Annotated in this window: 53 protein-coding genes (2 of these 53 running past the window's edge); 25 read left to right on the forward strand and 28 right to left on the reverse strand. The window is 66.7% G+C overall.

The features are described from left to right. Positions 1–882 carry the 5' portion of an octaprenyl diphosphate synthase gene (gene ispB, locus KHN96_RS16615; protein ID WP_045787773.1) on the reverse strand. 48 nt of this gene lie to the left of the window's left edge, so only the first 882 of its 930 coding nucleotides appear in the window; the start codon lies at positions 880–882; its stop codon lies off the left edge, out of view. A 318-nt stretch (positions 883–1,200) separates the two neighbouring features. Between ispB and rplU the strand changes: the two genes are divergently transcribed. The 4 genes from rplU (at position 1,201) to proB (ending at position 4,228) form a co-directional block, all read left to right on the forward strand. Further along, positions 1,201–1,512, forward strand: coding sequence for a 50S ribosomal protein L21 (gene rplU / locus KHN96_RS16620; RefSeq protein ID WP_004633023.1), 312 nt, complete (start codon positions 1,201–1,203; stop codon positions 1,510–1,512). A 37-nt stretch (positions 1,513–1,549) separates the two neighbouring features. After that, positions 1,550–1,810 carry a 50S ribosomal protein L27 gene (gene rpmA, locus KHN96_RS16625; protein ID WP_009241587.1) on the forward strand — a complete coding sequence of 87 codons (261 nt, stop codon included), beginning with the start codon at positions 1,550–1,552 and terminating at the stop codon, positions 1,808–1,810. Between the two features lie 164 nt (positions 1,811–1,974). Beyond that, on the forward strand, positions 1,975–3,075 hold the full coding sequence (gene obgE / locus KHN96_RS16630) for a GTPase ObgE (RefSeq protein ID WP_045785947.1): 1,101 nt from the start codon (positions 1,975–1,977) through the stop codon (positions 3,073–3,075). Between the two features lie 28 nt (positions 3,076–3,103). Continuing rightward, positions 3,104–4,228 carry a glutamate 5-kinase gene (proB, locus tag KHN96_RS16635; protein ID WP_180964244.1) on the forward strand — a complete coding sequence of 375 codons (1,125 nt, stop codon included), beginning with the start codon at positions 3,104–3,106 and terminating at the stop codon, positions 4,226–4,228. 76 nt (positions 4,229–4,304) lie between these two features. Here proB and KHN96_RS16640 read toward each other — a convergent pair whose 3' ends face one another. Both KHN96_RS16640 and KHN96_RS16645 read right to left on the reverse strand, forming a co-directional pair. Further along, on the reverse strand, positions 4,305–4,943 hold the full coding sequence (locus KHN96_RS16640) for a CNP1-like family protein (RefSeq protein WP_045785948.1): 639 nt from the start codon (positions 4,941–4,943) through the stop codon (positions 4,305–4,307). Further along, positions 4,940–5,650, reverse strand: a complete 711-nt coding sequence (locus KHN96_RS16645; RefSeq protein ID WP_045785949.1) for an RNA pyrophosphohydrolase — start codon at positions 5,648–5,650, stop codon at positions 4,940–4,942. Before KHN96_RS16645 ends, KHN96_RS16640 begins: the two co-directional genes overlap by 4 nt. 219 nt (positions 5,651–5,869) lie before the next feature. Between KHN96_RS16645 and KHN96_RS16650 the strand changes: the two genes are divergently transcribed. The 4 genes from KHN96_RS16650 (at position 5,870) to KHN96_RS16665 (ending at position 9,884) form a co-directional block, all read left to right on the forward strand. Continuing rightward, positions 5,870–7,594 carry a proline--tRNA ligase gene (locus tag KHN96_RS16650; RefSeq protein ID WP_062737995.1) on the forward strand — a complete coding sequence of 575 codons (1,725 nt, stop codon included), beginning with the start codon at positions 5,870–5,872 and terminating at the stop codon, positions 7,592–7,594. A 13-nt stretch (positions 7,595–7,607) separates the two neighbouring features. Beyond that, on the forward strand, positions 7,608–8,345 hold the full coding sequence (locus KHN96_RS16655; protein WP_062737994.1) for a lytic transglycosylase domain-containing protein: 738 nt from the start codon (positions 7,608–7,610) through the stop codon (positions 8,343–8,345). 63 nt (positions 8,346–8,408) lie between these two features. Further along, the gene (locus KHN96_RS16660) at positions 8,409–9,275 is read left to right on the forward strand and encodes a 2OG-Fe(II) oxygenase (protein ID WP_045785952.1); all 867 of its coding nucleotides are present in this window, start codon (positions 8,409–8,411) and stop codon (positions 9,273–9,275) included. Between the two features lie 15 nt (positions 9,276–9,290). Next, positions 9,291–9,884, forward strand: a complete 594-nt coding sequence (locus KHN96_RS16665; protein ID WP_045785953.1) for a MarC family protein — start codon at positions 9,291–9,293, stop codon at positions 9,882–9,884. A gap of 63 nt (positions 9,885–9,947) precedes the next feature. Here the strand turns inward: KHN96_RS16665 and KHN96_RS16670 are convergent, their stop codons facing one another. Then, positions 9,948–10,496, reverse strand: a complete 549-nt coding sequence (locus KHN96_RS16670; RefSeq protein WP_045785954.1) for a hypoxanthine-guanine phosphoribosyltransferase — start codon at positions 10,494–10,496, stop codon at positions 9,948–9,950. Positions 10,497–10,563: 67 nt separating this feature from the next. Continuing rightward, the gene (gene ffh, locus KHN96_RS16675) at positions 10,564–11,979 is read right to left on the reverse strand and encodes a signal recognition particle protein (protein WP_115044086.1); all 1,416 of its coding nucleotides are present in this window, start codon (positions 11,977–11,979) and stop codon (positions 10,564–10,566) included. Positions 11,980–12,154: 175 nt separating this feature from the next. Here ffh and KHN96_RS16680 point away from each other — a divergent pair, with 175 nt between their 5' ends. The 5 genes from KHN96_RS16680 to ampD are packed head-to-tail and all read left to right on the forward strand — an operon-like array spanning position 12,155 to position 17,658. Beyond that, the gene (locus KHN96_RS16680; protein WP_062737992.1) at positions 12,155–13,066 is read left to right on the forward strand and encodes a cytochrome C assembly family protein; all 912 of its coding nucleotides are present in this window, start codon (positions 12,155–12,157) and stop codon (positions 13,064–13,066) included. A 37-nt stretch (positions 13,067–13,103) separates the two neighbouring features. After that, positions 13,104–13,352: a hypothetical protein gene (locus KHN96_RS16685; RefSeq protein ID WP_045785957.1), complete on the forward strand. Its 249-nt coding sequence runs from the start codon at positions 13,104–13,106 to the stop codon at positions 13,350–13,352. Beyond that, positions 13,349–15,397, forward strand: a complete 2,049-nt coding sequence (locus KHN96_RS16690) for a sensor histidine kinase (protein ID WP_062737991.1) — start codon at positions 13,349–13,351, stop codon at positions 15,395–15,397. Before KHN96_RS16685 ends, KHN96_RS16690 begins: the two co-directional genes overlap by 4 nt. A gap of 34 nt (positions 15,398–15,431) precedes the next feature. Beyond that, a complete protein-coding gene (locus tag KHN96_RS16695; protein WP_062737990.1) occupies positions 15,432–17,063 on the forward strand; it encodes a sigma-54-dependent transcriptional regulator in 1,632 nt (543 codons plus the stop codon). Next, on the forward strand, positions 17,056–17,658 hold the full coding sequence (gene ampD, locus KHN96_RS16700; RefSeq protein ID WP_181817412.1) for a 1,6-anhydro-N-acetylmuramyl-L-alanine amidase AmpD: 603 nt from the start codon (positions 17,056–17,058) through the stop codon (positions 17,656–17,658). The genes KHN96_RS16695 and ampD overlap by 8 nt, the downstream gene beginning before the upstream one ends. Positions 17,659–17,730: 72 nt before the next feature. Here the strand turns inward: ampD and KHN96_RS16705 are convergent, their stop codons facing one another. Genes KHN96_RS16705 through KHN96_RS16715 form a run of 3 tightly spaced genes read right to left on the reverse strand, consistent with a single transcriptional unit; the run spans position 17,731 to position 22,170 of the window. Beyond that, positions 17,731–19,881 carry a phosphocholine-specific phospholipase C gene (locus KHN96_RS16705; protein WP_062737989.1) on the reverse strand — a complete coding sequence of 717 codons (2,151 nt, stop codon included), beginning with the start codon at positions 19,879–19,881 and terminating at the stop codon, positions 17,731–17,733. Between the two features lie 36 nt (positions 19,882–19,917). Beyond that, positions 19,918–20,118, reverse strand: a complete 201-nt coding sequence (locus KHN96_RS16710) for a hypothetical protein (protein WP_045785961.1) — start codon at positions 20,116–20,118, stop codon at positions 19,918–19,920. A 30-nt stretch (positions 20,119–20,148) separates the two neighbouring features. Beyond that, positions 20,149–22,170 carry an alkaline phosphatase family protein gene (locus KHN96_RS16715; RefSeq protein WP_045785962.1) on the reverse strand — a complete coding sequence of 674 codons (2,022 nt, stop codon included), beginning with the start codon at positions 22,168–22,170 and terminating at the stop codon, positions 20,149–20,151. Positions 22,171–22,769: 599 nt separating this feature from the next. On the opposite strand from KHN96_RS16715, the gene KHN96_RS16720 reads away from it, so the two are divergent. Continuing rightward, entirely contained in the window at positions 22,770–25,745 is a 2,976-nt protein-coding gene (locus KHN96_RS16720; protein WP_045785963.1) for a ribonucleoside-diphosphate reductase subunit alpha, read from the forward strand. Positions 25,746–25,862: 117 nt separating this feature from the next. After that, entirely contained in the window at positions 25,863–27,065 is a 1,203-nt protein-coding gene (locus KHN96_RS16725) for a ribonucleotide-diphosphate reductase subunit beta (RefSeq protein ID WP_045785964.1), read from the forward strand. 78 nt (positions 27,066–27,143) lie between these two features. Here KHN96_RS16725 and KHN96_RS16730 read toward each other — a convergent pair whose 3' ends face one another. From KHN96_RS16730 to KHN96_RS16755, 6 genes are all read right to left on the reverse strand, one after another. Continuing rightward, a complete protein-coding gene (locus tag KHN96_RS16730; protein WP_045785965.1) occupies positions 27,144–28,034 on the reverse strand; it encodes an EamA family transporter in 891 nt (296 codons plus the stop codon). A gap of 69 nt (positions 28,035–28,103) precedes the next feature. Beyond that, positions 28,104–29,444 (reverse strand): hypothetical protein, encoded by a 1,341-nt coding sequence (locus KHN96_RS16735; RefSeq protein ID WP_045785966.1) that lies wholly within the window; start codon positions 29,442–29,444, stop codon positions 28,104–28,106. Positions 29,445–29,547: 103 nt separating this feature from the next. Next, positions 29,548–31,095 (reverse strand): methyl-accepting chemotaxis protein, encoded by a 1,548-nt coding sequence (locus KHN96_RS16740; protein ID WP_062737969.1) that lies wholly within the window; start codon positions 31,093–31,095, stop codon positions 29,548–29,550. Between the two features lie 197 nt (positions 31,096–31,292). Then, positions 31,293–31,748, reverse strand: a complete 456-nt coding sequence (locus tag KHN96_RS16745) for a DUF2147 domain-containing protein (protein ID WP_045785968.1) — start codon at positions 31,746–31,748, stop codon at positions 31,293–31,295. A gap of 62 nt (positions 31,749–31,810) precedes the next feature. Beyond that, positions 31,811–32,953: a collagen-like triple helix repeat-containing protein gene (locus tag KHN96_RS16750; protein WP_115044084.1), complete on the reverse strand. Its 1,143-nt coding sequence runs from the start codon at positions 32,951–32,953 to the stop codon at positions 31,811–31,813. Between the two features lie 137 nt (positions 32,954–33,090). Continuing rightward, positions 33,091–33,882 (reverse strand): collagen-like triple helix repeat-containing protein, encoded by a 792-nt coding sequence (locus tag KHN96_RS16755; RefSeq protein WP_045785970.1) that lies wholly within the window; start codon positions 33,880–33,882, stop codon positions 33,091–33,093. Positions 33,883–35,629: 1,747 nt separating this feature from the next. Between KHN96_RS16755 and KHN96_RS16760 the strand changes: the two genes are divergently transcribed. Continuing rightward, positions 35,630–36,208: a histone H1-like DNA-binding protein gene (locus KHN96_RS16760; RefSeq protein WP_062737968.1), complete on the forward strand. Its 579-nt coding sequence runs from the start codon at positions 35,630–35,632 to the stop codon at positions 36,206–36,208. A 236-nt stretch (positions 36,209–36,444) separates the two neighbouring features. Here the strand turns inward: KHN96_RS16760 and KHN96_RS16765 are convergent, their stop codons facing one another. The 10 genes from KHN96_RS16765 to KHN96_RS16810 all read right to left on the reverse strand — a co-directional run bounded on the left by KHN96_RS16765 (position 36,445) and on the right by KHN96_RS16810 (position 44,886). Then, positions 36,445–36,912, reverse strand: a complete 468-nt coding sequence (locus KHN96_RS16765) for an outer membrane lipoprotein (protein WP_045785972.1) — start codon at positions 36,910–36,912, stop codon at positions 36,445–36,447. A gap of 9 nt (positions 36,913–36,921) precedes the next feature. Next, a complete protein-coding gene (locus tag KHN96_RS16770; RefSeq protein ID WP_045785973.1) occupies positions 36,922–37,857 on the reverse strand; it encodes a carbohydrate kinase family protein in 936 nt (311 codons plus the stop codon). Between the two features lie 93 nt (positions 37,858–37,950). Next, a complete protein-coding gene (gene tpx, locus KHN96_RS16775; RefSeq protein ID WP_045785974.1) occupies positions 37,951–38,451 on the reverse strand; it encodes a thiol peroxidase in 501 nt (166 codons plus the stop codon). 47 nt (positions 38,452–38,498) lie between these two features. Beyond that, positions 38,499–39,866: a DUF3426 domain-containing protein gene (locus tag KHN96_RS16780; RefSeq protein ID WP_062737967.1), complete on the reverse strand. Its 1,368-nt coding sequence runs from the start codon at positions 39,864–39,866 to the stop codon at positions 38,499–38,501. A 105-nt stretch (positions 39,867–39,971) separates the two neighbouring features. Beyond that, complete coding sequence (prmA, locus tag KHN96_RS16785) at positions 39,972–40,868, reverse strand: 50S ribosomal protein L11 methyltransferase (RefSeq protein WP_045785976.1); 897 nt, start codon at positions 40,866–40,868, stop codon at positions 39,972–39,974. Next, a complete protein-coding gene (gene accC, locus KHN96_RS16790; protein WP_045785977.1) occupies positions 40,865–42,232 on the reverse strand; it encodes an acetyl-CoA carboxylase biotin carboxylase subunit in 1,368 nt (455 codons plus the stop codon). The genes prmA and accC overlap by 4 nt, the downstream gene beginning before the upstream one ends. A 132-nt stretch (positions 42,233–42,364) precedes the next feature. Then, complete coding sequence (accB, locus tag KHN96_RS16795; protein ID WP_062737966.1) at positions 42,365–42,832, reverse strand: acetyl-CoA carboxylase biotin carboxyl carrier protein; 468 nt, start codon at positions 42,830–42,832, stop codon at positions 42,365–42,367. Positions 42,833–42,972: 140 nt separating this feature from the next. After that, positions 42,973–43,440, reverse strand: coding sequence for a type II 3-dehydroquinate dehydratase (gene aroQ / locus KHN96_RS16800; RefSeq protein WP_045785979.1), 468 nt, complete (start codon positions 43,438–43,440; stop codon positions 42,973–42,975). Between the two features lie 183 nt (positions 43,441–43,623). Beyond that, a complete protein-coding gene (locus KHN96_RS16805; RefSeq protein WP_045785980.1) occupies positions 43,624–44,148 on the reverse strand; it encodes a TlpA family protein disulfide reductase in 525 nt (174 codons plus the stop codon). A gap of 63 nt (positions 44,149–44,211) precedes the next feature. After that, positions 44,212–44,886 (reverse strand): hypothetical protein, encoded by a 675-nt coding sequence (locus KHN96_RS16810; RefSeq protein WP_045785981.1) that lies wholly within the window; start codon positions 44,884–44,886, stop codon positions 44,212–44,214. A gap of 79 nt (positions 44,887–44,965) precedes the next feature. Between KHN96_RS16810 and mpl the strand changes: the two genes are divergently transcribed. The 7 genes from mpl to mtgA all read left to right on the forward strand — a co-directional run bounded on the left by mpl (position 44,966) and on the right by mtgA (position 52,399). Continuing rightward, a complete protein-coding gene (gene mpl / locus KHN96_RS16815) occupies positions 44,966–46,351 on the forward strand; it encodes a UDP-N-acetylmuramate:L-alanyl-gamma-D-glutamyl-meso-diaminopimelate ligase (RefSeq protein WP_062737987.1) in 1,386 nt (461 codons plus the stop codon). A gap of 6 nt (positions 46,352–46,357) precedes the next feature. After that, positions 46,358–46,981: a YqiA/YcfP family alpha/beta fold hydrolase gene (locus tag KHN96_RS16820; RefSeq protein ID WP_062737965.1), complete on the forward strand. Its 624-nt coding sequence runs from the start codon at positions 46,358–46,360 to the stop codon at positions 46,979–46,981. Then, a complete protein-coding gene (locus KHN96_RS16825) occupies positions 46,978–47,556 on the forward strand; it encodes a chorismate--pyruvate lyase family protein (RefSeq protein ID WP_045785983.1) in 579 nt (192 codons plus the stop codon). The genes KHN96_RS16820 and KHN96_RS16825 overlap by 4 nt, the downstream gene beginning before the upstream one ends. Before the next feature lie 141 nt (positions 47,557–47,697). Beyond that, on the forward strand, positions 47,698–49,776 hold the full coding sequence (locus KHN96_RS16830; RefSeq protein ID WP_062737964.1) for a ribonuclease catalytic domain-containing protein: 2,079 nt from the start codon (positions 47,698–47,700) through the stop codon (positions 49,774–49,776). A 53-nt stretch (positions 49,777–49,829) separates the two neighbouring features. Then, positions 49,830–50,744, forward strand: a complete 915-nt coding sequence (locus tag KHN96_RS16835; RefSeq protein WP_045785985.1) for an energy transducer TonB — start codon at positions 49,830–49,832, stop codon at positions 50,742–50,744. Then, on the forward strand, positions 50,744–51,670 hold the full coding sequence (gene aroE, locus KHN96_RS16840) for a shikimate dehydrogenase (protein WP_045785986.1): 927 nt from the start codon (positions 50,744–50,746) through the stop codon (positions 51,668–51,670). The genes KHN96_RS16835 and aroE overlap by 1 nt, the downstream gene beginning before the upstream one ends. Positions 51,671–51,694: 24 nt before the next feature. After that, positions 51,695–52,399, forward strand: a complete 705-nt coding sequence (mtgA, locus tag KHN96_RS16845; RefSeq protein WP_045785987.1) for a monofunctional biosynthetic peptidoglycan transglycosylase — start codon at positions 51,695–51,697, stop codon at positions 52,397–52,399. A 9-nt stretch (positions 52,400–52,408) separates the two neighbouring features. Here mtgA and corA read toward each other — a convergent pair whose 3' ends face one another. Beyond that, on the reverse strand, positions 52,409–53,371 hold the full coding sequence (corA, locus tag KHN96_RS16850) for a magnesium/cobalt transporter CorA (protein WP_045785988.1): 963 nt from the start codon (positions 53,369–53,371) through the stop codon (positions 52,409–52,411). A 214-nt stretch (positions 53,372–53,585) separates the two neighbouring features. On the opposite strand from corA, the gene pyrF reads away from it, so the two are divergent. Together pyrF and KHN96_RS16860 are read left to right on the forward strand one after the other, a co-directional pair. Next, the gene (gene pyrF / locus KHN96_RS16855) at positions 53,586–54,401 is read left to right on the forward strand and encodes an orotidine-5'-phosphate decarboxylase (RefSeq protein WP_045785989.1); all 816 of its coding nucleotides are present in this window, start codon (positions 53,586–53,588) and stop codon (positions 54,399–54,401) included. Between the two features lie 40 nt (positions 54,402–54,441). Beyond that, entirely contained in the window at positions 54,442–54,657 is a 216-nt protein-coding gene (locus tag KHN96_RS16860; protein ID WP_082062858.1) for a metal transporter, read from the forward strand. 5 nt (positions 54,658–54,662) lie between these two features. Here the strand turns inward: KHN96_RS16860 and KHN96_RS16865 are convergent, their stop codons facing one another. The 3 genes in view from KHN96_RS16865 to thiL are tightly spaced (at most 34 nt apart) and all read right to left on the reverse strand, a layout consistent with a single transcriptional unit that may run on beyond the window. After that, on the reverse strand, positions 54,663–55,163 hold the full coding sequence (locus KHN96_RS16865) for a CinA family protein (RefSeq protein WP_045785991.1): 501 nt from the start codon (positions 55,161–55,163) through the stop codon (positions 54,663–54,665). 34 nt (positions 55,164–55,197) lie between these two features. Further along, a complete protein-coding gene (locus tag KHN96_RS16870; RefSeq protein ID WP_045785992.1) occupies positions 55,198–55,776 on the reverse strand; it encodes a phosphatidylglycerophosphatase A family protein in 579 nt (192 codons plus the stop codon). Beyond that, positions 55,773–55,815 carry the 3' portion of a thiamine-phosphate kinase gene (thiL, locus tag KHN96_RS16875; protein WP_238587551.1) on the reverse strand. 965 nt of this gene lie beyond the right edge of the window, so the window shows 43 of its 1,008 coding nt (coding positions 966–1,008); its start codon lies off the right edge, out of view; the stop codon is at positions 55,773–55,775. Before thiL ends, KHN96_RS16870 begins: the two co-directional genes overlap by 4 nt.

A 55,815-nucleotide genomic window follows, 5' to 3' on the forward strand; every position in this document is an offset into this window, starting at 1 on the left:
GCGGAAAAGGGAAGGGGGCAATGCGTTTGCTGCGGTTTCGGCTGCAGCGGCTTCACGTTCGGCGGCCTGGCGCGTGTAGTCGAGCGCGCCAGAAGCGTGGATGGCGCTGAAGATGGCGTCGAAATGTTCGGTGCCGCCCTGCTCGATGGCCTGGCGTACGAGTGTGCGCTGTTCTTCGGTGCCGTTGCGCAGCAGATGGATCAGCGGCAGCGTAGGCTTGCCCTCGCGCAGGTCGTCGCCCGCGTTCTTGCCCATCTGGTCGGCCGTGGCGGTGTAGTCGAGCAGGTCGTCGACGATCTGGAACGCGGTGCCGATGCGGCGGCCGTATTCCGCGGCGGCCTCTTCCGTGGCGGCATCCGCGCCAGAGAGCACCGCGCCGATCTGCGCGGCGGCCTCGAAGAGCTTGGCTGTCTTGTAGCGGATCACCTGCAGGTAGCGCTCTTCCGTGACGTCGGGGTCGTGCATGTTCAGCAGCTGCAAGACCTCGCCTTCGGAAATGATGTTCGTGGCGTCGGCCAGGATCTGCATGATGCGCATGCTGTCGGCCTGCACCATCATCTGGAAGGCGCGCGAATAGAGGAAGTCCCCCACCAGCACGCTCGCGGCGTTGCCAAACACGGCGTTGGCCGTCTTGCGGCCGCGGCGCAGGTCCGATTCGTCGACCACGTCGTCGTGCAGCAGCGTGGCGGTATGGATGAACTCGACCACCGCGGCCAGCTCGTGGTGATGTTCGCCCTTGTAGCCAAGCGCATTTGCGACGAGCAGCAGGATCACAGGACGCAGGCGCTTGCCGCCGGCGCTGATGATGTACTCGCCGATCTGGTTGATCAGCACGACCTCCGAGCCGAGGCGGCGGCGGATCACGGCGTCGACGGCGCGCATGTCTTCAGCGACGGGGGCGAGCAGGACGGAGGCGGAGGTCTGGGTCAAGGCGGGTTCCAGCGGGATGCGGTGGCGGATCGTCGGCATGCGCGCGGCGTGCGGCGCAAAAACCGCGAGATTATAGAGCAAGCAGGCGGTTTGGCCGGCATGCCGGCAAGCTGGGCGCGGCGTGGCAGGCCGTTGTGCGGGCGGCACGCTTTAGTCTTTGATTTGCTTGGGTTTTTCTTGTATAGTTGCGAGTTCTCTGTGTCCGTTGTCTGCGCAGGCGGGCTGCGAGTGGCACCAGAGTCACGTTTAGTTCTTTAACGAGGTCCGACAATGTACGCGGTCGTAAAAACCGGCGGCAAGCAATACAAGGTTGCTGCTGGCGAAAAACTGAAAGTAGAACAGATACCGGCGGACGTTGGCGCAGAAATCACGCTTGACCAGGTGCTCGCAGTGGGCGCCGGCGACCAACTCAAGGTTGGTGCGCCGCTGGTGAGCGGGGCTGCCGTCAAAGCCACCGTCATCTCCCACGGTCGTCACGACAAAGTGCACATCTTCAAGATGCGCCGTCGTAAGCACTATCAAAAGCGCCAAGGGCATCGTCAAAATTACACCGAGTTGCGTATCGACTCGATCGTGGCCTAAGGCCGCGTCGTCTACGTAACCGGATAGGAGTTCAGTCATGGCACAGAAAAAAGGCGGCGGTTCCACACGGAACGGCCGCGATTCCGAGTCGAAGCGCCTGGGCGTGAAGGTGTACGGCGGCCAAGCCATCAACGCTGGCGGCATCATCGTTCGCCAACGCGGCACCCGCACGCACGCTGGCGTGAACGTGGGCATGGGCAAGGACCACACCCTCTTCGCGCTGGTCGATGGCCACGTGAAGTTCGCCACCCGCGGCGAAGGCAAGAAGCAGTTCGTCGACGTTGTTCCGGCGGCCTGATCCAGCCTTGTAGTCAAAAGGCCCCGCACCCGTGCGGGGCTTTTTCGTTTCTGGCGCTAACAAAACGCGGCCGATGATGCCCGGCGGTACGATGTGGCCGGCGCGTTCTGTTAGCTCCATTTCCCTTACTGCCGTGCGCGTGTGCCGCACGGGCGGAGACCTCCATGAAGTTCATCGACGAAGCCCGGATTGAAGTGATCGCTGGTGACGGCGGCAACGGCAGCGCCTCGATGCGCCGCGAGAAATTCGTCCCGTTCGGGGGGCCGGACGGCGGTGACGGTGGACGCGGCGGCAGCGTGTGGGCGGTGGCCGACCGCAACATCAATACGCTGATCGACTACCGCTTTGCCAAGAAGCACCAGGCGCGCAACGGCGAGAACGGCCGTGGCTCGGACTGCTACGGTGCCGCGGGCGAGGACATCACCCTGCGCCTGCCCGTCGGTACGGTCATTTATGACGCCGATACCGACGAGCTGATCGCTGACCTCACGGTCGACGGGCAACGCCTGTGCCTGGCGCGCGGTGGCGAGGGCGGCTGGGGCAACATCCACTTCAAGTCGAGCACCAATCGCGCGCCGCGCCAGAAGACCGACGGCAAGCCGGGCGAGCGCCGCAACCTGCGTCTCGAACTGAAGGTGCTCGCCGATGTGGGGCTGCTCGGCATGCCCAATGCAGGCAAGTCCACGCTCATCACCGCCATCTCCAACGCGCGCCCGAAGATTGCCGATTACCCGTTCACGACGCTGCACCCGAACCTGGGCGTGGTGCGGACGGGTCCGTCGAAGTCCTTCGTGGTGGCGGACATCCCCGGGCTGATCGAAGGCGCGGCAGAAGGCGCCGGCCTGGGGCACCAGTTCCTGCGCCACCTGCAGCGCACGCGCTTGCTGCTTCACGTGGTCGACCTGGCGCCGTTCGACGAGAGCGTCGATCCGGTGGCCGAGGCCAAGGCCATCGTCGGCGAGTTGAAGAAGTACGATGCCGAGCTGTACGACAAGCCGCGCTGGCTGGTGCTGAACAAGCTCGACATGGTGCCCGAGGAAGAGCGTGAAGCGCGCGTGAAGGATTTCGTGAAGCGCTTCAAATGGAAAGGGCCGGTGCACCGCATCTCGGCGCTCACGCACGATGGCACGCAGGCGCTGGTCCACGCCATCCAGGAATACCTGGACGAACTGCGCGCCGAAGAAGACGCCGCCGCCGCCGCGCCCGACCTGCGCCTCGATCCGACGCTGCACAACGTCGATCACGACGGCGACACCAACGCATAACCACAACATTCTTCGGAGACACGCCACCATGGCCCTGCGTTCGCTGATTGCCGATGCGCGCCGCCTTGTTGTCAAGGTCGGTTCCAGTCTGGTCACCAATGACGGACGAGGCCTGGACCAGGCTGCCATCGCACGCTGGGCAGCGCAGATCGCGGCGTTGCGCGCGGCCGGCAAGGAAGTCGTGCTGGTCAGCTCCGGCGCGATTGCCGAAGGCATGCAGCGCCTGGGCTGGGCCAGGCGTCCGAAGGAGATCCACGAACTGCAGGCCGCTGCCGCCGTGGGGCAGATGGGCCTGGCGCAGGTGTACGAATCGGAGTTCGCGCGGCACGGCATCCGCACGGCGCAGGTGCTGCTCACGCATGGCGACCTGGCCGACCGCGAGCGCTACCTCAACGCGCGCTCCACGCTGCTCACGCTGCTGGGCCTGGGGGTCGTGCCCATCATCAACGAGAACGACACGGTCGTCACCGACGAAATCAAGTTCGGCGACAACGACACGCTTGGCGCGCTCGTCACCAACCTGATCGAAGGCGATGCGCTGATCATCCTGACCGACCAGCGCGGCCTCTACACCGCCGACCCGCGCAAGGATCCGAACGCCCGCTTCGTGGACGAGGCGCAGGCCGGTACGCCCGACCTGGAGCAGATGGCCGGCGGTGCCGGCACGAGCATCGGCAAGGGCGGCATGCTGACGAAGATTCTGGCGGCCAAGCGCGCGGCCAAGTCGGGCGCGCACACCATCATCGCCTCGGGTCGTGAAGAGAACGTGCTGGCGCGCCTGGCCAACGGCGAGGCCATCGGCACGCAGTTGCGCGCCCAGACGGGCCGCATGGCGGCGCGCAAGCAATGGATGATCGACCACCTGCAGCTGCGCGGACGCGTGGTCCTCGATGCCGGCGCGGTGGAAAAACTCACGGCGGGCGGCAAGTCACTGCTGCCGATCGGCGTGACCGAGGTGCAGGGTGAGTTCGCACGCGGGGAGGTGATCTCTTGCGTGGATGCGGCCGGGCGCGAAGTGGCGCGCGGGCTGACGAACTATTCGTCTGCCGAGGCGCGGCTGATTGCCCGCAAGGCTTCCTCCGAGATTGAAGCCGTGCTGGGTTATGTCAGCGCGGCCGAGCTCGTCCACCGGGACAACCTCGTGCTGCTCTGATCCCGCTCGGACGGGTCAAAACAACAAGGCCAACCTCGCAAGGGGTTGGCCTTTGTCTTTGGATGCGCGGTGTTGCTCAGGGCCCGTAATAGCGCCCGGACTGGCTCAGCCGCCGCACGAGCGTAGAGGCCCGACCGTCTCCCGCCACCGAGCGCACGTCGCAGAAGTACGTGCGCATGAGGGCCGAGGCGTAGTCGGTCGGCCCGCCGTTGCCCACGCGCTGCCAGTCGCCGGCGGCCTTGTAGGCGTTCATGCTGGCGGAGTCGGCGTTGGCGCTTTCGTTCATGTCGACGGCGCGATTGCCGACCCACTGGTTGGTGTCGTTGCGCAGCGTCGCGTAGATGCGGCGCTCGGCGGTGTCGCAGCGCAGGCCTTCGTAGTTGACGTTGCGCGCGCCGGTCCGGCTGGTGATCAGCACCGTGTAGCGCACCACGTTGTCCTTGCCGATGGACACCGATTTCGGATCGATCGCAAAGCGCAGCGGTGAATCGCTGCGGCCGCCGACCTCAAACGGCACCGCATCGCGGTCGACCGGCGGAGCGGGGAAGGTGACAGCGTCTTCCTTGAACGGCTTGTCATTGAACGGGTCCAGCAGCAGCCTGTCTTCGAGATCGCCAGTGCGGTTGTGGCCACATGCCGCCAACGCCAGCGCAGCCGCCAGCGCGAGCGGCACGAGAGCGCGTCGCGCTCCACGTGTCGTCGTCTTCAGAGTCACGAATTGTCCTTGGGAACCGTGTCGTCGGGGTTGGGAGAGGAGGAGGGGCCCGGCAGGGGCACGCTTACCGTTTCGACGATGACCGTGGTGGACGTGGCCGTCGTCAGCGCCGGTTGCGGGCGCTGTCCGCGCCCAGGTGGATCGCTGCGGCCTGCCTGGGCGCCGGGGCGCTCGCGGCCGTCGCGCTCGCGGTGCTGGCCCGTGCGCCCGTAGGGCGACAGCGGTGCACGGTTCTGCCGCTGCACGAAGCGCGACAGCTCCGACAGCGCCAGCTGGTACACCTCGCGCTTGAACTCGATGACGGCGTCCAGCGGCACCCAGTACTGGCTCCACCGCCAGGCATCGAACTCCGGATGCTCGGTGGCGCGCAGCTGGATGTCGCAGTCGCGACCGACCATGCGCAGCAGGAACCAGATCTGTTTCTGGCCCCGATAGTGGCCGCGGATCTCGCGGCGGATGAACTTGTCCGGCACCTCATACCGCAGCCAGTCGCGCGTGCGACCGACGATCCGGACGTGTTCCGGCAGCAGGCCAACTTCTTCGTGCAGTTCGCGGTACATCGCCTGTTCGGGCGTTTCGCCGTACTTGATGCCGCCTTGTGGAAACTGCCAGGAGTGCTCGCCAATGCGCTTGCCCCAGAACACCTCGTTTCTTGCGTTGATGAGGATGATGCCGACGTTCGGGCGGAAGCCTTCACGATCGAGCATGACTGCACCTCGAATACTTTAGAATTACGCCGATTATAGAGCGGCCCGTGGCCCGGCTGTCACCGAAGCCGAAATGTTGCCGCTCACTCGCGCCTCCTGGGGGAGGGCGCCGAGCACGCCAATGTGCGGCCGACGCCTCGTCTCATCTCCTGATTCCGGTGGCTTTTGCCCTTGTTCTCGCGGCTTTGGTTCGCCGCGCCATCCCTTATTGTCAGTCGCATGAAAGCGTCCCAGTTCTTCATTTCCACCCTCAAGGAAGCGCCCGCCGACGCGGAGATCGTCTCGCACAAGCTGATGATGCGTGCCGGCATGATCAAGAAGCTCGGCGCGGGCCTCTATACGTATATGCCCGTGGGTCTGCGCGTGATCCGCAAGGTCGAGCAGATCGTGCGTGAGGAAATGAACGCCGCCGGCGCGGTGGAAGTGCTGATGCCGGTCGTGCAGCCGGGCGAGCTGTGGCAGGAGACTGGCCGCTGGGACAAGATGGGCGACGAGCTCCTGCGCTTCAAGGACCGCCACGAGCGCGACTTCGTCATCCAGCCGACCTCGGAAGAGGTGGTCACGGACATCGCCCGCACCGAGATCCGCTCGTACAAGCAGTTGCCGGTCAACTTCTACCAGATCCAGACCAAGTTCCGTGACGAGCGCCGTCCGCGCTTCGGCGTCATGCGTGGCCGCGAATTCACCATGAAGGACGCGTACTCCTTCGACCGCGACGCGGAAGGGCTCAAGGTCTCGTACCAGAAGATGTTCGACGCATACATGCGCATCTTCCGGCGTTTTGGCTTGGAGTTCCGCGCGGTGGCGGCCGACAACGGCGCCATCGGCGGTTCGGGCTCGCAGGAATTCCACGTGATTGCCGAGACGGGCGAAGACGCCATCGTGTACTGCCCGACGTCGGACTACGCCGCCAACGTCGAGGCCGCCGAGGCCGTGGCGCCGGCCACGCCCCGCGGTGCCGCCACGGAGGTGCTCACGAAGACCCACACGCCTGGCCGCGCCAAGTGCGAGGCGGTGGCCGAACAGCTGGGCATTCCGCTGTCGCGCACGGTCAAGTCGATCGTGCTGGCGACGGACGTGGATGGCGGCGAGCCGCAGATCTGGCTGCTGCTGCTGCGCGGCGATCACGAGCTCAACGAGGTGAAGGCATCGAAGGTGCCGGGCCTGGCCGATTTCCGCTTCGCCACCGAGGGCGAAATCCTGCGTGCATTCGGCACGCGTCCCGGTTACCTGGGCCCCATCGGCACCAAGCACCCGGTCAAGGTGGTGGCGGACCGCACCGTGGCGGTGATGAGCGACTTCGTCGTCGGTGCCAACGAAGAGGATTACCACTACACCGGTGCCAACTGGGGCCGCGACCTGCCCGAGCCGGAAGTCTACGACCTGCGCAACGTCGTGGAAGGCGACCCTTCGCCGGACGGCAAGGGCACGCTCGCCATCTGCCGCGGCATTGAAGTCGGCCACGTCTTCATGCTCGGCACCAAGTATTCGGAGGCGATGAACGCCACGTTCCTCGACGAGAACGGCAAGACCCAGCCCATGGTGATGGGCTGCTACGGCATCGGCATCACGCGGATCCTCGGCGCGGCCATCGAGCAGAACTACGATGCGCGCGGCATCATCTGGCCGGCGTCGATCGCGCCGTTCCAGGTCGTGATCTGTCCCGTGGGCTATGACCGCTCCGACGCCGTGCGCGCCGAGGCCGACCGCCTGCACGCAGAGTTGGTCGCCGCAGGCATCGACGTCATCCTGGATGACCGTGGCGAGCGCCCGGGCGCGATGTTCGCCGACTGGGAGCTGATCGGCGTGCCGTTCCGCGTCGTGGTGGGTGACCGCGGCCTCAAGGAAGGCAAGCTGGAATTCCAGGGCCGCCGCGATGAGGCCGCCACCGCCGTGGCGCCGGCCGATGTGCTGGCCACACTGAAGGCGCGTCTCGCGCAATAACGCACGCCACCGCATGTGCTGCCGCCTGCCCCGTCCGATTTCCGCCGCACTGTGTGCGGCCGTGCTGCTTGCAGGCGCGCAGGCGGCGTGGGCGGGCGCGCAGAAAGAGGAATACCTGGCGGACTCCGTGCGCAGTGCGCTGTCTGCCGCCGTGGCCGACAGCCGCCCGCTGCGCCCCGTGTTTGCCAGCAATGAGGAGCAGCTCGGCTACCTGCGCTGGCTGGCCGAGATGTCGGTGCGCCTGTCGAGCAAGATTCCGCAGGCGTCGGTACGCGTCGAGCTGATCGAGACGGCGTACTACGAGGCCAAGCGCGCGGGCCTGGACCCGGCGCTCGTACTCGGCCTGATCCAGGTGGAAAGCGGTTTCCGCAAGTACGCCATCAGCAGCGCCGGCGCGATGGGCCTGATGCAGGTGATGCCGTTCTGGACGCGTTCCATCGGCGACAAGGACGTCCGCAAGCTCTTCCACCTGCAGAGCAACCTGCGCTACGGCTGCACGATCCTGCGGCATTACCTCGACATGGAAGGCGGCAACCTGTACCTGGCGCTGGGCCGCTACAACGGCAGCCGGGGCCAGCCGCAATATCCGAATGCGGTGCTGGCGGCGTGGAAGCGCTGGCAGTACGAGGAGTCGAGCGCCATGACGGTATCCGCGCCGGTTCCGGCCGAACCTGGCCGGCGTGCAAAGGCCGCGCCGGAGGCACCCGCGCGCAACCCGTTCTCGCCGCTGCGGATCGCCGGCGGTTCGTGATCGTCCTCTAGCGGGCGGTCGGCCTACAATAGGGCCATCTTTCCCGCTCGCTGCATCCTGCGCATGTCTACGACCCAACCGTACGCGACGATGTCCGACGCGCTGCACGACTGGCTGCAGCGTCACGTGGACGAAGGCTTCGAGGCAGAGCCGCTGGTGGCCTCGATGGTGCAATCCGGCTATGACGGCGCCTTCGCACGGCGCGTGGTCGAGGAGGCGCTTGCCCGTCGCGCGCCGGCTCCTTCCGGGGCGCCCGTACCCGTCCCTGCCGTGGAGGCGCCGGATGAGAACAGCAATGCCGTCCGCACGGCCGACGGCGATATTCCGATCCTCTTCGCCATCGAAACGCCGCGCATCGTGCTGTTCCAGCACTTCCTCTCGGACGACGAGTGCGACCAGCTGATCGCCATCGGGCGGAATCGGCTCAAGCGTTCACCGGTGGTGAACCCCGAGACCGGCGAGGAAAACCTGATCGCCGCGCGCACCAGTGAGGGTGCGATGTTCCAGGTGGGCGAGCACCCGCTCATCGCCCGGATCGAGGCGCGGATCGCGCAGGCCGTGGGCGTACCGGTCGAGCACGGCGAGGGCTTCCAGGTGCTGCACTATGAGCCGGGCGGCGAATATCAGCCGCACTTCGATTTCTTCAATCCGGGCCGCACCGGCGAGGCGCGCCAGCTCGAGGTCGGCGGCCAGCGCGTGGCCACCATGGTCATCTACCTGAACAGCGTGCAGGCCGGCGGCGCGACGGGCTTTCCGAAGCTCGGGCTGGAGGTGGCGCCAGTCAAGGGCAACGCGGTCTTCTTCGTCTACAAGCGGCCCGATGGCACGCTCGATGAAGACACGCTGCATGCCGGCCTGCCGGTCGAGCGCGGCGAAAAGTGGATCGCCACCAAGTGGTTGCGCGAACGCCCGTACCGCCGCAGTGCCTGAGCGACGGTCGGGCGCATGGAATACACGTTCCTCTCGGCGACGATTCTGCTGGTGCTGATCACCGATCCGCTCGGCAACATTCCCATCTTCATCTCTGCGCTCCGGCCGGTGCCGGTGGAGCGGCGCAACCGCGTGGTGCTGCGCGAGGTCGGCATCGCGTTTGCGCTGCTGCTCGTCTTCATGTTCTTCGGCGAGGGCTTTCTGCGCATGATGAGCCTGACCGACATGTCGCTGCAGATCGCGGGCGGCATCGTGCTGTTCCTGATCGCGCTGCGCATGATCTTTCCGCGCGAAGGCGCCGCCGATGCGCAGCCGACCACCGAGCCCTTCATCGTGCCGCTGGCGATTCCCGCCATCGCTGGGCCGTCGGCGATGGCCACGGTGATGCTGCTGGTGTCGCAGGCGCCGGGTCGCATGTGGACATGGGTCGGCTCGCTATGCGCGACGATGGCCGTGTGCGCGGTGGTGTTGCTGAGCGCCACGCACATCCAGCGACTGGTGGGCGAGCGTACCGTGATGGCCTTCGAGCGGCTGATGGGACTGATCCTGGTGGCGATCTCGGTCGAGATGCTGCTCAAGGGCATCCGCATCTTCGCCCAACAGCTTTGAGCGCGGCGCCGGCAACAAAAAGGGCGACTCGGTGGTCGCCCATTTTTTTGCCCGCGCGCTACGTCAGGTGTTCTTGAGCGCGCGGATGCTCGGCAGGTTGCGCCAGTAGCCCTTGGCGTCCATGCCGCAGCCGAACACGTACCGGTCCGGCACGGAAAAACCGCAGAAATCGGGGTACAGCGGCTTGTCCTTGGCGAGCTTCTTCTCGCACAGCACGGCGGAGTAGAACTCGGCGGCGCCCATGTCGATGATGCGCGAGCGGATGGCGGCCATCGTTTCGCCTTCGTCGAGGATGTCGTCGAGCACCAGCACCGTGCGGCCCTTGACCGACTCGCGCGGCGCGACGCGCCATTGCATCTCGCCGCCCACCGTCTGGTTGTTGTAGCGCGAGAGGTGGATGTAGTCGAACTCCAGGGGGAAGGTCAGCTTGGGCAGCAGCATGCCGGTAAAGACGGCCGCGCCTCCCATGACGGAGAGCACCATCGGGAAGGTGTCGCCGATCTTCTCGGTGATCTCTTCGGCCATGCGGTCCAGCGAGCCGCGCACGGCCTCTTCGCTGACGATTTCTTCGGAGTTCGCCCAGAGTTCGCGGGCCTGTTCTGCGCTCAGCATCGTGTCAGTGGGGGGAAACGGTTCGGTTCAAATCGGTCAGGGGGTTCGAGGCGACAGGGTAGCCGCCTCAGCGGCCGCCGAACAAGCCCTTCATGCCGCCTTTCATGCCGCCCATGGCGCGCATCATCTTCATCATGCCGCCGCCCTTGAGCTTCTTCATCATGCCTTGCATCTGCTCGAACTGGTTGAGCAGGCGGTTGACTTCCTGCACCTGCACGCCCGCACCGGCGGCAATGCGGCGCTTGCGGCTCGCCTTGATCAACTCCGGCTTGGCGCGCTCGGCCGGCGTCATGCTGTTGATGATGCCTTCCATGCGGCGGACCTGCTTTTCGGCCTGGTCCATGTTGGCGCCCTGCGCCTGCTGCGCCATCTGCGCCGGGAGCTTGTCGATCAGGCTGCCCAGGCCGCCCATCTTCTTCATCTGGCCGATCTGGGCCTTGAAGTCTTCCAGGTCGAAGCCGCCGGTCTTCTTGATCTTGGCCGCGAGCTTCTGCGCCTCCTCCATGTCGACACCGCGCTGCGCCTCTTCGACCAGCGCGAGGATGTCGCCCATGCCCAGGATGCGCTGGGCCATGCGGTCGGGGTAGAACGGCTCCAGCCCGTCGAGCTTCTCGGCCACGCCGACGAACTTGATCGGCTTGCCCGTGATGTGACGCACCGACAGCGCCGCGCCGCCGCGTGCATCGCCGTCGAGCTTGGTGAGCACCACGCCCGTGAGCGGCAGGGTGTCGTTGAACGCCTTGGCGGTGTTGACGGCATCCTGGCCGAGCATCGCGTCGACCACGAACAGCGTTTCGGCCGGCTTGAGCGTGGCGTGCAGCGCGGCGATCTCCTGCATCATCGCCTCGTCAATGCCAAGGCGGCCGGCCGTGTCGACGATCAGCACGTCGTGGTAGTGCTTCTTGGCCCAGTCCACTGCGGCGGCGGCAATGTCCACCGGCTTCTGGTCGGGCTGCGAGGGGAAGAAGTCGGCGCCGACCTGCTCCGAGACGGTCTTCAGCTGCGCGATGGCGGCGGGGCGGTACACGTCGCACGACACCGTCAGCACTTTCTTCTTCTTGTTCTCTTTGAGCCACTTGGCCAGCTTGCCGACGGTGGTGGTCTTGCCGGCACCCTGCAGGCCGGCCATCAGGATGATCGCGGGCGGCGTGACGTTGAGGTTCAACTCCGCCGCACGGCCGCCGAGGACGTTGTTGTCGACGCCTTCGAGCGCTTCCTGGCCGCCGATGATGGCGGTCAGCTCACGCTGCACGATGCCGACCAGCGCCTGCCCCGGCGAGAGGCTCGTGATGACTTCCTCGCCGAGCGCCTTTTCCTTGACGCGGGCAATGAACTCGCGCACGACCGGCAGCGCCACGTCGGCCTCGAGCAGCGCCAGGCGGACTTCGCGCAGCATCTCGGCGGTATTGGCTTCGGTGAGGCGCGCTTCGCCGCGCATGGTCTTGACCACGCGCGCGAGCCGTTGGGTCAGGTTATCCAGCATGACAGTGACAGGAATCCGGAATGGGGGACAGCGTTGGGGAAGAAGCGGCCGGCGCGGGCTTGCGTCGCGCCGGCTCGAATGGGGTTATTGCCAGCATGTTGCGTCGCCGCCCGGTGGGGGCCTCGGCGGGGCGGGCCCCGGCCAAAACCAGGGTGCGCTGCGGTAAACTGTGCAAATGGTGATTGTACTGTATGCGCTGACGGCGCTTCTCTACGGCACCCTCGCCTGGGCGGCGTGGGCGCGACGCGGCGGGCTCGAGGCTCCGGCCGCGGCTGGAGCCATCGGCGCGGGCGGGCACCCACCCGGCGGTACGGTCCTCGTGCCGCCGCCGCCGGCGTCCGCGGGCACTGCGCCCGGCTGGTGGCGCTGGGCGCTGCTCGGCGCGCTGTGCGCCCACGGCCTGCTGCTGCACGAGACGATCTTCCCGCCCAGCGCGATGGTGTTCGGTTTCGCCTATGCGCTCTCGGCCATGCTGTGGCTGGGTGTGGGCATCTTCTGGATCGAAAGCCTTTTCTTCTCGCTGGCCGGCCTCGGGCTGCTGGTGATGCCCGTGGCGCTGGTCGGCAGCCTGCTGCCGCTGGCCTTTCCCGGCGCGCAGATTCTCGGCTACGCGGCCAGCCCCCTGTTCAAGCTCCACTTTGCCATCGCCAACGTGGCCTACGGGCTGTTCACGCTGGCGGCGTTCCACGCGATCCTGATGCTGGCCGCCGAGCGCCGTCTGCATACCATGCACCGTCCGGCAGAAGGCGGGTGGCTGAGCCGCTGGCTCGACCTGCTGCCGCCGCTGCTCACGCTCGAAAAGCTGCTGTTCCGCCTGATCGGCGCCGGTTTCGTGCTGCTCACCCTGACCATCGCCTCGGGCGTGCTGTTCTCCGAGCAGCTGTTCCACCGCGCCGTCCATTTCGATCACAAGAACGTCTTTGCGGTGCTGTCGTGGCTCATGTTCGGCGGCATCCTGATCGGCCGCCACTTCTATGGCTGGCGTGGCCGGGTGGCGCTGCGCTGGGTGATGGCCGCCTTCGCGATCCTGCTGCTGGCCTACGTGGGCAGCCGCTTCGTGCTCGAGGTCATCCTGCATCGCACGTAGCCGGCCTGCGCGGCTGTCCGACCCTGTTCCGTTTCCCATGGCGCGTCCTGTCCTGCTGATCCTGATGCTGCTTGCCGGCTGGTGGTGGTTGAGCCGCCTGGCTGCGCGCCCGTCCCGTCCGTCGGGCGCGCCTGCCGGCGCGGGCGAGCAGGCGCCCGGGTCGCACGCTTCGCAGCCTATCGAGCAATGCGCCGTGTGCGGGGTGCACGCGCCGCGCACCGGCATGATCGCGCTGCCCGGTGGCCGTTACCGTTGTCCAGAGCACGCCGACCGGGGCCGCGCATGACGCCGGAGGCCTCCGGCACCGCGCACGCCAGGCCCGCGGGCGCAGAGGAAGCCGCACCGACACCCGCCGGCCGCAGCGTGCTGTCGCGCCTGAACGCATGGCGGGCCATCCGCTCGGTGTGGCGCGAACCGGATCCGCCCGAGTTCCAATGGCGCCTGCTGCGCTATTTCGCCTTCAGCCGCGCGGCCGTTGCGCTGGTGCTGCTGCTGTTCGTGATGGTGCCGCGCGAGCACAACGAAGCGGCGGCGCTCCTCAATGACGAAGCCCTGCTGAGCCTGACGCTGCCGTACCTGGCGCTCGCGCTGCTGATCCTGGCCGCTGCGGGGTGGTGGCGTTCGCGGTTCCAGTTCCGGGTGCGGCTCGATGTGGTGCTCGATCTGCTGTTCCTGGGGCTGGCGTACGCGACGCTCTCGCGCCTGTCGGCGAGCGTCGCGATGGTGCTGCTGATGCCGGTGCTGGCCGCGGGCGCGCTCACCAGCCTGCTCTTTGCGCTGTTCACCGCGGCCGTGGCGTCGATGGTGGTGCTGGCGGATCCGTTCCTGCAGATGCTCGGCGATGGCGTGATCGCGCCAGGGCTGGCATCGGCGGGGCTGTATGGCCTCGTCTACATGATGGCCGCGTTGATGATGGTCGGCCTGTCGCACCGCCAGATCGCGCAGGAGCGCCTGACGCTCGCGCGCGAGCGCGAGCTGCGGCTGCAGCAGCTCGTCAACCGGCTGATGGTCCATGACATGCAGGACGGCGTGATGCTGGTGCGTGCCGACGGCCGCGTCGTCGCCGCGAACCCGGCGGCGGCCGTGCTGCTGGGCGTGCCGCAGAGCGCCTTCGCCGCCGGCGGTGCGATGCTGTTCGACCTGAAGGACGTGCCGCACCTGCGCCCGCTGCTGGAGACGCTGCGCCAGTGGCTGCGCCGCAAGAGCCGCCCCGCAGAGCGCACCGGAGACGACGACGCGCCGCGCATTCTCGACCTCCTGCCGGTGGTTCCGGGCGGCCGCGCCGCGCTGCATGCCCGGCTGCGCCTGCGCTTCATCCTGCCCAGCCTGGCGAACCTGCGCAGCGTCTATATGGAAAGCCTGGTCAGCACCATCGGCCTGGGCCGACCGGGCGAGGTCGACTCGCCGCGGCTGCGCCATCCTTCGGCGGAGGCCACCACTCAGGGCTGGTCGGCCGACGACGAGGCCTTTCTGCGCCACGAGCTGCATGACACCGTGCTCGTCCACGTGGAAAGCTGGGAGCGCGTGGCCGAGCAGGCCCAGCAGGAAAAGCTCGCGTCGATGGGGCGGCTGGTGGCCAGCGTCGCGCACCAGATTCGCAATCCGCTGGCGGCCATCAGTCAGGCGGCCGAGTTGCTGGATGACCCGGGCGACGGCGGTGAACACGCCCGCCGGGAAGGCTCGGGTGTGGAAACGCGCCTGCTGCGCATCATCCGCGACAACGTGCGCCGGCTCGACCAGGTGGTCGCCGACGTGCTGATGCTGTCGCGCCGCCCGCGTGGTGAGCGCGTGCGCGTGCAACTGGCACAGGTGCTTCCGGAGGTGGTCGAGCGCTGGCGCGCCGAAGCGCTGCGCCGCGCGGGCGAATCGGCTGAAATCAACCCGAATCTCGTGCGCGTGGCGGTGGATCTGGACAAGCCTGTTTTGTTCGACCCCGCGCAATTGCAGCAGGTGGTGGGCAACATGCTCGACAACGCGCTGCGCTACTGCCGCCGTGTGCCGGGCTCCATCCTGCTGGCCGCGTACGCGCTGGACGACACGCACGCCGAGCTCGTCATCTGGAACGACGGCCCCGAGGTCAGCGCCGAGCAGCAGCGCAGCCTCTTCGAGCCGTTCTTCACGAATGACGCCCAAGGCACCGGCCTGGGCCTGTACATGGCGCGCGAGTTGTGCAGCGCCAACGACGCGCAGATCCGCTACGGCGCCATCGCGCTGGAGTCCTTGCTCGATCGGACCGGAGCGTTGACCATGGAGGCGCGTGAGACGCTGCCGCGCCGAGCCTTCGTCATCACGCTGATGTTCGATCAACCCGCCCTGGCCGCAGCGGAATGAACCGCCGGCTGATATTCCGCTGACCTGCTGATCCATGTCCAAAGCCGCCATCGTTCGCGAACCCATCCTCGTCGTCGATGACGAAGCCGACCTGCGCGAGCTGCTGGAGATCTCCCTGCGCCGCATGGGGCACGACGTGGTGCTTGCCAGCGGCCTGGCCGAAGCGCGCGAGGCGCTGTCCCGTCAGCGCTTTGCGCTCGTGCTGACCGACATGCGCCTGGGCGACGGTCTGGGCATCGAACTCGTGCGCCAGCTCTCCGCCACTGCCGACCGCACGCCGGTGGCCGTCATCACGGCATACGGCAGCGCCGAGAACGCAGTGGAAGCGCTCAAGGCTGGTGCGTTCGACTACATCGCCAAGCCGCTCTCGCTCGACCAGCTGCGCAGCCTCGTGCTCAACGCGCTGGGGCGCCAGCAGCGCGATCCCGATCCCGGCAATGCCGATCTGGCAGAACGCACGAGCGAGCTGCTGCCCGGCCACTCGGCTGCCATGCAGGAGGTGCGCCGCTCGCTGATGCGCCTGGCGCGCAGCATGGCGCCGGTGGTGATCAGCGGCGAATCGGGCAGCGGCAAGGAACGGGCGGCGCGCGCCATCCATGCGTTGTCTGCGCGCTCGGCCCGGCCCTTCGTGGCCGTCAACTGCGGCGCGATTCCGGAAAACCTGATGGAGGCCGAGTTCTTCGGCTACGTGAAGGGCGCCTTCACCGGCGCAGACAGCGATCGCCAGGGCTTCTTCCAGGCGGCCAACGGCGGCACGCTGCTGCTCGACGAAGTGGCCGACCTGCCGCTGACGATGCAGGTGAAGCTGCTGCGCGCGCTACAGGAACGCCGCGTGCGCAAGATCGGCGAAAGCCGCGAAGATCCTGTCGACGTGCGCGTCGTCTGCGCAAGCCACCAGAACCTCGCGCGCCTGGTCGCCGCAGGGCGCTTTCGCGAAGACCTGTTCTACCGCCTGAACGTGCTCGAGCTGCGCATGCCCACGCTGCGCGAGCGCGCCGAAGACGTGCCCGTGCTGGCCGGCGTGCTGCTCGAGCAACTCGCCAACCGCTATGGCGATCCGCGTCCCAAGCGCCTCACGCGCGCGGCGCTGCAGCAGTTGTGCGCGTATCCGTTTCCGGGCAACGTGCGCGAGCTGGAGAACCTGCTCGAACGCGCGTACGCGTTTGCCGAGGGCGAGTCGATCGACGTGGACGACCTGGGCGCGCTGGGCGCCGAGATCGAGCGCTCGCCGCTGTTCCACCGGACGCGCGAGGCGCAGGCCGCAGCAGCCGGGATCCATCCGATGGCACCGCCACCGCCCGTGACGGGCTGGCCGGATGCCGTGTACATGCCCGCCCCGGCAGTGCCCAGCCCCATGGGCGCGTTGCAGCCCATGCAGCCGCCGCTCGCACAGCCTGCGGAGCCTGCACCGGCCGCCAAGCCCAGCGGGCCGCCGATGCCGAGCGTCGCGCTGCCCATCGACCTGCCGGCGTATCTGGAGTCTGTCGAGCGCAGCGTGATCCTGGCCGCGCTCGACCAGACCGGCTTCAACCGCACCGCGGCCGCCAAGCTGCTCGGCCTGTCGTTCCGGCAGTTGCGCTATCGGATGCAGCAGCTCGGCATTCGCGACCCGCGCGACGTGGAGCCGGCCAGCAACGGCCTCGGCGGCCAGAACGACGATGCATAAGCTGCCCGCCATGCATGTCGGCGCCGACGGCTGGGTCGATGCCATGCGTCGGCACCCGTCGCCCAACGTCGACGAACGGCCCGCGGGCATGCCGATCGACCTGATCGTCCTGCACAACATCAGCCTGCCGCCGGCACAGTCGGAGGCCGACTTCGGCACCGACGACGTACTGCGTTTCTTCACCAACACGCTCGACTGCGACGCGCATCCGTATTTCGATCAGCTGCGCGGCGTGCGCGTGTCGGCGCATTTCTTCGTCCGTCGCACGGGCGAATGCGTGCAATTTGCATCGTGCGACGCGCGCGCCTGGCATGCCGGTGCGTCGGACTTTTTCGGGCGCACGCGCTGCAACGATTTCTCGGTCGGCATCGAAATCGAGGGCACCGACGATCTGGCCTTCACGCCCGAGCAGTACGCCACCACGGCGTCGCTTGTGCGGGCGATCTGCGCGGCGTATCCGATTGCGGCGATCGCCGGTCATTCGGACATTGCCCCGGGCCGCAAGACAGACCCCGGACCGCATTTCGACTGGGCTCATCTGCGCGCGCTCGGCGGATTCAACGCGGCGTTGTTCCCGTATCAGCACGCGCTCTGAAATGAAAACGGGCGGCCCGTTGCGAGGCCGCCCACGTTTTCCTCTGCTGATCTTTCTCCTTCAGTGCCTGCCTCAGGTGCCCATCGCCGGGTCGGACACGCCGTCCTTGCCCGTTTCCATGCGACCGGCAAAGCGCCGCGTGAAGCCGCCTTGCGGCACCGTCACCGTGAAGTCGTACCAGTTGCCCTGGCGCGCGATCGGCCAGTGCTGGTCGAGCTGCTTGCCGGCCGGGATGTCGAACGTCCACGGGCCGTCGTTGCGGTACGCGTTCGGCTTGACGGTGAAAGTGCAGCCGGCGGTGCCGGTGTTCATCATCGTCACGTAGACCTCGGCGTTGGCCAGGTCGTAGCACACGCGGATTTCCGGTGCGCTTGAACCCGCTGCCGACACGGCGCTCACATCGCCCGAGAACGCGCGGTGGAAGCCGTTCGGGCCGAGCACCCACAGGTCGTATTTGCCCTTGTCGGCGGTGAACACGTCCCACGTGTCGTCGAGCATCTTGCCGGGCTCGACCGCATAGCGGCGCGGCACGCGGTCCAGATGCAGGCGGTCGTACACGTGGAAGACGGCGGCCGCTGTGCCGGTGTTACTGAAGATCAGGCGCAGCACGCGGTTGGTGGCGTCTTCGCGCGCGCTGACGTGCAGCTCGTACGGCAGGGCGCGCGAGGGGCGGGTGCCGGTGGCTTGCGTCGGCATCTGCTGCGCCGTCACCGAGGGCAGCGGCACCTGCGGCTTCAACCCTTGCGCGGTGCGGATCGAGTCGGCGGTCGCCTTGTCCCGGCTGGGCAGCGTCGGCAGCGTTTCGGTGTTCGGGTTGACGAAGTTGAAGGCGCTGGTCAGGTCGCCCAGCACCGCGCGGCGGTACGCGCTGATGTTCGGCTCCTTGACGTTGAAGCGCAGTTCCAGGAAGCGCAGCACCGAGGTGTGGTCGAACGCCTGCGAGTTCACCCAGCCGCCGCGGCTCCACGGCGAAACGATGTACATCGGCACGCGCGGGCCGGGGCCATAGGGGCGTTGGTCCGTGTGGTATTCGCCGGCCGTGCTCACCGTCGATTTGCCGGCCAGCACGCCGTTGTCATAAGCCGGGGCTGCGGGCGGCGGCACGTGGTCGAAGAAGCCGTCGTTCTCATCGAAGTTGATGAACAGCACGGTCTTGCTCCACACGGCCGGGTTGGCGGTGAGCGCGTTGAGCACTTCCTGCGTGTACCACGCGCCCTGCACGGGGCTCGACGGGCCGGGGTGTTCGGAATACGTGGCCGGCGCGACGATCCACGACACCTGCGGCAGCTGGCCGGCGGCAATGTCGTCCTTCAAGGCCTGCAGGAAGCCGCCGTCGGGCATGGTGTTGCCGACACCCTTGATGAGCGGGCTGACCGTCTCGTCGGCCGGCGTGTACGGCGGGAACGGGCTGCCGTCGGCCAGGTTGCCGCGCGCGGCGTTGGCATCGCGGTAGGCCTTGAAGCCGGCGAGCGGGTTGTCGGTGAAATTGTCCGGCATGTTCTGGTAGACCTTCCACGACACACCGGCCGCCTGCAGGCGCTCGGGGTAGGTCGTCCAGTTGTAGGTGACGCTGGCGTCGAGGTGGTCGCCGCTGTTGTCGATGACGGGGCCGCCCGCCGCGCCGGTCGGATCGTTCGTGCCCGTCCAGTGAAACAGGCGGTTGGTGTTGGTGCCGCCGTGGAACGAGCAGTGGTACGCATCGCACAGCGTGAAGGCGTTGGCGAGCGCGAACTGGAAGTCCAGCTCGGCCTGCTTGTAATAGCCCATCGACTGCGTCTGCTTGTACGTCGGCCACTTGCTCATGCGGCCCAGGTCCCACGCGTTCTGCGCATCGGGGTAGCTGTGCGGCGTGCCGGACACGCGCTGCGCGTTGCCGGCGCTGCTGTCGAGGTAATACGGCAGCACTGTGCGGCTCGGTCCGCTGCCTGGCACGTAGGTCTGCTGCCAGACGTTCAGGCCACCGGCCAGCGGGATGGGAAAGCGGTCGCCGAAGCCGCGCACACCTTGCAGCGTGCCGAAGTAGTTGTCGAACGAGCGGTTCTCCTGCATGAGGATCACCACGTGTTCGACGTCGCGGATCGTGCCGGTCGCGTTGTTGGCCGGGATGGCCAGCGCGCGGCGGATCGACGGCGGAAACGCGGCCAGTGCGGCAGCGGAGATCGCGCCCGTGCTGGCCAGCTTGAGGAAGTGGCGGCGGCCGCCTTGCTTGGTGTTGGAAGTCATGTCGGTCTCAGGCGTACGGAATGTACGAACGGGGGATCAGGGGGCGCAGCGCAGGTTCGGTTTGTCGGCCGGCGGTTTGCCGGGCTGATCCGGCTGGGTCGTGCCCGCGTCGGTTCCGGTGCCTGGCGTGCCGTCGTTCGAATCGCCGCCGCAGGCCGACAGCGACAAGGTGGCGGCGCACAGCAGCACGGCGGCCAGCCGGTGCGGCCGCGCGAGAGGGTGGATGAAGGGCTTCATGAGCGGTCTCGTTCGGGTTGGGGGAGGGGATCAGGGGTTCAGCGACGACAGCGGCTGGTGCGACGCGTTGATCGTCTTGAGTTCGTCCAGCGTCAGGCGGCGCGTCCACATGGCGAGGTCGTCGTAGGCCATCACGCCCTTGAGCGAGCCCGGGTTGTTGGGCACGTAGTTGTGCGTGGCGTCGTCGTTCAGGCCCCAGACCAGCGTGGCCAGGCCGCCCAGCTTCGTGACGTCGGTGTTGGCGATGGGCTTGTCTTCCACCTTCTGCGCGCCGAGCACCGGATCGAGGATGTAGGCGCTGAAGCGCTTGGCCTGCGTGTCCACCGACAGGGCGAGATACGCCCATTGGTTGGCGCTGAACTTCATGCCGTTGATGTCATCGCGCTTGCCGCCGCTGCCCAGGTTGAAGCGCACCTCGCAGCCGCCGAACAGGCCGAGCGCAATGCCCGCATTCGCGCCCGACGTGTAGTTCTTGTTGGAGAGGATCGGCTCGCCGGTGCCGTTGCCCTGCGCGCAGTCAGACTTGAACCAGAAGCCGATGGTGAACTGGGGGCTCAGGGCGATGTCGGCGCCGTTCTGCGTGAGCTTGTAACTGTCGACGCGCGAATCGACCGACAGCGCCGTGCCGCCGAACGGGTCGGTGGCTGCCGAGCCGCCGTCGGTGCCCAGCACCCAGGGGCCGATCGTCGAGCTGGCTTTGCGGTCGGTGGGCGGCAGCGGGTCGAAGCTGTAGTACGCCGCAAGGCCGTTGGTGAGCGTGGCTGCCAGCGGCGTAGGCGCAACGTAATCGATCTGCGCAAGCGTCGAGACCGGCATGTCATTGCGCACCACCGTGTAGTTGATGCGGTACAGGCCGGTCGCGGTGGCAAAGCTGTTGTCGGTGTACTGCGTGGCCGTGGCAGGCAGCGTGGCGACCGGCTTGCCATCGCGCAGCACGGTGATGGGGCCGCTGGCGGTGGTCGGGTTCTGCCACGTGAGCACCAGCGACGCGTTGTATTGGCCCACCGTGCTCTGGAGGTTGCGTACCCCCACGGCATTGGCCGTCAGCGCCGCGCCATCAAGCTTATGTGTGGCAGCCGGCACGGCGGCGTTCAGTTGCGCCAGGACGGTCGGCACGATGTCGGCCTCGCTCGGCAGCGCGGCCAGCGTGGCTTCGGAGGTGGGTGCGGCCGTGCCGTCCTTCCCCAGCACCGGGTTCGCGGTCTTGTTCAGGGCGATGAAGGCGGTGCGGTTCTCCAGCGTGGGCGCCGACGTGGTCGCGCCGGTTGCGTCGAGGCCATGGCTGGTGGTGACGACCACGAGCCAGTCTTCGCCCGGGTTGGCCGCCCGGCGCTGGGCGATGGCAGCCTGCAGCGTGCCGATGGCCTGGTCGACGTCGTGCAGGGCAGCGGTGTAAGCGTCGCTCTGCAAGCCTGCGTCAAGGGCAGCGGCGGCCGGCGCGCTGTACTGCGCGAAGACGACGTCGTAGCCCGATTGCACGAGCTTCACGCTGTGTTGCGTGACGCACGGATCGGCCTGGGCGCAGTCGACCAGCGTGTCGAGATTGCCCGCCTGCTGGTCCGCCTTGAGCAGCGCGGGCAGCACGGCCGAGCTGACGGCCGCGCCCAGGTGCGGGGTGGTGCCGGCGGCCTTGGCGGCGCCGCGCACGTAGCCGAAGACGGTCGGAGCGGCCAGCGTGGCGACGGTGTCGTCGGGCGCGCCGTGGCGGTTCTGCCAGGTGCCGGTCAGCACGGTGGCCCAGCTCGGGGTGTCGAGCGGCGGCTGGGCGGTCGTCGTACCGAGCGTGCCGCCCGTGGAGGCCGGCATGACCGATAGCGCGGCCAGGTTCGGCAGGCTGCGCCGCAACAGGCCGCGCTGGACCTGCGCATAGGTGGCGCCGTCCACGCCGACCACCAGCACTTTCCTGCTGGGGCCGGCCGGCGGCGGGCTGGTGTTGCCCTGGCCGGCGATTGGGGTACCATCGCTGCCCCCGCCGCAGGCCGCCAGTGCGGTGGCCAAGGTTGTGCCCAGCGCGGCCGTCAGCAGACGGCGGGCAGGTCGGTTCCAAGCCATGTCGATTTTCCTCGGTCGCGGTGATTGCGCTCCCTGCAATGCGACCGAAGCGTAGGGACGGGGCCTGTCGCTCAAGTGACAGCCGCGACAAGAATGCTGATGCCGCTATTCGGATTTCTTGTGCGTCGTCCACGGGCGACGCACCGGTGCAGTGCACGTCACGCAATTCCCTACCGAAGGTGAGGTGGTGTCTATCGCGCTTGCCTCACCGATAGAAAGAATTATTCTGGAAACGTGCGCATTGCGACGCCGCACGCCGGCCCCGTCGACCCTTTGTGCAGACTGGGATGGCGGGTTTGCGGCAGCGCATCCGGGATGGAAAGAAGGCCTTTCGCCCCCATCTGTCAAGACTGGTCATCTTCGACCGATCCACTATACTTAGCGCCAATCCCGGGATGAAACACTAGATGTAGTGGTCGCTTTCCGGGATTCTTATTTCGGCGCCACGCGGGGGCGGGCGTACGGCAGGTCAAGCCGGCGCTTGGGGGCTGAGAAAAGACAAGGGTCTTTTCGGTCTCTTTTTTCCTGCGTGGTGCCAGAGTCCGCCCTGGGGTTCCCCACCGGCGGACCCTCAATCGAACGGTTCAACAGGAGTCCACATGCAGACGGCCCAATCCGAAATCCACTCCGGCACCGCCAATCCCACTCAATTTGCGCAAAGCGCTGGCGGCACGGCCGTGGCCCCCGGCACCGGTTCCGGCGTCAACTACGCCGATTACAAGATCATCCGCCGCAATGGCGCCGTGGTGAGCTTCGAGCCGTCCAAGATCGCCGTGGCGATGACCAAGGCCTTCCTCGCCGTGAACGGCGGGCAGGGCGCCGCTTCCGCGCGTGTGCGCGAGCTGGTCGACCAACAGACGCAGAACGTGGTGCGCGCCCTGCTGCGCAGCCGCCCGAACGGCGGCACGTTCCACATCGAAGACGTGCAGGATCAGGTCGAACTGGCCCTGATGCGTTCGGGCGAGCACGACGTGGCCCGCGCCTACGTGCTGTACCGCGAGCGCCGCGCCCAGGAGCGCGCACAAGCCGGCGAAACCCAGCAGCAACCGGCCTTCATCGGCCTGAACGTGACCGACGGCGGCATCACCCGCCCGCTGGACATGGCGGCGCTGCGCAACGTGATCGTCTCGGCCTGCGAAGGCCTGGGCGATGCGGTGGACCCGGAGCCGATCCTCAAGGAAACGGTCAAGAACCTGTATGAAGGCGTGCCGATGACGCAGGTGTACGACTCGGCCATCCTGGCCGCCCGTACGCTCATCGAGAAGGATCCGGCGTACAGCCAGGTCACGGCGCGCATCCTGCTGCACACGATCCGCCGCGAAATCCTCGGCGAAGAAGTCACGCAGGCCGAAATGAGCACCCGCTATGCGGACTACTTCCCGCAGTTCATCAAGCGCGGCATCAACGCCGAGCTGCTGGACGACAAGCTGGCCCAGTTCGACCTGGCCCGCCTGGGCGCGGCGCTCGATGCCTCGCGCGACTTCCAGTTCAACTACCTCGGCCTGCAGACGCTGTACGACCGCTACTTCCTGCACATCAACGAAACCCGCATCGAGATGCCGCAGGCGTTCTTCATGCGTGTGGCGATGGGCCTGGCGCTGAACGAAATCGACCGCGAAGCCCGCGCCATCGAGTTCTACCAGCTGCTGTCGTCGTTCGATTTCATGTCGAGCACCCCGACGCTGTTCAACTCGGGCACGCGTCGCTCGCAGCTGTCGTCGTGCTACCTGACCACCGTGTCGGATGACCTGGACGGCATCTACGAAGCGCTGAAGGAAAACGCGCTGCTCTCCAAGTTCGCCGGCGGCCTGGGCAACGACTGGACCAACGTGCGCGCACTCGGCTCGCACATCAAGGGTACGAACGGCAAGTCGCAAGGCGTGGTGCCGTTCCTGAAGGTGGTCAACGACACGGCCGTGGCCGTGAACCAGGGCGGCAAGCGCAAGGGCGCCGTCTGCGCGTACCTGGAAACGTGGCACCTGGACATCGAAGAATTCCTGGAGCTGCGCAAGAACACCGGCGACGACCGCCGCCGCACGCACGACATGAACACGGCCAACTGGATCCCGGACCTGTTCATGAAGCGCGTGATGGAAGGTGGCGAGTGGACGCTGTTCTCGCCGTCCACCTGCCCGGACCTGCACGACAAGGTCGGCAAGGCGTTCGAGCAGGCCTACCTGGCCTATGAAGACAAGGTCGCGCGTGGCGAGATCAAGCTCTTCAAGAAGATGCCGGCGCTGCAACTCTGGCGCAAGATGCTGGGCATGCTGTTCGAAACCGGCCACCCGTGGATCACGTTCAAGGATCCGTGCAACATCCGCAGCCCGCAGCAGCACGTGGGCGTGGTGCACAGCTCCAACCTGTGCACGGAAATCACGCTGAACACGAACGACAGCGAAATCGCGGTGTGCAACCTCGGTTCGGTCAACCTGGTCGCCCACCTGGTCAAGCAGGCCGACGGCAGCGTGGTGCTCGATCACGAGAAGCTGAAGAAGACCGTGCGCACCGCCATGCGCATGCTCGACAACGTGATCGACATCAACTACTACGCGGTCAAGAAAGCACGTGATTCGAACCTGCGCCACCGTCCGGTCGGCCTGGGCATCATGGGTTTCCAGGACGCGCTGCACGTGCTGCGTGTGCCGTACGCGAGCGAGGCCGCCGTGCAGTTTGCCGACACCTCGATGGAAGCCGTGTGCTACTACGCCTACTGGGCGTCGACCGAGCTGGCTGAGGAGCGCGGCCGCTACAGCAGCTACAAGGGCTCGCTGTGGGATCGCGGCATCCTCCCGCAGGACTCGCTCAAGCTGCTGGCCGAAGAGCGCGGCGGCTACCTCGAAGCCGACATGTCGTCGACGATGGACTGGGACAGCCTGCGCGCGCGCATCAAGCAGTACGGCATGCGCAACTCGAACTGCGTGGCGATCGCGCCGACGGCAACCATCTCCAACATCATCGGCGTGTCCGCTTGCATTGAGCCGACGTACCAGAACCTGTACGTCAAGTCGAACCTGTCGGGCGAGTTCACGGTGGTCAACGACTACCTCGTGCGCGACCTGAAGGCCCGCGGCCTTTGGGACGAAGTGATGGTTGCCGACCTGAAGTACTTCGACGGCTCGCTGGCCCGCATCGACCGCATCCCGCAAGACCTGCGCGACCTGTACGCAACGGCCTTCGAGGTGGAGCCGCAATGGCTGGTGGAAGCCGCCGCGCGGCGCCAGAAGTGGATCGACCAGGCGCAGTCGCTGAACATCTACATGGCCGGCGCGTCGGGCAAGAAGCTGGACGACACGTACAAGCTGGCCTGGCTGCGTGGCCTGAAGACCACGTACTACCTGCGCACGATCGGTGCAACGCACGTGGAAAAGTCCACCGTGTCGCGCGGCACGCTGAATGCGGTGTCGTCGGGTAGCGATGTGGGTGGCGTGTCCGCTGCCGGCGTGTCGCAAGCCGCGCCCGCCAGCGCACTGGATGCTGCTGCCGCCACCGCGCAGGCCATGCCGGAAGCCGAAGGGGCCGTGTGCACGATGCGCCCGGGCGACCCCGGTTTCGAGGAATGCGAAGCCTGCCAGTAAATCTAAACAGTGCCTGAGGTTGCTCCCGCGCAAGCGGGAGCACCGTGATCTGCAGGACACTAGCCTCGCGCTCCGAGAGGGCGGGAGCGACGCGCAAAGAATTCAGGAGAAACACCTATGCTGAGCTGGGACGACGACGTCAAACCTGCCGCACAACCGCAAGCTGCACCGCAGCCTGTGTACCAACCGCAACTGCAAACCGCCACCGCCGACCAGGGCGGCGTGCTGCCCCCGTCGGCCACTGCCGCCGCCGGCACGGGCATCCTCGGCAACAATCCGAACGCCGCTGCCGCGCAGAGCAACCGCCGCGTGAACGCCGCCGACAAGCGCGTCATCAACGGCGCCACCGACGTCAACCAGTTGGTGCCGTTCAAGTACAAGTGGGCGTGGGAAAAGTACCTCGCCGGCTGCGCGAACCACTGGATGCCGCAGGAAATCAACATGTCGCGCGACATCGCCCTGTGGAAAGACCCGAACGGTCTGACCGAAGACGAGCGCCGCATCATCAAGCGCAACCTGGGCTTTTTCGTGACGGCCGACTCGCTGGCCGCCAACAACATCGTGCTGGGCACCTACCGCCAGATCACCGCGCCGGAATGCCGCCAGTACCTGCTGCGCCAGGCGTTTGAAGAGGCGATCCACACGCACGCGTATCAGTACATCGTGGAATCGCTGGGCCTGAACGAGGCCGAGATCTTCAATGCGTACCACGAGGTGCCGTCGATCCGCGACAAGGACGAGTTCCTGATCCCGTTCATCGACACGCTGACCGATCCGTCGTTCAAGACCGGCACGCCCGAGAACGACCAGAAGCTGCTGAAGTCGCTCATCGTCTTCGCCTGCATCATGGAAGGCCTGTTCTTCTACGTCGGCTTCACGCAGATCCTGGCGATGGGCCGTCAGAACAAGATGACCGGTGCGGCCGAGCAGTACCAGTACATCCTGCGCGACGAGTCGCTGCACTGCAATTTCGGCATCGACCTGATCAACCAGATCAAGCTGGAGAACCCGCACCTGTGGACGGCCGAGTTCAAGGCCGAGATCACGGCGCTGTTCAAGAAGGCCGTCGACCTGGAATACCGCTACGCAGAAGACACTATGCCGCGCGGCGTGCTGGGCCTGAACGCGCCGATGTTCAAGAGCTACCTGCGCTTCATCTGCAATCGCCGCTGCCAGCAGATCGGCCTGGACCCGCTGTTCCCGAACGAGGAAAACCCGTTCCCGTGGATGAGCGAGATGATCGACCTGAAGAAGGAACGCAACTTCTTCGAGACGCGCGTGATCGAGTACCAGACCGGTGGTGCGCTGTCGTGGGATTGATCGGCGTTCGCCGCCAAGCTCGAAGAAAAGGCCCATCCGGGCCTTTTTTCATCGGCGTGGAGTAGACAGGCTTCCCGGCTAGGCTGCGGCCCCGGGTTCCACCGGCGGCTTAGGGGCGCGCACCGTCAACGCACACCCGGCCGATGCGGCAATGATGGCGAGAATCGCCACCCACTGCCGCCCCGTCAGTTGCTCGTGCAGCACGATCGCGCCGGCCAGCGCGCCGATGGCGGGCTCCAGGCTGAGCAGCACGGAGAACGTCTTGCCGGGCAGGTGCTTGAGCGCCACCATTTCGAGCGAGTACGGAATCGCGCTCGACAGCACGCCAATGCCCAGCCCCGCCAGCATCAGCGACGGTGACAGCAGCGACGCCCCCGCCTGCGCCACGCCGAACGGCAGCGCAAACAGCGCGCCGACCGTCATCCCGAGCGATGTGGCCTGGCCTGCGTGCAGGCCGCCCAGGTTCTTGCCGGTCAGGATATAGAGCGCCCAGCACACGCCCGCGGCCAGCGCATATGCCGCGCCCAGATGGTCGACCTGGCCGACCGCCTTGTCGGCCACCGTCAGCACCAGCAAGCCCGCCACCGCCAGCCCGATCCAGACGAAATCGAGCGCCCGCCGCGAGAGCAGCACCGCCAGCACCAGCGGCCCGGTGAACTCGATGGCGATCGCAATGCCGATCGGCAGCCGTTGCAGCGACAGGTAGAACAGCAGGTTCATGCTCGCCAGCGTGACGCCGTACAGCGCGATGCGGCCGGCATCCGAGCGGCCCAGATGCAGGCGCCACGGCCGCCAGAACGCCAGCAGGATCGCCGCGCCGATGCTGACGCGATACGTGACGGTGCCGGCAGCGCCCAGCACCGGAAACAGCGTTTTGGCAAACGAGTTGCCCAGGCACACCGATGCCATCGAGCCCATCAGCGCGAGGATGGGCATCCAGGGGGGCGACGTCGTGGAAGCGGAAGACATGGATCGAGCGGAAACGGGCAGCACGGCAACGCCACAGCATAGCCGTGGCGCGGCATGTGCGCTTTGGGGTTACAGGGCTGCCGCGCTGGGGCGGATGACGTCGATCAGCAGCACGCGCTGCCCTTCGCGTTCGCCGTCGGGCCGGGGGGTGACGCCGCGCGGCGGGCGGGGGGCCGCCAGCGGCGCGGGGTCTTCGGCGCTCATGCCGAACACGGCCAGCCTGGAGGCGGCAATGCGCTGCAGCGTGCCGCGCACGCCCGGCACATCGAGGTCTTCGGGGTCGAAACCGGTGGTGGCCGTCCAGTCGTCGCGGGCGATGTCCTGCAGGCCGTTGGCCATCTCGAACTGCAGCGAGGCACCGAAGCCCTTCTGCAGCGAGTGCATGCCGAGCAGGTACTCTGCCGTCAGGAAGGCACGCAGCCGCGTCCAGAATGCCAGCGCGCCGATGTTGCCGCTCTTGAGCGCATGGCTTGGGGCGACTTCCCAGCTATGGTCGAGCAGCCTGTTGATCAGGCGGCCCCAGGTGGGTACCTCGGTGCCGGCGGAACAGTCCTCACCTGGGCCTTCGGGGCGCGCGAGCTGGCGCAGCAGGCCGGTGAACGAGCCCGAGCCGGGGCGCGCGGCACCTGCCTGCGGGCCCGACGGCCAGCGCCACTGCAGCGGGGAGGGCGGCCGGATGCCGGGCCATTGCGCGTACTGCTGCAGCCCCGTGCACGGCGTCAGGTAGCGCCAGTGGCGCTGGTCGCGGCCGATGCGGCGCAGCGGCTCGAGCTCTTCCGACAGATTGAACTTGCCGAGAAAGGTCGCATTGCGCGACTTGATCGGTGAGCGCGCATAGACGTTGAAATCGGGCCAGCCTTCGTAAAGGCTGATCTGCGGCAGCGTGTGATGCTTGTCGAGGGCGTCGTCGGGTGCGTCGATGCGGCGGGCGGTGACGAACAGCGCGCGGCAATCGAGCGTGGGTACCGCGCCGCGCAGGCGCAGCAGGATCAGCAGGTCGCCGAACTCGGCCGGGCGCGCTTCCGTACGTGCCGGGTAGGCGTGCGGCTGCTCTTCCGGCCAGAAGGTGGTCAGGCGCAGGGCCGAGCCGGGAAATGCGCTGCGCAGTCCTTGGCGGAGCAAGCGCAGCCCGTCGGGGCGGCGCAGCGTGCGCAGGATCGACAAGTCATCGCGCAAGGCGGCGTCGGGGTGTGGCGTGCGGCCGCCGTGTTCTGCCGCCAGCGCAAAGCGCCAGAGCGCGGTGTCGCTGGCCAGATCCTGGGCGGCGTCATCGCGTACAGCTTCGGGGCGGCCGCCGGAAATCGGCTCTTGTGCGCCGCCGGGAACGTCTCCTCTTCCGGCCTGAGCGCTGCTCGACCCGGCAATCGCACCATAAGGGCCACGGAAGGGCGGCTGGTTGCGCTCGGGCATGGCTATTCCAACGTGGTGATTTTGATTTCTCTGGCGCGCAGCATAGCACCATGCATGGCGCCCGAGAACGCAGCGCGGCCCCTCCCGTGGGCGGGGCCCCGCGTTACGCCGTGCGGAACGAAGCGACCGCGTCGCGCAACACCTGCGCCTGTTCCTCCAGCGACAGCGCGGCGGCGGCCGCCTGTTCGACCAGCGCCGCGTTCTGCTGCGTCACTTCGTCCATCTGATTGACGGCCTGGTTGACCTGCTCGATGCCGGAGCTTTGCTCCTCCGATGCCGAGCTGATCTCGCCCATGATGTCGGTCACGCGCTTGACGGCGACGACCACCTCGTCGATCACACTGCCGGCCTCGGCCACCAGCGTGGTGCCGTTTTCCACGCGGCCGACCGAGTCGCTGATCAGCGCCTTGATCTCCTTGGCGGCTGCGGCGCTGCGCTGCGCGAGGCTGCGCACCTCGCCGGCCACGACGGCAAAACCGCGGCCTTGCTCGCCTGCGCGCGCAGCCTCCACCGCGGCGTTCAGCGCCAGGATGTTGGTCTGAAATGCGATGCCCTCGATCACGCCGATGATGTCGGCGATCTTCTTGCTGCTCTCATTGATGCCGGCCATCGTGTCGATCACGCGGCCCACGACTTCACCCCCCTTGACCGCGATGTCCGACGCGTTGACGGCGAGCGAGCTGGCCTGGCGGGCGTTGTCGGCGTTCTGGCGCACGATGCTGGTCAGCTCTTCCATGCTGGAGGCGGTTTCCTCCAGCGACGAGGCCTGTTCTTCGGTGCGCTGCGACAGGTCGGCATTGCCCGCGGTGATCTGCTTGGTGGCGCTGGCAATGGAATCGGCCGACGTCTTGATGTGGCCGATGGTGCCGGTCAGTTGCTGCTGCATCTGCGCGATGGCCACGAGCATGCTGTCGCGGTCGCCAGGGCGCGTCTGCACGCGCACGGTCAGGTCGCCTGCGGCGATGCGGCGGGCCACCTCGGCGGCGTAGCCCGGTTCACCGCCGAGCCCGCGCTGCACGTTACGGATGATGAGTGACATGGCCAGCGACACCATACCGCCTACCAGCAGGATGACGATCAGGTTGGCGACGAGCGAATGGCGATATGCGGCATCCACCTCCTGCAGGAAGACCGCGCTGGAGAGATTCCAGTCCCACGGCGCAAAGCGTTTCACGTAGCCGATCTTGGGCAGGGCGGTTTCGCTGCCGGGCAGCCGGCCCTGGTATTCGGCAAAGCCGAAGCCTCTCTCCTTGGCTGCGTTGACGATGGTCGGGTAGACGAGCTTGCCCGTCGGGTCTTTGAAGTGTGCCGTGCTCTTGCCGACCATGTCGGCCAGCGTAGGATGCATCAGCAGGATGAGCTGCGAATCCACCACGAACAGGTAGCCGGTGCTGCCGTAGCGCATCGTGGACAGCGCCGCGAGCGCGCTTTTCTTCGCCTCGTCTTCGCTCATGGCGCCTGACTGTGCGCGCCCGTGATAGAACTTGGCGACGCCCTCGGCAGCATCCACAAGGTTCTGCAGGCCGGCCTTGCGCTCATCGAGCATCGTGGCGCGGGTCTCCATCGCGCTCCAGATGCCCACGCCGATCAGCCCCAGCCACATCAGGGCCAGTGCCAGGCGCAGTTTTCCTTTGAGTGTCCACTGTCGCATGCCGCGTTTTCTCCACTTATCGTTGACGACTCCCCAACGAAGTAACGGCGAGGGACGTGTCTTCTTGAGTGGTGCCGGCCCGCGGGCAGTGTGCGGCGTTACGCAAAAAAGAAGCGCCGGCTTGCACCGGCGCCGAAGAGACGGCGCCCCGTACAGGGTGCCGCCGCGCGTTGAGGCTCTGCGTTATCGGGCCGAGGTCATTGCTCGCGGACCCACGTCTGCGTGCGGCCCAGCAGGCTGATGCCGAGGAAGCCGCGCACGTTGAGCTTCTTGCCGTCGTCGGCCAGCGACATCTTGGCGTTGTAGACCTTGCCGTTTTCCGGATCGAGGATGTTGCCGCCCGACCATTCGTTCTCACCGGTCTTCTTCAGGTCCTTCAAGATGGTCAGGCCGACGATCGGCTGGTCCTTGCGGTCATCGGTGCACTTGGTGCAGGTCTTGTTCTCGTCGCCCGGCACCAGGATCTTGGTGACCTTGCCCGTGAACACGCCGTTGTTCTCGACAATCGTCACTTCGCCCTTCTGCTTGCCGGTGTTGTCGTCGATGGTCTTCCAGGTGCCGGCGGGCGTGGCCTGGGCGAAGGCGCTGCCTGCCGCCAGTGCGAGGGCGAGTGCGCCTGCCAGGCGTGCGAGAGAGTGGGGGGTGCGTTGCATTGTGGCGTCTCCTTGTCAGCTTAAAAAGAATCGGTGAGGCAGATCAGTGCGCGGGCACGGGGTCAGTGTGTGCCCAGCGCACCGGTCAGGGGTGACAGCGGATTGCTGCCGGTGCCGCCGGCGGCGTTCGTGACGCCGCCCAGCGCATTGGTGATGGGCGCGAGCGGGTTGCTGCCGCCAGCACCGCCGGTCAGCGCGCTCGTCACCGATGCAAGAGGATTGCCGCCACTGCCGGAGAGCGCACCCGTCACCGGGGCCAGCGGGTTGCTGCCGCCGCCCAGGCCACCGCCCAATGCGCTCGTGATCGGCGCCAGCGGATTCGTCGAGCCGCCGCTGCCGCCATTGACGAGACCGCCGGCGCTGGCCACCGTGGCACCCACTGCGCCGGCGACGCCGCCAACATCACGCGTGAGCGGGTTGCCGCCTGCCGCGCCGACTTGCGCACCGGCGCTCTGCAAGCCGCCGCCCACGGTGTTCAGCGCGCCCGCCAGCGGGCCGCCGAGCATGGTGGCGCTGCCCACCGCCTGCGTACCCTGCACGATCTGCGACGACAGCGGCACGATGGCGTTGCTCGCCTGCTGCGTAACCTGCTGCACCGGGCCGCTCGACGTGCCGATCGTCACGAGGCCGCCCGCACCCTGCAGTACCTGGCCCAGCGCGGAGACCCCGCTCCCCACCGGCGACGTCACCGGGTTCAGCGGCGCAAGCGGGCTGCCTGCCGCACCCAGGTCGCTCACGGTCTGGCCCGCATAGCCGACCGTCACCCCGGTCGAGCGGATCACGTCGCCCGAGCTTTGCACCGTGGTGCCGACCGGGTCCGGCGTCGAACCGATCTTGCCGAGTCCGCTGCCGATGCCGTTGCCCAGCACCTGCACGGTGTTGCCCGCGGAGGTGACTGTCGCGCCCAGATCCTTCTGCGCGGCCGTGCCGCCGATGACGGGTACCGACGCCGTGCCGATCGTCGTGCCCAGGTCGCTGACCGTCTTGCCCGTCTGCGTGACGACGTTGCCGCCGTTGCTTGCCACGTTGCGCACCGGCACGGCGCCCGGATCGTTGTTGGCCGTCGATGCCGGTGTGGTGTCGCCGTTCGGGTTGCCGCCCGATGCGCAGCCCGCCAGTGTCAGCACGGCCAGCGCGGCCGCAGCCAGCAGCGTGCGCGACGACGAAACGGTGAAAGAAGCGTGGAGCGGGTTTTGAATCTTCATGGTGAGTCTCCTTGTAAGCGCGGCCCGTACCGCGTAGTCACCGCCGGGGCCGGAAGAACGCGCGTCTGGCGTCCAGCGGGTCGCATCCGTCTGCGTTTGCTGCCGAATGCAAAGAAAGTTGTTCCAACGTTGCGACATCAACGGTGCGCCGCCGATGTCACCCCCGACAACACGCCGCCGACCAGCCCGCCGACTGCGCTGCCGATGCCGCCCAGCCCGCCGGGCGGATTGCTCGCCGTCGTACCGCCCGGGCTTGCGGTGCCTGCACCGGACAGGCCGGACGTGAGCGAGCCGATGGTCGTGCTGATCGGGGCGAGCGCACCGCTCAGTGCGCCGCCCGTCGTGCTGCTGCCTGCCGAAGGCCCGGCTGGCGTCGCGATCGTCGACAAGCCGCTGGTGAGCGTGCCGAGCGCGCTGACCGTGTTGCCCAGCGTCGACACCAGCGCATCACCCTTGCTGGCTGCGGCGATCGTGCGGCCCTCGCTCCCGAGCACGCCGCCCAGCGTCGTCAGCACGTTGCCGATCGGTGTGCCGAGGCCGGTGGCGGCGCCCAGCGTTTGCGTGGCCGATGTCAGCGTGGCGGTGAGCGGCACGATGGCCGTGACGGTGGTCGTCGTCAGCTGTTCGACGCGGCCGGTGAGCGGCGTCACCGGTGCATTGCTGCCCGATCCGGTTCCGCCCGATGCGCTGCCGCCGCCATCGGACCACGTCGGTGAACCCGACGCCGTGACGCTTGGCTTGGAGGACGCATCACTGCCACCGCCGAGCGACGCGCCCATGTCGCCGCTGCCGGAATTCGCGCACGCCGCCAGCGTCGCGAACGAGGCAGTCGCCACCACGCGCGGCATCCAGCGCAACGTAGCTTGGGTCTGCGGGGAAACCCCACGCTTCGGTGGGTTCGATGTCGACAAGCACGCTCGAACACGCATCTTGTGCCTCCACTGCTCGAACCTGCCCACGCTCGCTGCATCACCGCTGCGGCGGATGGCGGGCAGATTCCCAGAACGCTTCAGTTGGACCCCTGTGTCTTGCGCTCTTTGTTCATCGGGTGTGCCGTCGCCCAGTGTGCGAGGCGAGTGACGGCCGCCCTGGTCTTGTGGACCACGCGCAGGTCCACGCCACGCCGCGCGATCGATGCCGTGCTGACGTGGTGAGCGGATCGTGGAGTGAAACCGAATGACATGACAATCAGCGCCAACCTGACGCGCCGATATGCGGTTGCAGCATTTCAAACGGATGGCCCGCCCCAGAGCAAAGTGGAAAGCCGGTCTTCGGAAATCCGCCGTGCAGCAAAAACCGCCCAGGAATGCCCGTAGAGCAATTCTTCTATCGTCGTAAAACAGCCCCGTTTCAAACGCAGTTGCACACGGTTTTCAGTCGTTGCTGAACACGGTTTCCGATGGGCCGCGGGTTCTGCGGGCGAGCGTCGGCCATGCCGGCGTCGACGCTGTGCGGAACATGCACGGCGACGACGTGCGTGTCCGCTGTCGTCATGCATCGGCATGCAGGCAGACGGTGTTTGCATCATCGATGCGCGCACGTCGTTCCATCCGAGGTTCGATATCGCCTGCGCGCGGCACGCGATTTGCGCCACGTGCACGCATGTCGCCGAGGATCGCCATCTCGGGGCTCGCGTGTCTCGTGCGCAAGTGCGTGTGCGATGTCGAAAGACACGTTCGACACGTCGATGCGCGCGCGTCGATGGCATCGACCGCGCGTGCGCGCGAAGAGAATTCGCGCGCGCTGTCGCATCTACGCATCGTTTTTTTCTGGCGTGCATCGCAGCGTTCGCGTGTCGCCGCGCGTGTCGATGACGCTGCCGCCATCAGGTGCGTGTCTGCTCGCGACGCGCACGCATGCAGTAGCGTGTGTCGCCGTAAACCGGCATGAACACTGGCTTCGCGGGCCGCGTGTGTGAGTGCGAAGCAACGCATTCACACGATGCTACGACGCAAGAAAATGCGCATGCGCCGGGCCACTGAACCTGCATGCACGATCCCGAGCGGAGCGACGCACAGACGCAGCGCAATCCTTCACCAAAACTCGCCGCGCTTTTTGCATAAATCTCTTAACATCACCGCGCAAACGAATTATGATTCGCCTTGACAAGACGTTGACTTCGATGCAAGGAAGCTTCGCGCGATCAACGACGATGAACTTCCAAGCGGCAGTTGAAAGGTAGTCGAGGAGCGTAACCACTTTGATGCACGCCACGCCGACAGGGCTGTTCGAACTCGGTGCCGTCTCTGCGATCCCCCCGTCGGGATGGGCGTACTACCCCCAAAAGAAAACGCGCGCTCTCCAGATTTTCGCTGTCCGTAAAACCGCCCTGCGAGCGGCTTTGCGATCCACACAGCGATTCGCGCAAGATCAGATTTCGACCGGTGTGGCCACGATGCCCCGGTCCTCTCAGTTGATGAAGACTCGCCGGATGCCGCATGTCCGGCCGGCTGCGGCTGCTCGCATGCGCGCGCCCGAGGCGTGCAATTTGCCGCATGCATCGTCGGCGTGCGTCGCGGGTCTTCCTACCGAATTCATTAGCGTGCGACTGCAGTCTGGTGGCGCGCCGATGAATCGCTCGCTCGGTTGGTCTGGCGATGCCCTTGCATCGTGGGATCGGGCCGGTCGGGTTGCTCAATCTCGATAGTTCGATACCCAATCTTGAAGGAGTTTCCCATGGCAACTGCTGCTAAGAAGAAACCGGCCGCCAAGGCCCCGGCCAAGAAGGCCGCTGCAAAGAAGGCTCCGGCCGCCAAGAAGGCTGCTGCGAAGAAGGCCGCTCCGGCCGCCAAGAAGGCTCCGGCCAAGAAGGCCGCGGCTAAGAAGGTCGCCGCCAAGAAGGCACCTGCCAAGAAGGCCGCAGTGAAGAAGGTTGCTGCCAAGAAGGCACCCGCCAAGAAGGCCGCAGTGAAGAAGGTTGCTGCCAAGAAGGCGCCCGCCAAGAAGGCCGCAGTGAAGAAGGTTGCTGCCAAGAAGGCGCCCGCCAAGAAGGCCGCAACCAAGAAGGTTGCTGCCAAGAAAGCACCTGCCAAGAAGGCTGCTGCGAAGAAGGCTCCGGCTGCGAAGAAGGCCGCTGCTGCGAAGAAGCCCGCTGCGAAGAAGGCTGCTGCCAAGCCTGCTGCGAAGAAGGCTCCGGCGAAGAAGGCTGTCGCCAAGCCTGCTGCTGCACCGGTCGCTGCACCTGCTGCACCCGCTGCCAAGACCGCGCTGAACCCGGCTGCGGCATGGCCGTTCCCGACCGGCAACCGTCCGTAAGTCATTCTTGCGACGGTGATCCTTCGGGACCACAGCGGCGCGCATGCCGCGCCCACCTGACCGGATACCGCGTATCTGGTCCGCAAGACCAGGTGTCTTGCACCGCCCGCCGATCGGCTCACGCCCCGGCGGGCTTTTTCATGTCTGCGCGATCGACGCGGCAGGCGTAAAAAAACCGCACCGGCGCAATGCCGATGCGGTCTTTTCCAATGCCGGCCGAAGCGGCTCTCGATCGTTCAGTGCGTCACGCGGGTCACGCCGCCCGACGACAGCAGGCGCACGCGCTCGCCGGGGCGGAAGGCCTCGTCGGCGTCTTGGGTGATGGCGCGGTATTCGCCGTTGTCGAGCTTGACGGTGATCTCGAGGCCGGGGCGCTTGTTCGCCTGGTTCTCGATGGCGCTGCCCGCGACGCCGCCCAGGATGGCGCCCAGTACGCCCGCCGCCACAGAGCCGTTGCCGCGCCCGATGGCCGCTGCCGAACCGATGCCGCCGATCGCGCCCCCGGCGATGGTGCCGACGCCTGTGGCTTCGCGGTCGATCACGACGTTGCGCACGGAATCCACCGTGCCGAAGCGCACCGTCTGTTCGCGTTGCGCCTGCGCCCCGGTGTACGCACTGTTGGAGTTGGTGCCCATGGCGCAGCCCTGCAGGCCGAGCGCGGCGACCAGCAAGGTCGCAGCACCGATGCGATAGATGGGTTTCATGTTCGTTCCTTATTGATACCGGTACCCGAAAGCGGACTCAAAGCGCCGGGCGATTTCGTCGACGGGCAGGCCGTGATTCTGCGGGCCTTGGCAGGCGATCTTGATCGAGCCCATCAGGCTGGCGAGGCGGCCGGTGGTCTCCCAGTCCAGGCCGTTCTCGATACCGTACAGCAGCCCACCGCGGAAGGCGTCGCCGCAGCCGGTCGGGTCGACCACACGCTCGGCCGGCACGACTGGAATAGTGTACTGCTTGCCGCCGGCGTGAATCTCCGCCCCTTCTTCCCCGCGCGTGACGATGAAGGCCTCGACGCGCTGCGCAAGCTCCGTCGCACTGTAGCCCGTACGTGACAGCATGACCTGCGCTTCGTAGTCATTGACCACCACGTAGGTAGCGAGTTCAACGAAGCGGCGCAGGTCGGCGCCATCAAACAGCGGCATCGCCTGGCCCAGATCGAAGATGAATGGCACGCCCGCTTCGGCGAACTGGGTGGCGTGGTGCAGCATCCCGTCGCGGCTGTCGGGGCCGACCAGGCCGAGCCGGGCGGGCAGCGCATCCTTGACCGAATTGACGCTCGACTGGCTCATCGCGCCTGGGTGGAACGCGGTGATCTGGTTGTTGTCGCGGTCGGTGGTGATCATGGCTTGCGCCGTGAAGGTGTCCGGGATCTCCGTGATGTACTTGGTGGAGATGCCGAGCTTCTTCAGGTAGTCCAGATAGGGGCCTGCGTCCTGGCCGACGGTGCCCATGATGATGGGCTCGCCGCCGAGCAGCTTGAGCGTGTAGGCGATGTTGCCTGCGCAGCCACCGAACTCGCGGCGCATGCTGGGCACGAGGAAGGAGACGTTCAGGATGTGGATCTTGTCGGGCAGGATGTGTTCGCGGAAGTGTCCGTCGAACGTCATGATGGTGTCGTAGGCGACCGAGCCGCAGATCACGCTGGCCATATTGAGAGGGCTCCAGATATGAACGCGGCCGCCCCAGTGGACGGCCGTGTGATGGACGAGAGACCGGTGGCCGGTCCCGCAACAGTTTGCAGCTTACTTCAGCGCGGCCAGGGCAGCGTCGTAGTCCGGCTCTTCCTTGATCTCGGGCACGAGCTGCGAATACAGGACGGTGTCGTCGGCATCGAGCACGACCACGGCGCGTGCGGTCACGCCGGCCAGCGGGCCCGACGTGATGTCGACGCCGTATGCTTGCTTGAAACCCTTGTCGCGGAAGGTGGACAGCGGCTTGACGTTGGCGATGCCCTCGGTCGTGCAGAAGCGGCCGGCGGCGAACGGCAGGTCGGCCGAGATGGACAGCACGACCGTGTTGTCGAGCTTGGCAGCGGCTTCGTTGAACTTGCGCGTGGAGGTGGCGCACACCGGGGTGTCCAGGCTCGGCACGATGTTCAGGACCTTGCGCTTGCCGGCAAAGTCAGCCAGCGACACGTCCTTCAGATCTGCGCCGACCAGCGTGAATGCCGGGGCCTTGTCGCCCTTCGCCGGGAATTTGCCGCCGACTTCGATCGGGTTGCCGCCAAGGGTCACGTTTGCCATGGTGTGCTGCTCCTTCGTGTTGATACGTGTTGGGGTGAATCAGGAATTCAGGGGTAGAAGATCAGCACCCGGTAGTTGGCCGTCGGGCGCTGGGACTCGAATCGTACCCGAATCGGCAGCTCGGCGCGGGCGGGCAGCCCTGACTTGCCGTATGCACTGTCGGTCGGGTTCAGGTAGTCGGTCGGCAGCAGGGCGCGGCGCGCGAGGAGCTGGTCCTGCAGGTCGGTGGTCACCAGTTCGATGGCCGGCAGGGCCACGGGGCCGCCGGCTCGGTTGCGCAGGGTCGCCGTCAGCACATACTGGTCTGATGCGTCGCCTTCCTGACGCTGCAACTGCGACGATTCGATCTGCAGTGCGTCGAGATCACGCGGTGGTGCCACCGTGCAATGCAGGGGTTGGCACATCGCTTCCCACAGCGGCCGGGTGGACGGCACCCGCCGCGCGATTTCTGCGCGCGCCAGGAAAAGCAGCTGCGCCACCGCCAGCACCGACAGAGCGCCGATCGCAACGCGTGCGAGTGTGCGGCGGCCGGTCGACTTGCGTGCCTGCTCGCGCGCCTGTGCGGCACGCAGGAAATCGAGCGTGGCTGCCGACACGCCGTGATTGGGGCCCCGCACCTTGCGTGAGCGGGGGGCGCCGGTCAGCGTGCGCTGCGGTGTCGGGCCGGCGTGTTCCACGGGCGTGCGCCGGGCCTGGCCCTGGCGCCTCGGTACGGGCGCGAACTGTGAATGCGGGTCGGACTCGTGGCGCAGCCAGACTGAGTCGTGCCGGTCCGACGGTGCGGGGGGGGCGGGAGTTTCTTCCTCGGCGGCGATGGCCGGTTCCACCGGCAAATCTGCCGACGGCTGCCTGGGTACGGCAGCGGCGAACGGGTCCTCCTCATCTTGAGGATCGCGAATGGGCGGCAGTCCGTGGAACGGGTCAGCGGGGGCGGCGGCGGGCTGCGGGTCGGCCGGTGCGGCTTCGGCTGGTGCTTCTTCGGGCAGAGGGCGGGTGTCCGGGGCGGACGGCTGCGTGTCAGATGCCGGCGTCGCGCCTTCCACCTCACCGAGATGCACTTCGGCCACGTCGTCGCCGGGCACTTCCTCTTCCCAGATCAACGTCATGCCGAAGCCGTGGTCGTGTTCGGTGGATGCAGACGCGGCGGGTGTTTCGGTGGGCGGTGCGGCAGGCTCCGTCGCGGCGACGCGCGCAGGTTCCGCGTCGGCAACGCGTTCCTGCGCGAGCGGTGGCTCTGGCTGCGCGGCCGGCGCCGGTGCAGCGCCGAGTTCGATAAGGTGATCGCGCCCATCGAAGACATGGTTGCAGCGCCCGCAGCGGACGAGGCCGCCGCGCAGCCGGAGCTGGTCGGCGACGACACGGAATGCGGTATGGCAGTTGGGGCAGCGGGCGGCGAGACGTGGCGCAGTTGCCATGCGAGACGAGGAGAAAGGAACCGACCGCGCGAGTATTGCAGACAGTGACGCCAGCGTCGACCCACCTTTGAGGGCCGGGCCGACGCTGCGCGCGCTTCCTGACTGTTAAGCCGGTTTCACGCCGTGCAGGCAGACCCAGCCGTCACGTGCGCGCCACACCGTCAACGGAATGGCCGAGGCATACGCGGCCGCGACTTCTTCCGCCTGGCGCTCGAGTACGCCCGACAGCACCAGCCGGCCGCCTGGACGCACACGTGCGCACAGCATGGCCGCCATGAGCTTGAGCGGGTTCGACAGGATGTTGGCGACGACGAGGTCGAACGTGCCTTCCGGCGCATCGTCCGGCAGGGCGAACGTCGCTTCGACGTGGTTGCGTTCGGCGTTGTAGCGCGAGGCATCGACGGCGTTCGGGTCGATGTCGACACCGACTGTTTCACCGGCGCCGAGCTTCTTGGCGACGATGGCCAGGATGCCCGAGCCGCAGCCGTAGTCCAGTGTGCGCTCTTGCGGCTGCACGTGGTGCTCGAGCCATTCCATGCACAGGCGCGTGGTCGGGTGGCTGCCGGTGCCGAAGGCCAGACCCGGATCCAGCTCCAGCACCACGGCATCGGGGTCCGGGGCGTCGTGCCACGAGGGCACGACCCAGATGCGCTCGCCGATATGGATCGGCTCGAACTGTGATTGCGTCACGCGCACCCAGTCCTGCTCCTCAACCTCGCGCACGGTGAACTGCGGCAGCGGCGAGAGGCCGATTTCGTTGGCCGCGGCAGCCACGAGCAGGGCGGGGTCGGCGTCGTCGGCCAGTAGCGCCACCACGCGCGAGCGGTTCCACGCCAGGCGGGTCGGCTCATGGCCCGGCTCGCCGAAGAGCGGTTCTTCGTCGGGCGTGTCGGCATCGGCGTCTTCCACCGAGACCGACAGGGCGCCGAGGTCGAACAGCGCCTCGGACAACGCCTCGGCGTCATCCCGCGCGACTTCGAGCACGCATTCGCGGTACGTCACTTGCCGCCGCCCTTGGCCACTTCCTGTTGCGCCAGACGGTGCTCGAGGTAGTGGATGTCCGTGCCGCCTTCCACGAAGTTGGCGTCGAGCATCAGGTCGCGGTGCAGCGGCACGTTGGTCTGGATGCCCTCGACCACCATTTCCGACAGGGCGATGCGCATGCGGGCGATGGCCTGCTCGCGCGTGGCGCCGTACGAAATGACCTTGCCGATCATCGAGTCGTAGTTGGGCGGCACGAAATAGCCATTGTAGGCATGCGAATCGACGCGGATGCCGGGGCCGCCCGGCGTATGCCACGCGGTGATGCGGCCCGGGGACGGCGTGAACTTGAACGGGTCTTCCGCGTTGATGCGGCACTCGATGGCGTGGCCGCGCAGCTGGATGTCCTTCTGGCGCAGGCGCAGCTTCTCGCCGGCGGCCACGCGGATCTGCTCCTGCACGATGTCGACGCCTGTGATCATCTCGGTGACGGGGTGCTCGACCTGCACGCGCGTGTTCATCTCGATGAAGTAGAACTCGCCGTTTTCGTACAGGAACTCGAACGTGCCCGCGCCACGGTAGCCGATCTTCTTGCATGCCTCGGCGCAGCGGTCACCGATGCGCTCGATCAGTCGGCGGGCGATGTGCGGTGCCGGCGCTTCCTCGATCACCTTCTGGTGGCGGCGCTGCATCGAGCAATCACGCTCGCCGAGCCAGATGGCGTTGCGGTGCTGGTCGGCCAGAACCTGGATTTCCACATGGCGCGGATGCTCCAGGAACTTCTCCATGTAGACCTCGGGGTTGCCGAAGGCACGGCCGGCTTCTTCGCGCGTCATGTTGACGGCGTTGATCAGCGCGGCCTCGGTGTGGACCACGCGCATGCCGCGGCCGCCACCGCCGCCGGCGGCCTTGATGATCACGGGGTAGCCGACCTTGCGGGCGATCGCCAGGATCTCCTTCGGGTCATCGGGCAGGGCGCCGTCGGAGCCCGGCACGCACGGCACGCCGGACTTGAGCATCGCCTGCTTGGCCGACACCTTGTCGCCCATGAGGCGAATACATTCCGGCGTCGGGCCGATGAAGGTGAAGCCGGATTGCTCAACGCGCTCGGCAAAGTCGGCGTTTTCCGACAGGAAGCCGTAGCCGGGGTGGATGGCCTGGGCGTCGGTCACCTCGGCGGCCGAGATGATGGCCGGCATGTTCAGGTACGACAGCGGCGACGGTGCCGGGCCGATACACACGGCTTCGTCGGCCAATTTGACGTATTTGGCTTCCTTGTCCGCCTCGGAATAGACCACCACGGTCTTGATGCCGAGCTCGCGGCAGGCGCGCTGGATGCGAAGAGCGATCTCGCCGCGATTCGCGATCAGGATCTTGTCGAACATCGTGTTCTCGCTACAAAAAGGAGAGGCGAGGGCGCTGTGGCCGGGCTGCACTCAGTGGCAGCCCTTGTGCGCCGGCTCGCGCTCGGATGCGGCACGCTGCGCGCCGCACGATGAGGGTCGGATGCCTGGAGATCAGCCGATGACGAACAGCGGTTGGCCGTACTCCACAGCCTGGCCGTTCTCGATCAGGATTTCCTTGATGACGCCGGCCTTGTCTGCTTCGATTTCGTTGAGCAGCTTCATCGCTTCGATGATGCACAGCGTCTGGCCTTCCTTGACCGTGTCGCCCACCTTGACGAACTCGGCCGCGCCCGGCGACGGCGAACGGTAGAACGTACCGACCATCGGCGACGTCACGATGTGGCCCGCAGGCAGCGCCGGGGTCGAGGCTTCAGCGCCGGCGGCGGGCGCCGGGGTCGCCGTCACGGCGGGGGAAGCCGGGGCAGCGGGCATCGGCGCATACTGCATCGGCGCAGCCACCACTTGCTGCGGGGCCGACTTGACGATGCGGACCTTGCCTTCGCCCTCGGTCACTTCGAGTTCCGAAATGCCCGATTCGGCCACGAGGTCGATCAGCGTTTTCAGCTTGCGCAAATCCATGAACGTTCTCCTGCAGCGTCGGCGTCTGGGTCAGGGGATGTGCGGGAATGGCTTTTCGGCCGCACATCGGTCCAGGTGCTCCAGGCGCTGGCGTGGTTGCGTTGGTTAAAGTAGGTTGAATGAAGGAAAGAGACGGCCGTTCAGCCGCCGTGTTGATCGATTGCGTAGTCCAGCGCCGCCAGGTAGCCGCGCCAGCCCAGCCCGCAGATGACGCCGACTGCCTGGTCCGCCAGATACGAGTGATGACGGAACGGCTCGCGGCGGTGCACGTTGGACAGGTGGACTTCGATGTACGGAATCGCCACGCCGGCCAGCGCGTCGCGCAGCGCCACACTGGTATGCGTGTAGGCGGCCGGGTTGATGATGATGAATTCGACGCCTTCACCCTTGGCGGCGTGGATGCGGTCGACCAGCGCGCCTTCGTGGTTCGACTGAAAGTGCGCCAACGTCACGCCGCGCGCCTGGGCGCGTTCCACCAGGGCGGCATTGATGTCGGCCAGGGTGGTCGCCCCATAGACTTCCGGTTCACGCGTTCCCAATAAATTGAGGTTGGGCCCGTGCAAGACGAGCACGCTGTGAAGCGCTTTGGTGGTCGGTTTGTCAGCCACGATTTGACCGATTGAGCGAAGTTGGGCGCAATTTACAGCAACTTAGAATGCTTTGTCTAGTTTTTGCTGAAAAAGTATCGACAAATCGGTGTTTTCACGGATCTTGGCGCTTTCGACGGCAGTTTCCGGCAAAAAGAAGGGGAGTTACCTGCACATGAACGTCATATGACGTTTTTGCAAGTTTCATATGCGTTGCAACGCGACGCGCAATTCCTCCGCATGCACTCGGCCCATCTTCCGGAAGGTGATATCACCCTGAGGGTTCAGGATCACCGTAAACGGGAGGCCCCCTACCTCGTTTCCGAACTGGCGCCCGAGTTCCGTGCCCCCAAAACCGGCCACCGCAACCGGATAGGTGACGCGCACCTTACTCAGAAACGCCTGGATGTTGGCAGCGGAGTCGATGCCGATGCCCACGAAGCGGACCTTGCCCTTCTGCTCGTTGGCCAGCGCGGATAGCTCCGGCATTTCCTCGACGCAAGGGCCGCACCACGGCGCCCAGAAATTGACCACGACCGTCTGGCCACGGAACGCCGCCAGGTCCAGGGTTGCGCCGCTCGCATCCGGCAGTTTGGTGCCGTAGAACGTGGCGACGGCCGCATTGGCCGGCGGCTTCGGTTCGGTGTGGCGATGCCCGATGTAGACGCCGAGCGCGGCGGCGGCCGTGCCGGCAACCAGCAGGGCGATCAAAGTGGTGCGGCGGGACATGGTCGGCGTGGGCCCCTATTGTATACAGCGCGATGGCGTGCGGGATTGTACTCCTGTCGGCCCTCACCCCCCGGACAGCAGGCTGCGCACCGCCTCGGCATCGCCGCGCTGGGTCTTGCCGGTGGCGTCGGGGCGGCGGGCGCCACGCACGTCGTCCAGGTCATACAGGGCGATGTGGACGCCGACGGGGGTGCCCGTCTGCGCGCGCAGCTCCCGGGCGAGATCGCGCGATTCGGGCCCGGCCGGCCATTGACCGCGCCACAGGAAGCTGAGCGTTTCCACTTCGTCGCGGCCAGCGAAGTGAGCACTCTCTGTCGTGTCGAAATCCACGCCGGCGTTGAGCAGGAAGATCGCGACGTCCTTCGGACTGTCACAGAAGACCTGCAGGTGGATGTCGGAGTGCTCGCTGGCGGTGCCGTTGAACACTGCGCCGGCCAGATACGGGTTGTAGACCTCGAGGCCCTCCATCAAGACCAGCGCGATACGGCGTAGCAGCGCAAGCACGCGCGGCTGGGAATCCGCCTGAAACAGCGCCTGGTATTCACGGACTTCGGTTTCGACCTGCTCGTTATCCGGAAGCCACTCGCCCACTGCGCGCGCTTCCGTGCCGAGCACCTGGCGTGCGGCCTTGCGCTTGGCAGTGGCGTAGTCGGCACCGTCCTCCGCGATCATGCGGGCGGCAACGGCGGCGATTTCCTCCCGCACGCGGACGGGGTCGAGGGTAGGGCGTTTTGACATGGCTCTATTTTACTGAAGCGGGGGGAGCGCCCCGAAACCAGCGGGTACAATGCCGCGCAACGAAGTCGAGACGTCTCCCATGCATATCCACATCCTTGGAATCTGCGGCACCTTCATGGGCGGTATTGCCCTGATCGCCCGTCAGGCCGGCCACCGCGTCACGGGTTGCGACGCCAACGTCTATCCGCCGATGAGCACCCAGCTCGAGGCGCAGGGCATTGAACTCATCGAGGGGTTCGACCCCGGGCAGCTGTCGGTCGGCGCCGATCTGTACGTGATCGGCAACGTGGTTTCGCGCGGCAACCCGCTGATGGAGGCCATCCTCGACCGCAACCTGCCTTACGTGTCGGGCCCGCAATGGCTGGGCGACAACGTGCTGCGGCAAAAGTGGGTGCTGGCGGTGGCCGGCACGCACGGCAAGACCACGACGACCTCGATGCTGGCGTGGATCCTGGAAGACGCCGGCTACCAGCCCGGTTTCCTGGTGGGCGGCGTGCCGCGCAATTTCGGTGTGTCTGCGCGGCTGACCGAATCCGACTTTTTCGTCATCGAGGCGGACGAATACGATACGGCGTTCTTCGACAAGCGCAGCAAGTTCGTCCACTACCGTCCCCGCACGGCCATCCTCAACAATCTGGAGTTCGATCACGCTGACATCTTCCCCGATCTTGGCGCGATCGAGACGCAGTTCCACCACCTCGTGCGCACGGTGCCGGGCCAGGGGCGACTCCTTGTCAATGGCCGCGAGGATAGCCTGAAGCGCGTACTTGAGCGCGGATGTTGGTCGGAAGTCGAGCATTTCGGTGCAGAAGACAGAGCAGGGTGGAACATCTCCGACCTTGGCGCCGACGACAGCTTCGACGTGGTGTTCCACGGTCAACCGCAGGGCCGGGTACGCTGGGCGCTGCAAGGCGACCACAACCGCATGAACGCCCTGGCTGCCATTGCTGCAGCCCGCCACGTCGGCGTGCCGCCCGCGCAGGCCATTGAAAGCCTGGGGCGCTTCGAAAACGTGAAGCGGCGGATGGAGGTGCGCGGTACCGTGGACGGCGTGACGGTCTACGACGACTTCGCGCATCATCCCACCGCCATCCGAACGACGCTGGAAGGCCTGCGCCGGCGCGTGGGCGATGCCCGCATCCTCGCTGTGCTGGAGCCGCGCTCGAACACCATGAAGCTGGGAGTGATGAAGCAGCAGCTGCCGGATAGCCTCGCCGGCGCGGACCAGGTGTTCGCGTTCGGCGCCGCCGATGGCCGGGACGCCATCGGCTGGGACCTCGCCGGCGCGCTGGCGCCTCTGGGCAAGCGCGCCGCTGCGTTTTCCGATTTGCCGACGCTGGTGGCGGCGGTCACGGCTGCCGCCCGCCCGGGCGACCACGTGCTTGTGATGAGCAACGGCGGTTTCGGTGGGGTGCATCAGAAGCTGCTCGACGCCTTGGCCGCCCGCGTCGGCGCGGCGCACTGAGCGCATATGCCGGCATCCATCGTCTATCTGCACGGATTTCGCTCGTCGCCGCGCTCCTTCAAGGCGCAGTTGCTTGGTAAGCGGATGGCGTCTGTCGGGCTGGCGGGCCGCTACGTGTGCCCCGCGCTGCCTGTCTCGCCGCGCCATGCCCTGGAAGAGGTCGAGGCGTTGATCGCTGAACTTGAAGCGCGTGACGGCGTCAAGCCGGCCCTCATCGGTTCCTCGCTGGGTGGCTACTACGCCACATGGCTCGCGGAGCGACACGGCTTGCGTGCGGCGATGCTGAATCCCGCCACCCGCCCTGAGCGCGATCTTGCCCGGTACCTCGGCGACCAGCCGTTGTGGCACGGTGGCGGCACGATTCGCGTCGAGCCGCATCACCTCGACGAGCTGCGGGCGCTGGCCGTGCCGGCCGTCACGCAGCCGGAGCGCTATTACCTGCTGGCTGCCACGGGCGACGAGGTGCTGGATTACCGTGAAATGCTGGCCCACTTCCCCGGCGCGGCCACGCGCATCATCGAAGGCGGCGACCACGGGATCAGCGATTTCGCGCGCTACATGGACGAAGTGCTCGTCTTCTGCGGCGTTCCGGCCGACATCTTGGCGACGCATCCCTTCGACGGCACATGACCGGGACCCCGTTGTACCCGCGTAGCGCCTGGCGTCGCGCGTTGCCTCCCGCCGTCGTGTATGCCCGGCACTGGGCGCGTTGGGCAGTCGGCGCCAGTTCGCTGACGGCACGGCTGCGTGCGGCCTCGTCCACGTTCGAGGTGCGGCTGCTTGGCCAGAAGCGCGCGATGCCGTTGCGGGACGAATGGCGGTGTCTCGGCATGACCGGGCCCGCAGAGACCCTGGTGCGCGAGGTACTGCTCGCCTGCAACGGCATCCCGGTCGTCTATGCGCACACCGTCGTGCATCCCCGCAGCGTGGCGCTCGACTGGCCGTTCCTGAAGGCGCTTGGCACGCAGCCGCTCGGCCATTCGCTGTTTGCCGATCCGCGGGTCGAGCGCGGCGCGTTCGAGTTTGCGCTGCTTGACGCGCGGCATCCGCTGGTACGTCGCGCAGACGATGCCCTGGGAGACGCACCGGTCGCCAGGAGTGGGCGTCTGCCGGCGCGGCGGTCGGTGTTCCGGCGCGGCGCCAGTGCGATGCTGGTGACGGAAGTTTTCCTGCCGGCGCTGGCGGCTTTTCACCCGCCGCGGTAGGCGCATTTCGCGGGCGCGGGGCCCGGTCAGTGCGGTATCATCGGCCCCAACTTTTCGTTGCCGCACACGCTTCGGGTGTGGCGATTCCACCTCATTCAGAGCGGCCAGACATTGCGTTCGTGCCGCGATCCAGACAAATCCATGCAGTTGCTGTTCGAAGAAGGCGGCGAGATCCGCGCGGGCACCGTCTTGTCCCAACAGGGCGAGGCCTACCAGGTCGAGTTGCCGAGTGCCAAGCGCACCAAGGTCAAATCCCGGGACGTGTTGCTGCAGTTCGCCCAGCCGTCGGCGGGCGAGCTGTCGCAGGCTGCGCAGGCGCTGTCGACAGAGATCGATCTGGATTTCCTGTGGGAGTGCGCCCCCGCCGATGAGTTTGGCTTTACCGATCTGGCGGCCGAGTATTTCGGCGCCGGGGCAGATGCCACCCAGCAAGCGGCGCTGGCCCTCGCGCTGCATGGCGCACCCATCTACTTCCGCCGCAAGGGCCGCGGCCGGTACCAGCGTGCGCCGGAAGATCAGCTGAAGGCCGCGCTGGCAGGCCTCGAGCGCAAGAAGCAGCAAGCCGCGCTGCAGGCCGAATACGAGGCCGAGCTCAAGGCCATGCGCCTGCCTGAAGCGTTCCGCGGCAAGACGCTGCAGCTGCTGTTCAAGCCGGACAAGAACAGCCTCGAATACAAGGCGCTCGATGCGGCATGCACGGCGCTGGGCCTGTCGCCGATGCGCCTGATGGTGGCGGTCGGCGGCATTGCCAATGCGCGCGCGCTGCACGAAGCGCGCTTCCTCTCGGAGTGCTTCCCGAAGGGCACCGGCTTTCCGGAGGTGGCCGTGCCGGAACCGGCGTTGGAGTTGCCGGCGGCCGATGTGCGCGCGTTCTCCATTGACGACGTGACCACCACCGAGATCGACGACGCCATCTCGGTCACGCCGATCGACGACACGACGGTGCGCATCGGCATCCACATCGCCGCGCCGGGCTTCGGCATCCAGCGCGGCGATGCGCTCGATGCGATCGCCCGCCAGCGCCTGTCGACCGTGTACTTCCCCGGCGACAAGATCACGATGCTGCCGGAATCGGTGGTCGATCGCTACACGCTGCAGGAAGGGCGCGCGTGCCCGGCGCTGTCGCTGTATGTGACGGTCGACCGTACCACGTGGACGGTGACCGCCAGCGAGACGCGCTGCGAATCTGTGACGGTGGCGGCCAACCTGCGCCACAACCTGCTCGAGGAGGTCATCACCGCCGAGGCCCTGGCCGCAGGCTCGGGCGAGTACCCGTTCAAGGCGGAGCTGGCTGTGCTGTGGCCGTTTGCCTGCGCGTTGTACGACGCGCGTCAGCAGGCACGCATTGCCAGTGGCCTGAAACCCGAGGGTGCGCAGCGGGGCGATTACTCGTTCTACATCGACCCGATCCCCGAGACCGAAGGCGGCGGCGAGCGCGTACGCATCGAGCAGCGCAAGCGCGGCTCGCCGCTGGACAAGATCGTCGCCGAGCTGATGATCCTGGCCAACAGCACGTGGGGTCGCATGCTGGCGGACGCCGGCGTGCCTGGCATCTATCGCACGCAGAAGGCGTGGGGCATGCACCGCACGCGCATGCAGACGTATCCCGCGCCGCACGAGGGCCTGGGCGTGGCGCAATACGCGTGGAGCACGTCGCCGCTGCGCCGCTACGTCGACCTCGTGAATCAGTGGCAGATTGCTGCGGTGGCGCAGCATGGCGTCACGGCCAAGCTGGTTGCGCCCTTCAAGCCCAAAGACGCCGACCTGCTGGCCGCCGTGGCCGATTTCGAAGCGACCTACGCCGCTTACGCCGATCATCAGTCGACCATGGAGCGCTACTGGTGCCTGCGCTGGCTGAAGCAGGAAAACCGCACGCGCATGCCGGCTGTGGTGCTCAAGGACGGCGCCGTGCGCTTCGCCGAGATTCCGCTGGTGACCAAGGTGCCGGAACTGGCACAGGCCGCGCGCGGCACGCACGTCGTGCTCGACATCCTGGACACCGATGAGATCGGCCTGGAGGTGTCGTGCCGCGTGGTGGAAATCCTTGCGCCTGCCGCGGACGCCGAAGCCGAAGCCGAGGCGATGGAAGAAGAACTGGCCGAAGCCCCGGCCGAACCACAACCTGGCGCCGATGGGGAAGAGGCGCATGCCGAAGCCGAGACAGCTGTGGCGCCGCCGCCGCAGGATGGCGAGACCGGTGGAACGCCCGCGGCCGCATAACTACAATCGCAGTCAGCTTTTTTCTTCGCGCATCGCTCAGGAACCGCCTCGACATGGCCGCCCTTGCAAACCGCCCGGACTGGTCCGGCAGCAGTACGCTCACCAAGGCGCTGGTGGTGTCGCTGGCCGTGCACGTTCTGTTGCTGTTCGTGCGCGTGGTAGCGCCGGAGGCATTCGACATCAAGCGCGACGATCCGGGGCTGGACGTGGTGCTGGTCAATGCCAAGTCATCCACGGCGCCGGCCAAGGCGACGGCCGTGGCGCAGGTCAACCTCAACGGCGGCGGTGAGTTCGACCAGCAGCGCGCCACCACGCCGCTGCCGGCCGATACCAACGAACAGACCGGCGATGCCATCAAGCTTACGCAGCGCCGCCTTGAGTATCTGGAGCAGGAGCAGCGCCGCCTGCTGACGCAATCGAAGGAGCGCGCGCCGCTGGTCAACGACCGCCAGGTCAAACCGGGCGAGCGTCCGCAGCCATCGCCCACCAACGGCACCGACGACCGCACCACTCAAGACGAAATCGCCCGCTTGCAGGCCGAGATCGACCGCAATCTCGAGCACTACGCCAAGCGCCCGCGCCGCAACGTGCTGACCGCCGCCAGCGCCCGCCAGGTCGACTACGCCCGCTACTACGATGCCGTGCGCCGCAAGATCGAGACGCGCGGCACCGCCAACTTTCCGAGCCAGAACGGCCACCCGCTGTACGGCGAACTGATTGTCGTGATCAGCATCAACCGAGATGGCCAGCTTGGCTACAACCAGGACGGCTACAAGATCGAGGGCATCGAGATTGCCAAGAGCTCCGGCAACCCGGCGCTCGATCGCCAGGCCATCGCCATCGTCCGTTCGTCGGCCCCGTTCGGCAGCTTCCCGGCCGAGATGCGCAAGCGCGTCGACATCCAGGATGTGGTCGCCACGTTCAAGTTCACCCGGGCAGGGCTCGAAACGCACCTGCAGACCCGCTGATGTCGTCGTCCAAGTCTTCGTTCCAAGACGCGATTCTCGCCGCCGCGAGCGCGCCGCCCACGGATCGCTATGGCGTGATCGGCAACCCGATCTCGCACAGCAAGTCGCCCACCATCCACGCCGCGTTTGCGCAGCAGACCGGCCAGCACATCCGCTACGAACGCATCTATGCCGAGCTCATCGCATTCGAAGAGACCGTGCAGAACTTCGTACGCGAAGGCGGACGCGGGCTGAATGTGACCGTGCCGTTCAAGCTCGATGCATATGGGATGGCGACGTCGCTGTCGCTGCGGGCGCAATCCGCAGGCGCGGTCAACACACTGAAGTTCGACGGCGAGGAGATCTTCGGCGACAACACCGACGGCGTGGGCCTGGTGCGTGACATCACGCACAACATCGGCAACAGCCTGGAAGGCGAGCGCGTGCTGCTGCTCGGCGCCGGAGGCGCGGCGCGCGGCGTGCTGCTGCCGCTGCTGGAGCACAAGCCGTCACGGGTGTTCGTTGCCAATCGCACCGCTGACCGCGCAGTCATGCTGGCGGAGCGCTTCGAGGCGGCCGCCAAGCTCCACGAAGTCGAACTCATCGGCAGCGGCTATGACCAGCTCGGTGTCGACGACGTGTTCGACGTCATCATCAACGCTACCGCCAGCAGCCTGCAGGCCGAGGTGCCGCCGATCCCGACCACCGTGTTCGGGCCCAACGCGCTGGCGTACGACATGATGTACGGGCCGCGGCCGACGGTATTCATGGAGTTCGCCAAGCGCAACGGCACGCGTGCGTGGGACGGACTGGGCATGCTGGTCGAGCAGGCCGCGGAGTCGTTTCTCGTCTGGCGCGGCGTGCGCCCGGAAACCGCGCCGGTGCTGCACGCCATGCGTGAAGGCCTGCAGGGCGAAGCCGCGGTGGCCGCGCGCACGCAACGCTGAACCGCCCCCTAACGAAGACCCGCGATGATGCGTTGGTTCGGCTACGTGATCGGCTGTTTCGTGGCGGGCGTGGTCGCGCTCAACCTGTACTTCTTCGCTGCCATCGCGAGCTGGCAGGTGTTCAATCCCTCGTCCACCTCGTTCATGCGTGCGGAGCGCATGCGCCTGTGCGGCGCCAACGTCTTCACCTGCAGGATCGACCATCGCTGGGTGAACTACGACCAGATTTCGCGCAACCTCAAGCGGGCCGTCATCGCCAGCGAAGACGCGGATTTCGTCTCGCACAGCGGCTGGGAAGTCGACGCCATGCTCGACGCCTGGGAGAAGAACAAGAAGCGCGGCCGTGTCGTCGCGGGCGGCTCGACCATCACGCAGCAACTGGCCAAGAACCTGTTCCTCTCGGGCGAGCGCCACTACCTGCGCAAGGGCGAGGAGCTGCTCATCACGTGGATGCTCGAATTCTGGCTCGACAAGGAGCGCATCCTCGAGATCTATCTGAACTCGGTCGAGTGGGGCGAGGGCGTATTCGGCGCCGAGGCCGCTGCCCAGCATTACTTCAAGCGCCCTGCCTCGCAGTTGACGGTGGGCCAGGCGGCTCGCCTCGCCGCGGCGCTGCCGGCGCCCAAGTGCTTCGACAAGAAGAGCTACTGCGCCAATGTGCACGTGAACTTCACGCGCAAGGCGACCATCATTGCCAACCGGATGGGCTCGGCCACGCTGCCGGACTGACGCGCCGGTTCAGTTGAGCCAGCCCTTGCGCCGGAAGTAGATCAGCGGAATCGCTGCCGACACGATCATCAGCCCGATTGCATACGGGTAGCCCTCAGCCCACTCCAGCTCCGGCATCACCTTGAAATTCATGCCGTAGATCGAGGCGATCAGCGTGGGCGGCATCAGCGCCACCGACACCACCGAGAACAGCTTGATGATCTTGTTCTGGTTGATGTTGATGAAACCGACCGTGGCGTCCATCAGGAAGTTGACCTTGTCCGACAGGAACGCCGTGTGGTTCTCGATGGAGTCGATGTCGCGCAGCACCTGGCGCGCCTCGTCCTGCTGATCGGTCGACAGCAGCTGGCTGCGCAGCAGGAACGACACGGCGCGACGCGTATCCATCACGTTCCGGCGGATGCGGCCGTTCAGGTCTTCCACGCGGGCGATGATCTCCAGCACGTCGGCGGCGGCGGCGTCCGTCACCTCATCGGCCAGCACGCGTTTGCTGGCGTCCTCCAGCCGTTCGTAGACTTCCTCGATGGAGTCCGCCGAATATTCCGCGTCGGTGGCGTAGAGATCCATCAGCACGTCTTTCGCGTTGCGTACCGACCCCGGGCGCAGCCGCGCCCGCATGCGCACGAGGCGGAACGCGGGCAGGTCTTCGTCGTGGATGGAGAACAGCACATCCTTGGTCAGCACGAACGCCACGCGCACGTTGCGGGACGTGGTCTCCTCGTCGAGCAGGAAATCGGTGCGGATGTGGATGTGGCCGTCTTCGCCTTCAAAGTAGCGGGCGGAAGCCTCCAGGTCGCCCAATTGCTCGAGTTCGGGCAGCACGACGCCGTAGGCTTCCTTGATCCAGGCGAGTTCTTCGTCATCCGGGTCGATCACGTCGATCCAGATCGGCTTGTGCTGCAGCAACTCGCTGCGGTCTTCGACCTGTTCCTGCGCGAGACGGCCTTTTTGCACGACGAACAGGTTGATCATGCGGAGCTTCCTTGGAGCGGGGCGTTGAACAGCGGGGCGAAAAATCGCGCCGAGTGTAGCGTAAAGACACGGCGGAATCAGCCAGAAACCGTGACTCGGCCCGCACGCGTGGGATGGATGCGACGCCAGGATGATGCCGCCACCTGGCCGCCCCGCGGGTAAAATGGAGCGAAGTCATGCGGCAGCCCGGCCGCGTCCTCACCTTCCCGACACCATGCGATTTACCGAACAACTGGCTGCCGCCTGGCAGCGCAACAACTCCTTGCTGTGCGTCGGGCTCGATCCCGATCCGGCGCGCCTGCCGGCGTCGCTCACCAGCACGGGCGGCGCGATCTTCTCGTTCTGCCGTGCCATCGTCGATGCCACCGCCGACCTCGTCTGCGCATTCAAGCCGCAGATTGCGTACTTCGCATCGCAGCGCGCGGAAGACCAGCTCGAGCAGCTCATCAATTACATCCATGAGGCCTATCCGGGCATTCCGGTCATCCTCGATGCCAAGCGCGGCGACATCGGCTCGACGGCCGAACACTACGCGAAGGAAGCCTTCGAGCGCTATCACGCCGATGCCATCACCGTGAGCCCTTACATGGGCTTCGACTCCATGCAGCCGTACCTGGCGCACGCCGACAAGGGCGTGATCGTGCTGTGCCGCACGTCCAATGCGGGCGGCAGCGATGTGCAGTTCCTGGAAACGGGCGGCCGCCCCGTCTACCAGGTCGTGGCCGAACGCGCGCGCGATGTGTGGAACACCAGCGGCCAGATGGGCCTGGTGGTGGGGGCGACGTTTCCGCAGGAGATCGCCAAGGTGCGGGAGATCGTCGGCGACATGCCGCTGCTGATTCCGGGCATCGGCGCCCAGGGCGGCGATATCGAGGCCACCGTGCGCGCTGGCCGCACTGCCGACGGGACCGGCATGATGATCAACTCGTCGCGCGCGATCCTGTACGCGAGCAGCGACAGCGATTTCGCCGATGCCGCCCGGCGCGTCGCGGAACACACCCGCGACCAGATCAACCAGTTCCGCAACTGAGCCGGGTTCCCGGCCCGGTTGCTGTGAGAGCGAGGACGCCATGACCACGCATCCACATCCGCCTGTGGCCGGTACCCACCGGGACGAGACGGGCAAGGATCCGGACCGCAAGCTCGAGAAAGAGCGCGACGACACCCACGAGCATGAGACGACGCGCCGCGATCACGATCGCGACCGTCGCCACGAGCACGATCACGAACACCAGCCGGAACACGACCACGCGCCGCATCGACGGCCCGATCATCCAACCGACTGAAGCGGTCAGGACTCGGCTGCGTCCAGGAAGTCGAGCAGGCCGCGCAGGGCGTGCTCCGCCGCTTGCAGCCGCACCTGCTTGCGATCGCCTTTGAAGTGACGTGTCTCCACGCGTGTCTGCAGCCGGTTGCTCCAGCCGAAGCAGACCATGCCGACCGGCTTGTCGGGCGTGCCGCCGGTCGGGCCGGCCACGCCGGTAATGGCCACCGCCATCTGGGCGCGGCTATTGAGCACAGCGCCTTCGGCCATGGCGCGCGCGACGGCCTCGCTCACCGCGCCGTGCTCGCGGATCAGCGCCGCCGGCACTCCCAGCATCTGCGATTTGGCCTCGTTGGAATACACCACGAAGCCTCGCTCGAGCCATCCCGACGAGCCTGACACATCTGTGATCGCGGCCGACACGAGGCCGCCGGTGCACGACTCGGCCGTCGCCATCATCAGGCTGCGCTTGTGGAGTGTGTCGCCAACCAGTTCGGCCAGTTGAGCCAGTGCGCGGGATTCAGCCATTGCAATACCTTCCGGACTTCGGACTTCAAAGACTTCAGATCGAGCGCCAGAGCGCAAATACGAGCAGCGTGTAGAAGGCCGCCAGAATGTCGTCGACCATCACGCCGTAGCCACCGCGCAGGCCAAAGCCCTTGAGCGTGCGGTCGTAATGGCGGATGGGCGCGGGCTTGGCCATGTCGAAGAAGCGGAACCACAGGAACGCGGCAAACTGCCCGCCCAGCGTGGTCGGCGTCACGAAGGCGAGGACGAGCCAGAACGCCACCATTTCATCCCACACCATGGCACCGTGGTCCGCCACACCCAGGTCGCGCGCGGTACGGGCGCAGGCCCAGATGCCGACCACGAAGCCCACGGCGGCAATCGCGAGCCAGGCCGGCCCGCTGATCCAGCGCGCCAAGACCACGTAGATGAGCCAGGCATACAGCGTCCCCATCGTGCCCGGCAGCACCGGCGAGAGGCCCGAGCCAAAACCGAGCGCCAGGATGCGCGCCGGATGGCCGAACATGAAGCGGGCGGTGGGGCGGCGGACCTGCGCGGTCTGTCCTGCCTCGAGGATCACGGCTTCGGGCTGGCCCGGCGGGTTGGAGGGAGGAAACGGTGCAGAAGACATCATGATGCGGAAGAAAAATGGTCAAAGCTGCCGTGCGTGAAA

It is taken from the genome of Ralstonia mannitolilytica (assembly GCF_905397375.1).
GTDB lineage: Bacteria > Pseudomonadota > Gammaproteobacteria > Burkholderiales > Burkholderiaceae > Ralstonia > Ralstonia mannitolilytica.

What these genes read in the sequence shown, in the direction of transcription:
- rplU (WP_004633023.1), top strand. Translation starts at nt 1,201, where the DNA reads ATGTACGCGGTCGTAAAAACCGGCGGCAAGCAATACAAGGTTGCTGCT.
- rpmA (WP_009241587.1), top strand. Translation starts at nt 1,550, where the DNA reads ATGGCACAGAAAAAAGGCGGCGGTTCCACACGGAACGGCCGCGATTCC.
- obgE (WP_045785947.1), top strand. Translation starts at nt 1,975, where the DNA reads ATGAAGTTCATCGACGAAGCCCGGATTGAAGTGATCGCTGGTGACGGC.
- proB (WP_180964244.1), top strand. Translation starts at nt 3,104, where the DNA reads ATGGCCCTGCGTTCGCTGATTGCCGATGCGCGCCGCCTTGTTGTCAAG.
- KHN96_RS16645 (WP_045785949.1), bottom strand. Translation starts at nt 5,650, where the DNA reads ATGCTCGATCGTGAAGGCTTCCGCCCGAACGTCGGCATCATCCTCATC.
- KHN96_RS16650 (WP_062737995.1), top strand. Translation starts at nt 5,870, where the DNA reads ATGAAAGCGTCCCAGTTCTTCATTTCCACCCTCAAGGAAGCGCCCGCC.
- KHN96_RS16655 (WP_062737994.1), top strand. Translation starts at nt 7,608, where the DNA reads ATGTGCTGCCGCCTGCCCCGTCCGATTTCCGCCGCACTGTGTGCGGCC.
- KHN96_RS16660 (WP_045785952.1), top strand. Translation starts at nt 8,409, where the DNA reads ATGTCTACGACCCAACCGTACGCGACGATGTCCGACGCGCTGCACGAC.
- KHN96_RS16665 (WP_045785953.1), top strand. Translation starts at nt 9,291, where the DNA reads ATGGAATACACGTTCCTCTCGGCGACGATTCTGCTGGTGCTGATCACC.
- KHN96_RS16670 (WP_045785954.1), bottom strand. Translation starts at nt 10,496, where the DNA reads ATGCTGAGCGCAGAACAGGCCCGCGAACTCTGGGCGAACTCCGAAGAA.
- ffh (WP_115044086.1), bottom strand. Translation starts at nt 11,979, where the DNA reads ATGCTGGATAACCTGACCCAACGGCTCGCGCGCGTGGTCAAGACCATG.
- KHN96_RS16680 (WP_062737992.1), top strand. Translation starts at nt 12,155, where the DNA reads ATGGTGATTGTACTGTATGCGCTGACGGCGCTTCTCTACGGCACCCTC.
- KHN96_RS16685 (WP_045785957.1), top strand. Translation starts at nt 13,104, where the DNA reads ATGGCGCGTCCTGTCCTGCTGATCCTGATGCTGCTTGCCGGCTGGTGG.
- KHN96_RS16690 (WP_062737991.1), top strand. Translation starts at nt 13,349, where the DNA reads ATGACGCCGGAGGCCTCCGGCACCGCGCACGCCAGGCCCGCGGGCGCA.
- KHN96_RS16695 (WP_062737990.1), top strand. Translation starts at nt 15,432, where the DNA reads ATGTCCAAAGCCGCCATCGTTCGCGAACCCATCCTCGTCGTCGATGAC.
- ampD (WP_181817412.1), top strand. Translation starts at nt 17,056, where the DNA reads ATGCATAAGCTGCCCGCCATGCATGTCGGCGCCGACGGCTGGGTCGAT.
- KHN96_RS16705 (WP_062737989.1), bottom strand. Translation starts at nt 19,881, where the DNA reads ATGACTTCCAACACCAAGCAAGGCGGCCGCCGCCACTTCCTCAAGCTG.
- KHN96_RS16710 (WP_045785961.1), bottom strand. Translation starts at nt 20,118, where the DNA reads ATGAAGCCCTTCATCCACCCTCTCGCGCGGCCGCACCGGCTGGCCGCC.
- KHN96_RS16715 (WP_045785962.1), bottom strand. Translation starts at nt 22,170, where the DNA reads ATGGCTTGGAACCGACCTGCCCGCCGTCTGCTGACGGCCGCGCTGGGC.
- KHN96_RS16720 (WP_045785963.1), top strand. Translation starts at nt 22,770, where the DNA reads ATGCAGACGGCCCAATCCGAAATCCACTCCGGCACCGCCAATCCCACT.
- KHN96_RS16725 (WP_045785964.1), top strand. Translation starts at nt 25,863, where the DNA reads ATGCTGAGCTGGGACGACGACGTCAAACCTGCCGCACAACCGCAAGCT.
- KHN96_RS16730 (WP_045785965.1), bottom strand. Translation starts at nt 28,034, where the DNA reads ATGTCTTCCGCTTCCACGACGTCGCCCCCCTGGATGCCCATCCTCGCG.
- KHN96_RS16735 (WP_045785966.1), bottom strand. Translation starts at nt 29,444, where the DNA reads ATGCCCGAGCGCAACCAGCCGCCCTTCCGTGGCCCTTATGGTGCGATT.
- KHN96_RS16740 (WP_062737969.1), bottom strand. Translation starts at nt 31,095, where the DNA reads ATGCGACAGTGGACACTCAAAGGAAAACTGCGCCTGGCACTGGCCCTG.
- KHN96_RS16745 (WP_045785968.1), bottom strand. Translation starts at nt 31,748, where the DNA reads ATGCAACGCACCCCCCACTCTCTCGCACGCCTGGCAGGCGCACTCGCC.
- KHN96_RS16750 (WP_115044084.1), bottom strand. Translation starts at nt 32,953, where the DNA reads ATGAAGATTCAAAACCCGCTCCACGCTTCTTTCACCGTTTCGTCGTCG.
- KHN96_RS16755 (WP_045785970.1), bottom strand. Translation starts at nt 33,882, where the DNA reads ATGCGTGTTCGAGCGTGCTTGTCGACATCGAACCCACCGAAGCGTGGG.
- KHN96_RS16760 (WP_062737968.1), top strand. Translation starts at nt 35,630, where the DNA reads ATGGCAACTGCTGCTAAGAAGAAACCGGCCGCCAAGGCCCCGGCCAAG.
- KHN96_RS16765 (WP_045785972.1), bottom strand. Translation starts at nt 36,912, where the DNA reads ATGAAACCCATCTATCGCATCGGTGCTGCGACCTTGCTGGTCGCCGCG.
- KHN96_RS16770 (WP_045785973.1), bottom strand. Translation starts at nt 37,857, where the DNA reads ATGGCCAGCGTGATCTGCGGCTCGGTCGCCTACGACACCATCATGACG.
- tpx (WP_045785974.1), bottom strand. Translation starts at nt 38,451, where the DNA reads ATGGCAAACGTGACCCTTGGCGGCAACCCGATCGAAGTCGGCGGCAAA.
- KHN96_RS16780 (WP_062737967.1), bottom strand. Translation starts at nt 39,866, where the DNA reads ATGGCAACTGCGCCACGTCTCGCCGCCCGCTGCCCCAACTGCCATACC.
- accC (WP_045785977.1), bottom strand. Translation starts at nt 42,232, where the DNA reads ATGTTCGACAAGATCCTGATCGCGAATCGCGGCGAGATCGCTCTTCGC.
- accB (WP_062737966.1), bottom strand. Translation starts at nt 42,832, where the DNA reads ATGGATTTGCGCAAGCTGAAAACGCTGATCGACCTCGTGGCCGAATCG.
- KHN96_RS16805 (WP_045785980.1), bottom strand. Translation starts at nt 44,148, where the DNA reads ATGTCCCGCCGCACCACTTTGATCGCCCTGCTGGTTGCCGGCACGGCC.
- KHN96_RS16810 (WP_045785981.1), bottom strand. Translation starts at nt 44,886, where the DNA reads ATGTCAAAACGCCCTACCCTCGACCCCGTCCGCGTGCGGGAGGAAATC.
- mpl (WP_062737987.1), top strand. Translation starts at nt 44,966, where the DNA reads ATGCATATCCACATCCTTGGAATCTGCGGCACCTTCATGGGCGGTATT.
- KHN96_RS16820 (WP_062737965.1), top strand. Translation starts at nt 46,358, where the DNA reads ATGCCGGCATCCATCGTCTATCTGCACGGATTTCGCTCGTCGCCGCGC.
- KHN96_RS16825 (WP_045785983.1), top strand. Translation starts at nt 46,978, where the DNA reads ATGACCGGGACCCCGTTGTACCCGCGTAGCGCCTGGCGTCGCGCGTTG.
- KHN96_RS16830 (WP_062737964.1), top strand. Translation starts at nt 47,698, where the DNA reads ATGCAGTTGCTGTTCGAAGAAGGCGGCGAGATCCGCGCGGGCACCGTC.
- KHN96_RS16835 (WP_045785985.1), top strand. Translation starts at nt 49,830, where the DNA reads ATGGCCGCCCTTGCAAACCGCCCGGACTGGTCCGGCAGCAGTACGCTC.
- aroE (WP_045785986.1), top strand. Translation starts at nt 50,744, where the DNA reads ATGTCGTCGTCCAAGTCTTCGTTCCAAGACGCGATTCTCGCCGCCGCG.
- mtgA (WP_045785987.1), top strand. Translation starts at nt 51,695, where the DNA reads ATGATGCGTTGGTTCGGCTACGTGATCGGCTGTTTCGTGGCGGGCGTG.
- corA (WP_045785988.1), bottom strand. Translation starts at nt 53,371, where the DNA reads ATGATCAACCTGTTCGTCGTGCAAAAAGGCCGTCTCGCGCAGGAACAG.
- pyrF (WP_045785989.1), top strand. Translation starts at nt 53,586, where the DNA reads ATGCGATTTACCGAACAACTGGCTGCCGCCTGGCAGCGCAACAACTCC.
- KHN96_RS16860 (WP_082062858.1), top strand. Translation starts at nt 54,442, where the DNA reads ATGACCACGCATCCACATCCGCCTGTGGCCGGTACCCACCGGGACGAG.
- KHN96_RS16865 (WP_045785991.1), bottom strand. Translation starts at nt 55,163, where the DNA reads ATGGCTGAATCCCGCGCACTGGCTCAACTGGCCGAACTGGTTGGCGAC.
- KHN96_RS16870 (WP_045785992.1), bottom strand. Translation starts at nt 55,776, where the DNA reads ATGATGTCTTCTGCACCGTTTCCTCCCTCCAACCCGCCGGGCCAGCCC.